Origin of the sequence: Burkholderia sp. WTPI3 (assembly GCF_021483755.1) — a bacterium.
Classification (GTDB): Bacteria; Pseudomonadota; Gammaproteobacteria; order Burkholderiales; family Burkholderiaceae; genus Burkholderia.
Window position 1 is genome coordinate 1 of sequence record NZ_JAGIXF010000013.1, and the last position, 57,671, is coordinate 57,671.

The 57,671-nt window shown below is 66.1% G+C and carries 43 protein-coding genes and 11 pseudogenes (1 of these 54 running past the window's edge); 27 read left to right on the plus strand and 27 right to left on the minus strand.

Going from position 1 to position 57,671, the window contains the following annotated elements:
- The coding region (locus J7024_RS09355) for an AAA-associated domain-containing protein (RefSeq protein ID WP_234745012.1) at positions 1 to 133 on the plus strand (133 nt) is incomplete at its 5' end.
- A 30-nt stretch (positions 134 to 163) separates the two neighbouring features.
- Here J7024_RS09355 and J7024_RS09360 read toward each other — a convergent pair.
- Positions 164 to 1,042, minus strand: coding sequence for a MurR/RpiR family transcriptional regulator (locus tag J7024_RS09360; RefSeq protein WP_175750393.1), 879 nt, complete (start codon positions 1,040 to 1,042; stop codon positions 164 to 166).
- A 368-nt stretch (positions 1,043 to 1,410) separates the two neighbouring features.
- Here J7024_RS09360 and ggt point away from each other — a divergent pair, with 368 nt between their 5' ends.
- Both ggt and J7024_RS09370 read left to right on the plus strand, forming a co-directional pair.
- On the plus strand, positions 1,411 to 3,162 hold the full coding sequence (gene ggt / locus J7024_RS09365) for a gamma-glutamyltransferase (RefSeq protein WP_124828416.1): 1,752 nt from the start codon (positions 1,411 to 1,413) through the stop codon (positions 3,160 to 3,162).
- Between the two features lie 235 nt (positions 3,163 to 3,397).
- Positions 3,398 to 3,889 (plus strand): annotated as a pseudogene (locus J7024_RS09370) (dicarboxylate/amino acid:cation symporter); the annotation flags it as partial.
- Between the two features lie 140 nt (positions 3,890 to 4,029).
- On the opposite strand, the gene J7024_RS09375 reads toward J7024_RS09370, so the two are convergent.
- From J7024_RS09375 to J7024_RS09400, 6 genes are all read right to left on the minus strand, one after another.
- Positions 4,030 to 5,532: a cytochrome c gene (locus tag J7024_RS09375; RefSeq protein WP_175796469.1), complete on the minus strand. Its 1,503-nt coding sequence runs from the start codon at positions 5,530 to 5,532 to the stop codon at positions 4,030 to 4,032.
- 4 nt (positions 5,533 to 5,536) lie between these two features.
- Positions 5,537 to 7,189: a GMC family oxidoreductase gene (locus J7024_RS09380; RefSeq protein WP_098551642.1), complete on the minus strand. Its 1,653-nt coding sequence runs from the start codon at positions 7,187 to 7,189 to the stop codon at positions 5,537 to 5,539.
- Positions 7,170 to 7,853 carry a sorbitol dehydrogenase family protein gene (locus tag J7024_RS09385; RefSeq protein ID WP_234744998.1) on the minus strand — a complete coding sequence of 228 codons (684 nt, stop codon included), beginning with the start codon at positions 7,851 to 7,853 and terminating at the stop codon, positions 7,170 to 7,172. Before J7024_RS09385 ends, J7024_RS09380 begins: the two co-directional genes overlap by 20 nt.
- A gap of 377 nt (positions 7,854 to 8,230) precedes the next feature.
- Entirely contained in the window at positions 8,231 to 8,848 is a 618-nt protein-coding gene (locus J7024_RS09390) for a GlcG/HbpS family heme-binding protein (RefSeq protein ID WP_233410025.1), read from the minus strand.
- A 340-nt stretch (positions 8,849 to 9,188) separates the two neighbouring features.
- Complete coding sequence (locus J7024_RS09395; protein WP_124828414.1) at positions 9,189 to 9,590, minus strand: DUF3331 domain-containing protein; 402 nt, start codon at positions 9,588 to 9,590, stop codon at positions 9,189 to 9,191.
- Between the two features lie 44 nt (positions 9,591 to 9,634).
- Positions 9,635 to 10,927 (minus strand): NAD(P)/FAD-dependent oxidoreductase, encoded by a 1,293-nt coding sequence (locus J7024_RS09400; protein WP_234744999.1) that lies wholly within the window; start codon positions 10,925 to 10,927, stop codon positions 9,635 to 9,637.
- A 148-nt stretch (positions 10,928 to 11,075) separates the two neighbouring features.
- Between J7024_RS09400 and J7024_RS09405 the strand changes: the two genes are divergently transcribed.
- Positions 11,076 to 11,729: a TetR/AcrR family transcriptional regulator gene (locus J7024_RS09405; RefSeq protein ID WP_124828412.1), complete on the plus strand. Its 654-nt coding sequence runs from the start codon at positions 11,076 to 11,078 to the stop codon at positions 11,727 to 11,729.
- 124 nt (positions 11,730 to 11,853) lie between these two features.
- Here J7024_RS09405 and soxR read toward each other — a convergent pair whose 3' ends face one another.
- Positions 11,854 to 12,330 (minus strand): redox-sensitive transcriptional activator SoxR, encoded by a 477-nt coding sequence (soxR, locus tag J7024_RS09410; RefSeq protein ID WP_124828411.1) that lies wholly within the window; start codon positions 12,328 to 12,330, stop codon positions 11,854 to 11,856.
- 79 nt (positions 12,331 to 12,409) lie between these two features.
- On the opposite strand from soxR, the gene J7024_RS09415 reads away from it, so the two are divergent.
- From J7024_RS09415 to J7024_RS09425, 3 genes are read left to right on the plus strand one after another with little or no spacing between them, the layout of a single operon-like run.
- Positions 12,410 to 13,630, plus strand: coding sequence for an efflux RND transporter periplasmic adaptor subunit (locus J7024_RS09415; RefSeq protein WP_124828410.1), 1,221 nt, complete (start codon positions 12,410 to 12,412; stop codon positions 13,628 to 13,630).
- Positions 13,631 to 13,643: 13 nt separating this feature from the next.
- A complete protein-coding gene (locus J7024_RS09420; protein WP_124828409.1) occupies positions 13,644 to 16,817 on the plus strand; it encodes an efflux RND transporter permease subunit in 3,174 nt (1,057 codons plus the stop codon).
- Positions 16,814 to 18,295, plus strand: a complete 1,482-nt coding sequence (locus J7024_RS09425) for an efflux transporter outer membrane subunit (protein ID WP_234745000.1) — start codon at positions 16,814 to 16,816, stop codon at positions 18,293 to 18,295. Before J7024_RS09420 ends, J7024_RS09425 begins: the two co-directional genes overlap by 4 nt.
- Before the next feature lie 89 nt (positions 18,296 to 18,384).
- Here the strand turns inward: J7024_RS09425 and aceE are convergent, their stop codons facing one another.
- Positions 18,385 to 21,066: a pyruvate dehydrogenase (acetyl-transferring), homodimeric type gene (gene aceE / locus J7024_RS09430; RefSeq protein ID WP_175762114.1), complete on the minus strand. Its 2,682-nt coding sequence runs from the start codon at positions 21,064 to 21,066 to the stop codon at positions 18,385 to 18,387.
- A gap of 173 nt (positions 21,067 to 21,239) precedes the next feature.
- Here aceE and J7024_RS09435 point away from each other — a divergent pair, with 173 nt between their 5' ends.
- Positions 21,240 to 21,695, plus strand: a complete 456-nt coding sequence (locus J7024_RS09435) for a MarR family winged helix-turn-helix transcriptional regulator (RefSeq protein ID WP_124828406.1) — start codon at positions 21,240 to 21,242, stop codon at positions 21,693 to 21,695.
- Between the two features lie 18 nt (positions 21,696 to 21,713).
- Here the strand turns inward: J7024_RS09435 and J7024_RS09440 are convergent, their stop codons facing one another.
- The gene (locus tag J7024_RS09440; protein WP_234745001.1) at positions 21,714 to 22,715 is read right to left on the minus strand and encodes a transketolase-like TK C-terminal-containing protein; all 1,002 of its coding nucleotides are present in this window, start codon (positions 22,713 to 22,715) and stop codon (positions 21,714 to 21,716) included.
- Positions 22,716 to 22,915: 200 nt separating this feature from the next.
- On the opposite strand from J7024_RS09440, the gene J7024_RS09445 reads away from it, so the two are divergent.
- Together J7024_RS09445 and J7024_RS09450 are read left to right on the plus strand one after the other, a co-directional pair.
- Complete coding sequence (locus tag J7024_RS09445) at positions 22,916 to 23,347, plus strand: glutathione S-transferase N-terminal domain-containing protein (protein ID WP_233410023.1); 432 nt, start codon at positions 22,916 to 22,918, stop codon at positions 23,345 to 23,347.
- Between the two features lie 122 nt (positions 23,348 to 23,469).
- Entirely contained in the window at positions 23,470 to 24,987 is a 1,518-nt protein-coding gene (locus tag J7024_RS09450) for a purine-cytosine permease family protein (RefSeq protein ID WP_124828403.1), read from the plus strand.
- 188 nt (positions 24,988 to 25,175) lie between these two features.
- On the opposite strand, the gene J7024_RS09455 is transcribed toward J7024_RS09450, so the two are convergent.
- Positions 25,176 to 25,931: a glucose 1-dehydrogenase gene (locus J7024_RS09455; RefSeq protein ID WP_124828402.1), complete on the minus strand. Its 756-nt coding sequence runs from the start codon at positions 25,929 to 25,931 to the stop codon at positions 25,176 to 25,178.
- Between the two features lie 43 nt (positions 25,932 to 25,974).
- The gene (locus J7024_RS09460) at positions 25,975 to 26,508 is read right to left on the minus strand and encodes a VOC family protein (protein ID WP_124828401.1); all 534 of its coding nucleotides are present in this window, start codon (positions 26,506 to 26,508) and stop codon (positions 25,975 to 25,977) included.
- Positions 26,509 to 26,692: 184 nt separating this feature from the next.
- On the opposite strand from J7024_RS09460, the pseudogene J7024_RS09465 reads away from it, so the two are divergent.
- Positions 26,693 to 27,757, plus strand: a pseudogene (locus J7024_RS09465) (IS701 family transposase); the annotation flags it as partial.
- A gap of 176 nt (positions 27,758 to 27,933) precedes the next feature.
- Here J7024_RS09465 and J7024_RS09470 read toward each other — a convergent pair.
- Positions 27,934 to 28,827: a LysR family transcriptional regulator gene (locus tag J7024_RS09470; protein WP_124828400.1), complete on the minus strand. Its 894-nt coding sequence runs from the start codon at positions 28,825 to 28,827 to the stop codon at positions 27,934 to 27,936.
- 130 nt (positions 28,828 to 28,957) lie between these two features.
- Between J7024_RS09470 and J7024_RS09475 the strand changes: the two genes are divergently transcribed.
- From J7024_RS09475 to J7024_RS09490, 4 genes are all read left to right on the plus strand, one after another.
- Positions 28,958 to 30,289, plus strand: coding sequence for an MFS transporter (locus J7024_RS09475; protein WP_124828399.1), 1,332 nt, complete (start codon positions 28,958 to 28,960; stop codon positions 30,287 to 30,289).
- Between the two features lie 8 nt (positions 30,290 to 30,297).
- Positions 30,298 to 31,395, plus strand: a complete 1,098-nt coding sequence (locus J7024_RS09480) for a M14 family metallopeptidase (protein WP_124828398.1) — start codon at positions 30,298 to 30,300, stop codon at positions 31,393 to 31,395.
- A 154-nt stretch (positions 31,396 to 31,549) separates the two neighbouring features.
- Positions 31,550 to 32,695, plus strand: a complete 1,146-nt coding sequence (locus tag J7024_RS09485) for a porin (protein ID WP_124828397.1) — start codon at positions 31,550 to 31,552, stop codon at positions 32,693 to 32,695.
- A 65-nt stretch (positions 32,696 to 32,760) separates the two neighbouring features.
- Positions 32,761 to 33,195, plus strand: a complete 435-nt coding sequence (locus tag J7024_RS09490) for a DoxX family protein (RefSeq protein ID WP_175750395.1) — start codon at positions 32,761 to 32,763, stop codon at positions 33,193 to 33,195.
- A gap of 12 nt (positions 33,196 to 33,207) precedes the next feature.
- On the opposite strand, the gene J7024_RS09495 is transcribed toward J7024_RS09490, so the two are convergent.
- Positions 33,208 to 34,125 carry a LysR family transcriptional regulator gene (locus J7024_RS09495; protein WP_124828395.1) on the minus strand — a complete coding sequence of 306 codons (918 nt, stop codon included), beginning with the start codon at positions 34,123 to 34,125 and terminating at the stop codon, positions 33,208 to 33,210.
- 299 nt (positions 34,126 to 34,424) lie between these two features.
- Between J7024_RS09495 and J7024_RS09500 the strand changes: the two genes are divergently transcribed.
- The 3 genes from J7024_RS09500 (at position 34,425) to J7024_RS09510 (ending at position 37,959) form a co-directional block, all read left to right on the plus strand.
- On the plus strand, positions 34,425 to 35,741 hold the full coding sequence (locus tag J7024_RS09500; protein ID WP_124828394.1) for an MFS transporter: 1,317 nt from the start codon (positions 34,425 to 34,427) through the stop codon (positions 35,739 to 35,741).
- Positions 35,742 to 35,891: 150 nt separating this feature from the next.
- Entirely contained in the window at positions 35,892 to 37,142 is a 1,251-nt protein-coding gene (locus J7024_RS09505; RefSeq protein ID WP_124828393.1) for an MFS transporter, read from the plus strand.
- A gap of 205 nt (positions 37,143 to 37,347) precedes the next feature.
- Positions 37,348 to 37,959 (plus strand): cysteine hydrolase family protein, encoded by a 612-nt coding sequence (locus J7024_RS09510; RefSeq protein ID WP_124828392.1) that lies wholly within the window; start codon positions 37,348 to 37,350, stop codon positions 37,957 to 37,959.
- 40 nt (positions 37,960 to 37,999) lie between these two features.
- Here the strand turns inward: J7024_RS09510 and J7024_RS09515 are convergent, their stop codons facing one another.
- From J7024_RS09515 to J7024_RS09525, 3 genes are all read right to left on the minus strand, one after another.
- Positions 38,000 to 39,625: an amidohydrolase gene (locus J7024_RS09515; protein WP_175750396.1), complete on the minus strand. Its 1,626-nt coding sequence runs from the start codon at positions 39,623 to 39,625 to the stop codon at positions 38,000 to 38,002.
- Positions 39,626 to 39,984: 359 nt separating this feature from the next.
- Positions 39,985 to 40,800, minus strand: a complete 816-nt coding sequence (locus tag J7024_RS09520) for a helix-turn-helix transcriptional regulator (RefSeq protein ID WP_233410022.1) — start codon at positions 40,798 to 40,800, stop codon at positions 39,985 to 39,987.
- 203 nt (positions 40,801 to 41,003) lie between these two features.
- Positions 41,004 to 41,480, minus strand: coding sequence for a nuclear transport factor 2 family protein (locus tag J7024_RS09525; RefSeq protein WP_124828389.1), 477 nt, complete (start codon positions 41,478 to 41,480; stop codon positions 41,004 to 41,006).
- A gap of 265 nt (positions 41,481 to 41,745) precedes the next feature.
- On the opposite strand from J7024_RS09525, the gene J7024_RS09530 reads away from it, so the two are divergent.
- The gene (locus J7024_RS09530; protein ID WP_234745002.1) at positions 41,746 to 42,138 is read left to right on the plus strand and encodes a winged helix-turn-helix transcriptional regulator; all 393 of its coding nucleotides are present in this window, start codon (positions 41,746 to 41,748) and stop codon (positions 42,136 to 42,138) included.
- Between the two features lie 553 nt (positions 42,139 to 42,691).
- Here the strand turns inward: J7024_RS09530 and J7024_RS09535 are convergent.
- Positions 42,692 to 43,069 (minus strand): YXWGXW repeat-containing protein, encoded by a 378-nt coding sequence (locus J7024_RS09535; RefSeq protein WP_124828387.1) that lies wholly within the window; start codon positions 43,067 to 43,069, stop codon positions 42,692 to 42,694.
- A 622-nt stretch (positions 43,070 to 43,691) separates the two neighbouring features.
- Here J7024_RS09535 and J7024_RS09540 point away from each other — a divergent pair.
- On the plus strand, positions 43,692 to 44,804 hold the full coding sequence (locus tag J7024_RS09540) for a porin (RefSeq protein ID WP_096501234.1): 1,113 nt from the start codon (positions 43,692 to 43,694) through the stop codon (positions 44,802 to 44,804).
- Positions 44,805 to 45,115: 311 nt separating this feature from the next.
- Here J7024_RS09540 and J7024_RS37270 read toward each other — a convergent pair whose 3' ends face one another.
- Complete coding sequence (locus J7024_RS37270) at positions 45,116 to 45,319, minus strand: hypothetical protein (protein ID WP_279607207.1); 204 nt, start codon at positions 45,317 to 45,319, stop codon at positions 45,116 to 45,118.
- A 203-nt stretch (positions 45,320 to 45,522) separates the two neighbouring features.
- On the opposite strand from J7024_RS37270, the gene J7024_RS09550 reads away from it, so the two are divergent.
- The 3 genes and pseudogenes from J7024_RS09550 (at position 45,523) to J7024_RS09560 (ending at position 47,246) form a co-directional block, all read left to right on the plus strand.
- Positions 45,523 to 45,936: an Imm75 family immunity protein gene (locus tag J7024_RS09550; RefSeq protein ID WP_260435055.1), complete on the plus strand. Its 414-nt coding sequence runs from the start codon at positions 45,523 to 45,525 to the stop codon at positions 45,934 to 45,936.
- Positions 45,937 to 46,039: 103 nt separating this feature from the next.
- A pseudogene (locus J7024_RS09555) lies at positions 46,040 to 46,584 on the plus strand (contractile injection system protein, VgrG/Pvc8 family); the annotation flags it as partial.
- A gap of 194 nt (positions 46,585 to 46,778) precedes the next feature.
- Positions 46,779 to 47,246 carry a transposase gene (locus J7024_RS09560; RefSeq protein ID WP_234745003.1) on the plus strand — a complete coding sequence of 156 codons (468 nt, stop codon included), beginning with the start codon at positions 46,779 to 46,781 and terminating at the stop codon, positions 47,244 to 47,246.
- On the opposite strand, the gene J7024_RS09565 is transcribed toward J7024_RS09560, so the two are convergent.
- Positions 47,206 to 47,619 (minus strand): GreA/GreB family elongation factor, encoded by a 414-nt coding sequence (locus J7024_RS09565; RefSeq protein WP_234745013.1) that lies wholly within the window; start codon positions 47,617 to 47,619, stop codon positions 47,206 to 47,208. The two genes, J7024_RS09560 and J7024_RS09565, sit on opposite strands and share 41 nt — an antisense overlap.
- Positions 47,620 to 48,214: 595 nt before the next feature.
- Here J7024_RS09565 and J7024_RS37460 point away from each other — a divergent pair.
- On the plus strand, positions 48,215 to 48,337 hold the full coding sequence (locus J7024_RS37460; protein WP_268838165.1) for a hypothetical protein: 123 nt from the start codon (positions 48,215 to 48,217) through the stop codon (positions 48,335 to 48,337).
- Between the two features lie 250 nt (positions 48,338 to 48,587).
- On the opposite strand, the pseudogene J7024_RS09570 reads toward J7024_RS37460, so the two are convergent.
- Positions 48,588 to 49,056, minus strand: a pseudogene (locus J7024_RS09570) (CBS domain-containing protein).
- 170 nt (positions 49,057 to 49,226) lie between these two features.
- On the opposite strand from J7024_RS09570, the pseudogene J7024_RS09575 reads away from it, so the two are divergent.
- Positions 49,227 to 49,813, plus strand: a pseudogene (locus J7024_RS09575) (GTP cyclohydrolase II); the annotation flags it as partial.
- A gap of 762 nt (positions 49,814 to 50,575) precedes the next feature.
- A complete protein-coding gene (locus tag J7024_RS09580; RefSeq protein WP_234745004.1) occupies positions 50,576 to 50,782 on the plus strand; it encodes a hypothetical protein in 207 nt (68 codons plus the stop codon).
- Positions 50,783 to 51,304: 522 nt separating this feature from the next.
- On the opposite strand, the gene J7024_RS37465 is transcribed toward J7024_RS09580, so the two are convergent.
- The 4 genes and pseudogenes from J7024_RS37465 to J7024_RS37280 all read right to left on the minus strand — a co-directional run.
- The gene (locus J7024_RS37465; RefSeq protein WP_442861901.1) at positions 51,305 to 51,409 is read right to left on the minus strand and encodes a hypothetical protein; all 105 of its coding nucleotides are present in this window, start codon (positions 51,407 to 51,409) and stop codon (positions 51,305 to 51,307) included.
- 1,232 nt (positions 51,410 to 52,641) lie between these two features.
- A pseudogene (locus J7024_RS37470) lies at positions 52,642 to 53,412 on the minus strand (hypothetical protein).
- Positions 53,413 to 53,449: 37 nt separating this feature from the next.
- Positions 53,450 to 54,063, minus strand: a pseudogene (locus J7024_RS09585) (acyl-homoserine-lactone synthase).
- Positions 54,064 to 54,275: 212 nt separating this feature from the next.
- A pseudogene (locus J7024_RS37280) lies at positions 54,276 to 54,716 on the minus strand (DUF4902 domain-containing protein); the annotation flags it as partial.
- A 72-nt stretch (positions 54,717 to 54,788) separates the two neighbouring features.
- Here J7024_RS37280 and J7024_RS37285 point away from each other — a divergent pair.
- Positions 54,789 to 55,507, plus strand: a pseudogene (locus J7024_RS37285) (autoinducer binding domain-containing protein).
- A gap of 53 nt (positions 55,508 to 55,560) precedes the next feature.
- Here J7024_RS37285 and J7024_RS09605 read toward each other — a convergent pair.
- Both J7024_RS09605 and J7024_RS37475 read right to left on the minus strand, forming a co-directional pair.
- Positions 55,561 to 56,242: pseudogene (locus tag J7024_RS09605) on the minus strand (MgtC/SapB family protein).
- Between the two features lie 315 nt (positions 56,243 to 56,557).
- Positions 56,558 to 57,671, minus strand: a pseudogene (locus J7024_RS37475) (TolC family protein) (it continues 410 nt past the right edge of the window).

Below are 57,671 nucleotides of genomic sequence, written 5' to 3' on the forward strand. Positions count from 1 at the left end.
GCTGGAGGATTTCCTGTCGGATGAAGCGGCAGAGGAAACGCTGGATGCGGTGATCGACTGGGGCCGTTACGGCGAAGTGTTTTCGTATAACGACAAGACGGAGGTGTTCAGCCTCGAGGATGTCGAAAGCTGACCCCCGCGCCCGAATGGCGATTCGCGACCGTCATTCGGGCAAATCCCGCAGGTTCGGATCCAGCTCGATACCGCCGGTATTGAGCCGCTCGATCTTCTCCATCCGCTGCCGCGCGAGTTCCGGAAGCTGGTTCGTCACGCCGATCACGAGTGCTTCGGCCAGCGCCAGAGCCGGCACATTCGTCTGCAGCATCGCGAACGGCCGCCCGAGGATCCGGAGCACGATCTGCGCGAACGCGCTGATCGGCGAACGCCATTCGTCGGTGATCAGCAGCACGCGCGCGCCGAGCTGGTGCGCGGCCTGCGCGAACCGGATGCTGTCCTTCTGGTAGCGGCGGAAATCGAAAATGACCAGCACGTCGCCGGGCCCCATGTCGGCCAGCGCGACGGACGAGAGATTCACGTTCGGCTCGACGTATTGAACGTGCGGCCGCGCATACGCGAGCGTGAACGAAAACAGCGACGCGAGCGGCGCCGTATACCGCCCGCCGCCGCAGAAGACGCGTACGTCCGGATCGGCCAGCAGCGTCACGGCCTGGTCGAAGGCGGCCGCGTCGAGTCCTTCGATCGTCGTCGCGAGCGATTGCGAGAGCCGCTGGAAGATCGCCGCATGGCTGTCGCGCATCCCGAATTCCGAGTGGAACGCATCCATGCGCGCGAGCGGCGAGTTCATCGCCGTGTCGATCTCGTCGTGCAACGCCTGCTGGAACGACGAGTAGTTAGGGAAGCCGATCCGCACGACGAAGCGGAACACGGTCGGGTCGCTGACTTCGGCTTGCTTCGCGAAGCTCGCGATCGGCCCGAGCCCGAGGCTCGGGTAGCGATCCAGCAACGCCTGCGCGACCTTCTGTTCCGACGGCGTAAAGCTATCCATCTGGGATAGCAGCAACGCCCTGATGCTTGTCCCCATCGGGCACTCCGGCTTTCTCGTATCTGAATGACAAACGGCAGACCTGCGTCTGCCGGCGACTCCACGCATGTTAGCCGATCGGCACGCCACGGGCCGCGTGCGGCTGCCGATTAGAGGGACATATCATCCGTCGACGCATTTCTTTTGATGTGTAATAAAGCAAACATGATAGACCGCCTGATGCGCAAGTCTTCGAGAAAAATTCAGTGAATACCCTATGTTTTGGCATGAAAATGCGAGTGCTATGATCGCGGTCTTGTCGAAATGTATTGTTCATTACATTCCGGATCGGCAGTGACGACCCGCCTGTTGGCGGGTCGCGCATCCCGGCATGGCCCGGTTATTTGAATTGTCTGGAGGATTCCGTCATGAGGCGGCTCGTAGTACTCACCCTGTTGTCGGCCATGAGCGTGTGCGCGTTCGCGGCGTCGGAACCCGCGGTCGAAGCGAAGAACGGCATGGTCGTGTCGTCGCAGCATTTCGCGTCGCAGATCGGCGTCGACATCCTCAAGGAAGGCGGCAACGCGGTGGACGCCGCGGTGGCGGTCGGCTACGCGCAGGCCGTGACCAACCCGTGCTGCGGCAACATCGGCGGCGGCGGTTTCATGACCGTTCACCTGGCCGACGGCCGCGACCGGTTCATCAACTTCCGCGAAACGGCGCCGGCGGCAGCTTCGGCGAACATGTACCTCGATGCGAAGGGCAACGTCATTCCGGACGACAGCCTGTACGGATATCGCGCGGTCGGCGTGCCGGGCACGGTCGCGGGCCTCGATCTCGCGCAGCGCAAGTACGGCAAGCTGACCCGCAAGCAGGTGATGGAGCCGGCGATCCGGCTCGCGCGCGACGGGTTCGTGCTGACGCGTGCCGATACGGACATCCTCGACACGACGATCGACCGCTTCAAGAAGGACCCGGACGCCGCGCGCATCTTCCTGCGCCCGGACGGCTCGCCGCTGCAGCCGGGCGACCGCCTGGTGCAGAAGGACCTCGCGCGCACGCTGGAGCGCATTGCGGAGCAGGGCCCCGACGCGTTCTATCACGGCGAGATCCCGAAGATCGTCGAAGCGGCGGCCAAGCGCGGCGGCGGGCTGATCACGGCGGCGGATTTCGCGGCATATCGCGCGCAGGACATGGCGCCGCTGACCTGCACGTATCGCGGCTACGAGTTCGTGTCGGCGCCGCCGCCTAGCTCGGGCGGCGTGACGATGTGCGAGACGCTGAATATCCTCGAAGGGTATGACATGCGCAAGCTTGGCTACCATTCGGCCGCGTCGATCCACTACATGACCGAAGCGATGCGCCATGCTTACGAGGATCGCAACACGCTGCTGGGCGACCCGAACTTCATCGACAACCCGATCGCGAAGCTCACGAGCAAGGAATACGCGGCGCAGATCCGCAAGAGCATCCACGCCGACACGGCGACGCCGTCGGTCGACGTGCAGCCGGGCGTCGGAGTGCACGAGAAGCCGGAAACGACGCATTACTCGATCATCGACCACGACGGCAACGCGGTGTCGACGACGTATACGGTCAACGGCCGCTTCGGCGCCGTGGTCATCGCGCCGGGCACGGGCTTCTTCCTGAACGACGAGATGGACGACTTCACGGTCAAGATCGGCGCGCAGAACATGTTCGGCCTCGTGCAAGGCACGCGCAACTCGATCGCGCCGGGCAAGCGTCCGCTGTCGTCGATGGCGCCGACCATCGTGAAGAAGGATGGCAAGGTGTTCATGGTGGTCGGCTCGCCGGGCGGCTCGCGGATCATCACGATCACGCTGCAGACCGTGCTGAACGTGATCGACTACGGGATGGCGCCGCAGGACGCGGTCGATGCGCCGCGTATTCATCATCAATGGCTGCCGGACGAGGTTTATTACGAAACCTACGGCCTGTCGCCCGACACACTCGCGATCCTGCACAACATGGGCTACAAGATGGTCGAGCAGACGCCGTGGGGCGCCGCCGAACTGATCCTGGTCGGCCTGCCCGGCACCGAAGCGGCGAGCCGCCAGAGCTCCGGCAACGACTCGTCGGTCTCCGGCAACGTGCGCGTCGGCTTCGTGTACGGCTTCAACGATCCGCGCCGCCCGGCCGGTTCGGCGATCGGGTACTGATCCCGGGCGCGCTCCAGCGCGCAGCATGCTGAACGGCTGTAACCGGCGTTCGCCCCGCGCGCGAACGCCGGGGCGGCGGCAGCGCGTCCGGTCGCGGACTTTCGCAGTCCCTTTCGTGGTCCCTTTCGCAGCAGCAAGCGCGGCGGCGGCCCGGCATGCCGGGCACGACCGACCCGCAACACGCGCGCCCTGGCACGGCACCGGCGCGCGTCCTTCGCCCTTCAATTCCTGCCCCTTCGGCGTGCGGCGCAAGATCTCGAGCTTCGTGATGCCGATGGGCTATTCGTTCAACCTCGACGGCTCGATGATGTACTGCACGTTCGCGTCGCTGTTCATCGCGCAGGCGTACGACATCCACCTGTCGCTCGGCGCGCAGATCACGGTGCTGCTGATCCTGATGCTGACGTCGAAGGGGATGGCCGGCGTGCCGCGCGCATCGCTCGTCGTGATCGCGGCGACGCTGCACCAGTTCGACATTCCCGAAGCCGGGCTGCTGCTGATTCTCGGCATCGACACCTTCCTCGACATGGGGCGCTTGGCTACCAATGCGGTGGGTAATTCGATCGCCAGCGCGGTGGTCGCGAAGTGGGAAGGGGCGCTGATATCGGAGTCCGAGGCCGCAGCGCATGCCGCGCATCTCGACGCCGAACTGGAACGGCAGATCGACGGGGCCGCGCCTGACGCCGGTCGGGCAAGCCTGGTCCGAGCTTGCGTTTGCGAACGATGAGGCATCACGCGCCGGGACAACCGGCGGTTCGCGAGGTTGCCGCGCATCGCGGCAACCTCTGACGACTACAGCGCGTTCATGCCGTCAGTCACGGCTGCCGCGGCGAACGTCCGGCGGCATCGTGACAAGGCCGCAGCCGATCAGGCCGCGCTCTGGCCGGGCGGCACGCCGTCGCGCGCCACGCGACGCGCGCGGCGTCGCCGGACCATGATCACGAGTGCGATCAGCAGCACGACAAGCACCGGCGCCGGCAGCATAAGCGGCCGGGCCCGCACGAGCAGCGGAACCGGGCCGCCGCTGCGCACGACGGCCACATCGTCCGGCGTCACGGTCACGTCGGCATTGCCGTACTGCGCGAGCACATAGTTCGCGATCGCGGCGACCTGATCGTCCTTCAGCGGCTGGACATACGAATCCTCGCCGAACGACGGCATCAGCACGTGCTGGCCGCCTGCGTCGCGGTCGACACCGTACAGGATCGCGGCAATCAGGTTCGACGGATTGCGCGAGCCCGTGGCGGTGTTGTTCGACAGCGACGGATACGCCTGACTCGGGCTGCCCTTGCCGTTGGCCTGGTGACAGCTCGCGCAGTAGCCGCTGAACAGCGCCGCGCCCGTCGTCAGCGTGCCGTTCGCATTCAACGCGGACGTGCCGCGCAACGTTGCTTCGCTGCTGACTGCGCTGCCGTGCGTGAATGCCGGTACAGACTCGCGCTCGTCACGGATCGGCTTCGTGCTGCGCAGATACGTGACGATCGATTGCAGGTCCGCGTCCGACAGATACTGCAGGCTGTTCTGCACGGCTTCCGCCATCGGGCCGGCTGCCTGGTTCTTCCCGGGGGCGCGGCCGGTCTTCAGGTACGACACCAGCTCGCCGTCGGTCCACGCGCCGATCCCGCTCACCGGATCCGACGTGATGTTCGGCGCATACCACGCGCCGAGCTGAGCACCACCCAGGTTGCGGCCGAAGTCTTCGGCCATCAGCGCGTTGCGCGGCGTGTGGCACGCGCTGCAATGCGCGAGCACGGTGGTCAGGTACGCACCGCGATTCCACTGCGCGTCGTGCGCCGGGTCGGCCTCGAAACGCTTGTTCGTCAGGAACAGCATGTTCCAGCCCGCCATCGCGGTGCGCATGCCGAACGGGAACGGCAGGTTCGTCACGGGGGCGGGATCGTCGACCGGCTTCACGGCGTGCATGAAGTACGCGTAAAGCGCGAGCACGTCGTCGTCGGCGAGGCCGCTGTACGACGTATACGGCATCGCCGGATACAGGCGTGCGCCGTCCGCGCGCACGCCTTCGCGCAGCGCTCGGGCGAACTGCGCCTCGGTGTAGTTGCCGATACCGGCCGTTTTCGACGGCGTGATGTTGCTCGAATAGATCTGCCCCATCGGCGACGCGATGCCGTAGCCGCCCGCGAACGGCTTGCCGCCGTCGAGCGCCGTATGGCAGGCCATGCAGTCCGCCGCGATCGCGAGCTGATGGCCTTTTTCGATCAGCGCCGCATCGGCTGAAGTCGGTGTCGTGCCGGCCGTTGCCTCCTGCGCGAACGCGGGCGTGCCGCCGCCGAACAGTCCGAGTGCGATGGCTGCGCCGTAGCCGGCGGCGCGCAGCGTGCGAAGTTGTCGTTGGATCGTGTGTTTCATCGCATCAACCCTTCGCGAGGCTGGCGGAAATCGAATCCGCGGCCTTCAGGCCAAGGGCCGCCATCGACAGCGTCGTGTTGACGACGGACGCCGACGGCATCGCGCCGCCGCCCGGCAGCCACAGGTTCGCATGGTCATGCGCGCGGCAGTCGCCGTCGACGACCGAGCTCTTCGGATCGGCGCCCATGATGGTGCCGCCCATGATGTGATTGTTCGCGTTCAGCGACGTCGTGATGTTGAACTCGACGGCGTCGAACAGGCTGCCGATATGCGTGAGCTGCTTGCATGCCGCGTCGTAGCCGCGTCGCACATAGTCGCCGACGTCGTAGTGGATGTCGGGGCACGCGAGGCCGAGCGGATCGACGCGCGTCTTGCTGAGCGTCAGGCGGTTGTTCGGATCGGGCAGCGGCTCCAGGCTGATCGACAGGTCGACGCCGTAGATCGCGCGGCGCCGGATTTCCTCGTCGAGCGCCTTGCCTACCAGGCCGAGTTTCAGCGCCTGCTGCGTGGCCGGCCCGACGCGCGAGATGTTGTTCAGGATCATCTTGTTCGCCGAATATTGCCCGCGGAAATCGCCGTCGCGCGGGCCGACGATGCAGCTGCTCTGCGCGGGGCCGCGGCCGAGCCACATCGGCTCGTTCGCGAGGAACGTGCAGTGGAAGCCCGAGTGATCCATCATGTTGCGGCCGACCTGGTCCGAGCCGTTCGCGATGCCGTGCGGATTGCGCTCGTTCGCGGCGAGCAGCAGCAGGCGCGGCGTCTCGATGCCGTTGCACGCGAGCACGAACATCTTGCCGCTCGCCTTGTGCGACTTGTGCGACGTGTCGTACCAGTGCACGGCCGTCACGCGATTGTTCGCATCGGTGTCGATCTTGTAGACGACCGATTCGGCGAGCACCTTCGCGCCCTTGCGCTCCGCGCGCTCGATGTGATGGATGCCGTTGTACATCGCGCCGATCGGGCAGATCGGCTGGCAGTTGTTGTTGCCGCAACAGACCGGGCGGCCGTGCCACGGCCGCGTGCTGCGCGCCTGCGGAATCGGGATCGATTGGTAGCCATGCGCGTTGACGACTTCGGCGAAGCGCCGGTCGCCATGGCCCCACGGCACCATGTCCATCGGATACGGGCGGCTGCGCTGCGACGGCGACTGCATGGCCGGATCGCTCGGCCCGGCGACGCCCATCTGCTCTTCCGCGCGGCAATAGTACGGCTCGAGCTCGTCATAGGAGATCGGCCAGTCGCGGCCGACGCCATACGTCGACTTCATCCGGAAATCGACCGGCAGGTGGCGCCAGCTCGACGCGGCCCAGTGCCACGTCGTGCCGCCGACCGTGCGCAGATAACCCTGCTGGAAACTCTGGCCGTCGCGGCCGCTCAGGCCGACGTAGTTGTTCTTCGGAAAATACAGCGGGGCCGGCGCGTTCGGCGCCTGCGGGTAGAGCCCCTGGAAGTCGGAGCCCACGCGATTGTCGAAGGGCATGTTGCGCCAGTTCTCGACCGCCTGCGCGCGTTCGATGCGCAGGCCGGATTCGATGATCAGCACCGAATGGCCCTGGCTGACGAGTTGATCGGCGATCAGGCCGCCCACCACGCCGGAGCCCACGATCACGACGTCGGCCGACACGTCGCCGTTCGATTCAAAGACAGGAGTTCTCATGGGATTCAGGCGTGCTTTTGCGGGAGCGGGGCGGCGCGACATCGGCCGGCGGCGGTTCGGCGGTCCACCACAGCGGGCCGTTCGAACAATAGGTCGGTGCGCTCATCCCGTCCTGGACGGTGTCGTACATCAGCGCATCGGCATAGGCGACCATGACGGCCTTCTGGCCATGTCCGACGGTGCCTGTGTACCACGCGGCGACGATCGCGAGCGCCGTGTCATGCAGACCGGCGCTGTCGGCATCGGCCAGCAGTTGCGTGGGTGTCTGGCCGGCGCGGACGCGTTGCGCCAGCGCGGTCGCACGCGCGGCAAAACCGGCATCCGTGCGACTGAAGGCGGCGACCAGGCGCGAGGCCGTCGTCAGGTCGAGATTCGCATGGCCTGTCAGCGCTTTCGACAGTGCGAGAAAGGTTTTGCCGTCGAGCGACGGCTGCTGCGCGAAGGCGGATCCGGGGGAGGCGGTCAACAGCCCGACTTGCGTCAGTGCCGCCGCCATCACTTTCAGCGCCGTTCTCCGGGTAACGCCGGCGCGTGCAGCGACGCGCCTTTCATGATCGTGTGGGGCCATGTCGTTTTCGTCTTTTTGCGAGAGATATTTTCTTTCTTCGAAGATTCCGCGAGGGGAGTCGCTCCCGGTCGCAACGACCGGAATGTCTTCCTTCACAGCATTGCGTCACGCATCCGAACACACCGGCAAACGATCATGACCGGCTGAACGGAGAATGCCACATGCCGTGAGAATCGGCTTTTTATCTGTCAAGGCGGGGCATAATCCGGGCATGCGAAAATGGAACCGGTTCCATTTTCGCATCCAATGCTCCGTTCAAATTTTTATCGGGCGGGGAGGAGTGTAGCGATATTGCCCGGATCGCGTATTTTCGCGATGGGATCGGGCGCCGAATGCCGGCCGACGCACGGTTAATCCGCCGGGCCGCAACCGGCCTCGGATATGCGAGAGTCGGCTGTAATTAAATTGTCATGATTGGATTATTCTTTTGAAGGAATAATCGTTTCGTCGAGAATCTGCCTGTTGCGTGCGATTTACTTGATTGCCGCCGCACCGGCAGCCGCGATCACGCTGTCCTGCACGCCCGCGCCGCCGCTGGTGCCGATCGCGCCGATCAATTGCCCGCTGATCACGATCGGAATGCCGCCTTCGCCGGCGAGAATACCCGGAATGCTGAGGTTGCCGGTCGCGCCGCCGTTGTTGATCGCGTTCTGCATATCCTTGGTCGGCCTGCGGAAACGTACCGACGCGCGCGCCTTGGCTTCGGCGATCTCGACGGACGCGAGTTGCGTGCCGTCCATTTTGTCGCACGAAATCAGATTGCCGCCGCTATCGACGATGACGACCGCGTATTTCCAGTTTCGGTGCCGCGCTTCGGCTTCGGCCGCAGCAATGACGGTCCGTGCCTGCGCGAGCGTAATGGGCGGGCCATACGGAATGTCGTACGGGAGTCGTTCGGGAACCGGCGCCGGCGCGGTCGATTGGGCGTGTGCATGAGCCGCGAAAATGGCGGCGGCCGCGATGAGGATTCGGGATTTCTTTGCAAGCATACGTCGCTGATACGGTTGGGCCTGGTTGATTGCAGGCGTCGGTCGGTGGCGAGTGCGGGGCGCTTCCGCAATTGAACGGCTGCCGGGTTCGATGGCCGGCACTCGCGACGGTCGCGAGCGAAATATATTGCATTCCCGGCCGGTTTGCAGCGAAGCGAGATGGACGGCGGTATCAATACTTGCCGCGCCCGGTCACGTCATCGCGTGCATGACGGGACGTGGCCGATCGTCGTCGACAACGACGAAGCGGCCGTTCAGGCGCTCGCCGGCCGGCGAAGCCGACCCTGCCGATATCGGCCTGACACCCGCCGCACGGGATGTGAGCGGCCGGTTTGGTTCGCGCGGCTCGCGATCGAACGCGTCGAAGTCCGTGCGGGATCTTCACCCTCGGCATTGCATGCCGGGAAAATCATTCGGATAACAGATGATCTGACCAGGCGCGTCACGCATCGGCCGTCTCGGAAACCGCGATGTCAATGCATGCCGCAAGCACCATCGCGGCGGCATTGCCGGGCGCCGAGCCGAGCAATTGGGGTGCGTAGACGCTGTCGCCGGCCAGGATTGGCCGCCCCGACAGCGCGCAGACGCCGCGCTTGCGCGTCGTGAACAGTCGCCACTTCTGATAGCCGTAATGGCCGGTGCACGCATCGCACCACGAAATCATCACGGTGTCGGCCGTGGGCCGTTCGAGCACGCTGATGGTCGGCTTGTTCGTCGGATCCCACGACGGTAACCGGTCGCGCGTGACGCTGCGCCGTCGCGGGCCGCCCCACGAGACGGGGGGCATGTCGAAGCTGCCGATCGCGGCAACGGTCATGAGCCAGGGCGCTGCACTGTCGTTCATGTCTGCTTTCCTCGAAACGTTACGCGATGCCGCGACGCGTGGCATCACGACAGGCGGATGCGCGGCTGCACGCAGCCGTTGATCCGTTCGGCGATCCACAGCAAGGTCGCCTTGGAGAATCCGTGCAGCGCCTGCTGGTGCCGCCGGTACAGCATCAGGTGGCTGAATTGCGCGAAGCGCCCCTGGATGAAACCGCCGCGAAAGAACCCGAACTGCCCGAGCGTGCCGAACGCGTCGTAGTCGCTGATCGACACGAGCGCGCCGAAATCGTGAAACGCGAATGGCGGTATCGGTTTGCCGTCGAGCCACGCGGGCAGGTGCTTCGCGAGATGCTCGGCCTGCTGCGTCGCGACCTGCGCGGTCGGCGGCAGCGGCCGTGCCTGGGCGTCGGGCTGCAGGCTCGCGCAATCGCCGATCGCGAACACGTGCTCGTCGGCCGTGGCCTGCAGCGTGGGCCGCACCAGAACCTGGTTCGCGCGGTTCGTGTCGAGCCCGCCGAGCACCTGCATGAAGTCGGGCGCCTTCACGCCGGCCGCCCACACCATCAGATCCGCTTCGGCAAACGAACCGTCGCCGTAGTGGAACCCGTTTGCGTCGGCTGCGGTCACGCGCGTCGATGTCAGCACATGAAAGCCGATCTGCTCGAGCCGCCGCTGCGCGGACGCGGAAATTTTCGGCGGAAACGCGGCCAGGATGCGCGGGCCGCTTTCGAGCAGCGTGAGCTGCAGCCGCTCGCGCACCGTCGCATCGCCATAGGCTTGCGCCACTTCGAGCAGGCGGCTCAGCTCCGCCGCCAGTTCCACGCCCGTCGCCCCCGCGCCGACGATCGCGACGCGAAACGGCTCGTCGCGCGCGATGCTGCGGAACACGCGCATCCGCAGTGCTTCGTTGAAGGTTTCGGCCTGCTGCTGGCTGTCGATGAAGTAGCAGTGCTCGAGCACGCCAGGCACGCCGAAATCGTTGGCCTGGCTGCCGAGCGCGAGGATCAGCACGTCGTATTCGATCTCGCGCGCGTCGATCACGCGTTCGCCGTCCTGCGAGCGAATTTCGCCGAGCTGCACGCGGCGGCGCGCGCGATCGAGGCCCGTCAGCTCTCCGGGTTGGTACGTGTAGCCGTGATCGCGTGCATGCGCGAGGAAGATGACCTGCTGTTGCTGCACGTCGCGCGTGCCGGCCGCGATCGTGTGCAGCATCGGCTTCCATACGTGAGTCGGGCTGCGGTCGACGACGGTGACCTGTGCGCGCCCCGCGCGGCCGAGACGTTCGCCCAGACGGGTCGCCAGCTGCAATCCGGCGATGCCGCCGCCCACGATCACGATGCGAGTAGGGGTTGTCATGAATAAATCATCAAGTGATGAATAATGTATGATCGTAGCGCCTCTCGACTTCGCGTGTCAACGGAGCGTGGCAGGCAGCCCGGTGGCAAGCATGCGAAACCGGGGCCCGAACATGGGCATTCGATTCAATCAACGGGAGCAGGAAAACGTGGCTGAAGTCACTGAGCGCGCGCCATCGAAGCGGCGTACGCGCGGGCGGCCGCTGGCGGATGCGTCCGTCGGTCCGGACGTGATATTGCGCGCCGCGCGCCGCACGTTCGCGAAGCGCGGCTACGATGCGACGAGCGTGCGCGAAGTCGCGCGCGAGCTGGGCATCGACGCGGCGCTGATCGCCCATCATTTCGGCACGAAGGAAACGTTGTGGCTGGCCGTCGTCGAGCAGATCGCCGATCTGGCCGGACCGATGTTCGACGCGTTGCGCGCGCTGCGCACGTCGTCATTGCCGCATCGCGAGCGCGTGCGGCGCGCGATCGAGCTGTGCGTCGATCACGAATTCGAGGAGCCGGACATCGGCATGTTCTTCTCGACGGCGGCGACCGAGGAGGGCGGTCGGCTCGATTGCCTGCAACAGCGGATCGTGCGCCCGTATCACGACGCGATGTTTCCGCTGCTGGCGGACGCGGTCGAGGCCGGCGAGATCCGTCCGGTCGATCCGAACGTGCTGTTCTTCATGATCGCGAGCGCGGTCGGCATGACGGTGTCGTACAGCCACATGATGCTGGAGTTCACGTCGCTGCCCACGCGGCGGGATGCGTTCCGCCAGGCCGTGCTCGACGTCGCGCTCGGCATCCTGCGCGTCTGAGCGCCGCGCGCGTCGCGCGCGCAGTCATGTCGCCGCGACGAGCCCCAGGGTGTCGACCGCCTGCCGCGGTGAACGGCGGCGGGCGGGGTGACAGCGAAGGCCGGCGCGGCGCCGGCCGCCTGAGTCAGTCGATTTCGGGCGGCGTATCGCCGAGCCAGCGCCGCGCGCCGGGCCCGTTGCGGCCCGCGCGGTCCTCGGGATTGGTCAGCTTGCAGCGTTTCAGCGACAGGCAGCCGCACCCGATACATTCGTCGAGATTGATGTAGAGCCGCTGCAGTTCCTCGATCCGGCTCGCGACACGCTGCTTCCAGCCGCGCGACAGCCGCTGCCAGTCCTTGTTGGTCGGCGCGGCGTCTTCCGGCAGGCTCACGAGCTGTTCGGCGATTTCGTCGAGCGAATAGCCGATCTTCTGCGCGAACACGATGAACGCGATCAGCCGCAGCACCGCGCGAGAATAGTGGCGATGGCTCGAACCGTTGCGATGCGACTTGATGAGCCCGCGCGTTTCGTAGAAGCGCAGCGTCGACGCCGGTACGCCGCTGCGCGCGGCCACTTCGCGGATCGACATCAGCGGCCATTTCGGTGTTTCGTCGATACCCATGACGCCCTCCGGGAAAGCTTGACTTGAAGTTAACTTCAACTTTTATGCTACGCGGCAGTTTAACCCGTCGCGAGGCACCATGCTCTCCTTATCCCTACGCAGGACGTCGCCTTTGGGCGCGGCCTGCGCCCTGCTGCTGGCGTTGTCGGGCTGTCACGACGGCAAAGACGCATCGTCGGCCCAGCCCCTTCCCGAAGTTGGGGTGACCACCGTCGCTCCGCGCACGATCCGCCTCGCGGACGAATTCAACGGACGTGTCGAAGCCGTCGACGCGGTCGAATTGCGGCCGCGCGTGAGCGGCTACCTGCAACGCGTCGCGTACAAGGAGGGCGACCTCGTGGCGCAGGGTGCCGTGCTGTTCGAGATCGACCCGCGTCCGTACCGGATCGCGCTCGACCGCGCGAACGCGCAGCAGCAGCGCGCACGCGCGGCCGCGAGCCTCGCGAACGTGCAGCTCAAGCGCGTGCAGACGCTGATCGATGCGCATGCAACATCGCAGGAAGAACTCGACAACGCGCGCGCGACCGCCGAGCAGGCGCACGCGGACTTGCAGGCGGCCGATGCGGCCGTCGCCGATGCGAAGCTCAATCTCGGTTTCACCGAAGTGCGCGCACCGATCGCGGGCCGTGTCGGCCGCGCGATCGCAACGGCGGGCAATCTCGCGCGTGCGGACGACACGCTGCTGACCACCGTCGTGTCTCAGGATCCGGTCTACGTGTATTTCGACTGCGACGAGCAGAGCTATCTGCGCTACAACGCGCGGCGTGCCGATCCGAAGCATCGCGCGATCGGCGCCGATCCGGTGCGTGTGGGCCTTGCGAACGAGACGGGCTTTCCGCACGCGGGCACCGTGGACTTCCTCGACAACCGGCTCGATCCGCAAACCGGCACGATCCGCGCGCGCGTGCGGCTGTCGAATGCGGACCATACGTTCACGCCGGGCCTCTATGCGCGCGTGCAGCTCGTCAGCGGCCGTGACCAGGATGCGCTGCTCGTCGACGACAAGGCCGTGCTCACCGACCAGGATCGCAAGTACGTGTATGTGATCGGTGCCGGCGACAAGGCGCTGCGCCGCGACGTGACGGTCGGACGCGAGCTCGACGGCGAACGGATCGTCGAGAAGGGGTTGCGGTCGGGCGACCGCGTGGTCGTCGATGGCGTGCAGCGGATCTACTATCCGGGCGCGCAGGTGAAGCCGAAGGCGCTACCCGCGCGTGCGGATGCGGGCGCCGGCGCTGGCCCGGGCAGCGGCACCCAGGCCGTCGCCAACGCGGACGCCGGCGCGCCGGCCGCGCAGTAAAGGGAGACCGACGATGGATTTCTCCCGATTCTTCATCGACCGTCCGATCTTCGCGGTCGTGCTGTCGATCGTGATCTTCGCGATCGGCCTGATCTCGATCCCGATGCTGCCCGCCGGCGAATATCCGGAAGTCGTGCCGCCGAGCGTCGTCGTGCGTGCGACGTATCCGGGCGCGAACCCCAAGGAAATCGCCGAGTCGGTCGCCGAACCGCTGGAAGAGGCGATCAACGGCGTCGAAGGGATCATGTACATGAAGTCGGTCGCGGGCTCGGACGGCAGCCTGCAGGTAGTCGTCACGTTCCTGCCGGGCGTCGATCCCGACACGGCCGCGGTGCGCGTGCAGAACCGCGTGAGCCAGGCGCTGTCGCGCCTGCCCGACGAGGTGCGCCAGTACGGCGTGACCACGCAGAAGCAGTCGCCGACGCCGCTGATGTACGTGAGCCTCTATTCGCCGGACAACAGCCGCGATTCGCTGTATCTGCGCAACTACCTGACGCTGCATGTGAAGGACGAGTTGTCGCGCCTGACCGGCATCGGCGACGTCGGCGTGTACGGCTCAGGCGACTACGCGATGCGGCTCTGGCTCGACCCGAACCGGCTCGCGTCGCGCGGGCTGACCGCGAGCGACGTGATCGCCGCCGTGCGCGAGCAGAACGTGCAGGTGTCGGCCGGCCAGCTCGGCGCGGAGCCGTCGCCGAAGAAAAACGACTTCCTGGTATCGATCAACGTGCGCGGCCGGCTGCGTACCGTGCAGGAGTTCGGCGACATCGTGCTGCGCAATGGTGACGACGGCCAGGTCGTGAAGCTGTCCGACGTCGCGCGGATCGAACTCGGCGCGGGCGACTACACGCTGCGTTCGTACTTCGACGACAAGCATTCGGCGGTGGTCGGCATCTTCCTGTCCCCGGGCGCGAACGCGCTCGACGTCGCGAAGGCCGTGTATGCGAAGCTCGACGCGTTGTCGAAACGATTTCCGCCGGGCGTCGCGTATCGGCCGGTGTGGGATCCGACTGTGTTCGTGCGCGAGTCGATCCGCGCGGTGCAGCACACGCTGATCGAGGCCGTCGTGCTGGTCGTGCTCGTCGTGATCCTGTTCCTGCAGACCTGGCGCGCGTCGATCATTCCGCTCGTCGCGGTGCCGGTGTCGGTGGTCGGCACGTTCGCGTGGCTCTATCTGCTCGGCTATTCGATCAACACGCTGACGTTGTTCGGGCTCGTGCTGGCGATCGGGATCGTCGTCGACGATGCGATCGTCGTCGTCGAGAACGTCGAGCGCAACATCGCGCAGGGCCTGAGCCCGCGCGATGCCGCGCACCAGGCGATGCGCGAGGTGTCGGGGCCGATCGTCGCGATCGCGCTGGTGCTGTGCGCGGTGTTCGTGCCGATGGCGTTCATGTCCGGCGTCACCGGCCAGTTCTACAAGCAGTTCGCGGTGACGATCGCGATCTCGACGGTGATCTCGGCGATCAACTCGCTGACGCTGTCGCCCGCGCTCGCCGCGAAGCTGCTGCGCCCGCACGGGGCGCCGAAGGATGCGCTCACGCGTGGGCTCGACCGCGCGTTCGGCTGGCTGTTCCATCCGTTCAACCGGTTCTTCGAGCGCAGCTCGGAGCGTTATCACGGCGTCGTCGCGCGCACGCTGAAGCGGCGCGGCGCGGTGTTCGTCGTCTATGCGGCCTTGCTCGCGGCCACCGCGCTGCTGTTCAACGCGGTGCCGGGCGGCTTCATCCCCGTGCAGGACAAGTTGTACCTGTTCGCCGGCGCGAAGCTGCCGGAAGGCGCATCGCTTGCGCGCACCAGCGCGGTGACCGAGCAGATGACGAAGATCGCGCTCGGCACCGACGGCGTCGAGATGGTGCCGGCGTTTGCCGGGCTGAATGCGCTACAGGGCGTGAACACGCCGAACATCACGAACTCGTACGTGATCCTGAAGCCGTTCGACCAGCGCCACCGCAGCGCGGCGCAGATCAACGCGGACCTGAACGCACGCTTCGCGGCGATCGGCGGCGGCATCACCTATGCGCTGATGCCGCCGCCGATCCAGGGCCTCGGCAACGGCTCCGGCTACTCGCTGTATCTCGAGGATCGCGGCGGGCTCGGCTACGGTGAGCTGCAGAACGCGTTGACCGCATTCCAGGCGGCGGTCGCGAAGACGCCCGGGATGAGCTATCCCGTCAGCTCGTACCAGGCGAACATTCCGCAGCTCGAGGTGAAGGTCGACCGGCTGAAGGCGAAGGCGCAGGGCGTCGCGCTGACCGACCTGTTCAACACGCTGCAGGTCTATCTCGGCTCGATGTACGTGAACGACTTCAACGCATTCGGGCGCGTGTACCGCGTGATGGCGCAAGCCGACGCCGGGCACCGGCAGACCGCCGCCGACATCGCGAACCTGCGCACGCGCAACGCAAAGGGCGAGATGGTGCCGATCGGCTCGATGGTGACGGTCGCGCCCGCGTACGGGCCGGATCCGGTCGTGCGCTACAACGGCTATCCGGCCGCCGACCTGATTGGCGATGCGGACCCGAAGGCGATGTCGTCGTCGCAGACGATCGCGAAGCTGCAGCAGATCGCGAAGGACGTGCTGCCGCCGGGCATCACGCTCGAATGGACCGACCTCAGCTACCAGCAGGTCACGCAGAGCAACGCGGCGATCGTCGTGTTCCCGCTCGCGGTGATGCTGGTGTTCCTCGTGCTCGCATCTCTGTACGAGAGCTGGACGCTACCGCTCGCGGTGATCCTGATCGTGCCGGTGTGCATGTGCGCGGCGCTGTTCGGCGTATGGCTGTCGGGTGGCGACAACAATGTGTTCGTGCAGGTCGGTCTGGTCGTGCTGATGGGGCTCGCGTGCAAGAACGCGATCCTGATCGTCGAATTCGCGCGCGAGCTCGAAATCCAGGGCAAGGGCGCGATCGAAGCGGCGCTCGAAGCGTGCCGGCTGCGGTTGCGCCCGATCGTGATGACGTCGGTCGCGTTCATTGCCGGTTCGGTGCCGCTGCTGATCGGCAGCGGCGCGGGCAGCGAAGTGCGTGCCGCAACGGGTGTCACCGTGTTCGCGGGGATGCTCGGCGTCACGCTGTTCGGACTGTTTCTCACGCCTGTGTTCTATGTGGCGATTCGCAAGCTCGCGGGCGGCACGCCGGCCGTCTGGCGCGAGCAGCACGGCACCCTCGAAGGAGAAAACCGATGAGCGCCGCTTTCCGTCTTTCCGTACTCGCGATGTCGGTGACGCTCGCCGCCTGCGCGGTCGGCCCCGATTTCAAACGACCCGACACGGCGACCGGGGCGCGCTTCGCGCGTGACGCGCATCCGGCCACGCAGGATGCGTCGCCGCCCGACGCGTCGGCCGCTGCCGACGCCGCATTCTGGCGCGGTTTCGGCGATCCGGCGCTCACGCGGTTGATCGATGCGGCGCTCGCGGCGAACCAGGATCTGCAAGTCGCGGTGTCGCGCTACGACGCCTCGAACGCGCTGCTGTCGCAGGCGACGTTCGATCGCTATCCGACGCTCACCGCGAGCGGACAGATCGGCCACCAGCTGATGAGCAAGGATCAGGCGTTCGGCGCGCCGCGCAGCCAGCGCGATACGCCGGTCTCGAGCGTCGGGATCAACGCCGCATGGGAGCTGGACCTGTTCGGGCGCGTGCGCCGCTCGATCGAGTCGCAACACGCGGAAACGGCGGCCAGCGCGGCCGACGTGCGCGCGGTGCGCGTTGCGATCGCGGGCGAGGTCGCGAGCACCTATGTCGATCTGCGCGGTTCGCAGGAGCGGCTGCGGATCGCGCGCGAGAACGCCGACAACCAGAAGCAAACGCTCGCGCTGATCAACGCGCGCGTCGGCGCGGGCCGCGGTTCCGAACTCGATGCGGCACGTGCGCGTGCGCAGTACGAGTCGACGACGTCGCGGATCGCCGTGTACGAAGCGGCGATCGGCGTCGACGAGCATCGGCTCGCGGTGCTGACCGGGCAGACGCCGGACGCGCTGATCGGCCGGTTCGACGTGCCGAAGGGCACGACGGTGCCGTTGCCGGCGCTCGCTGCCGAAATCGAGCCGGGCCCGCCGGGCGGTCTGCTGGGCCGGCGCCCGGATGTGGCTGCGGCCGAAGCGCGGCTGCATGCGGCGACCGCGCGGGTCGGCGTCGCGACGGCCGACCTGTTTCCGCGCTTCACGCTGTCGGGGTTGCTCGGCAGCGCGACGAGCAGTTACGGGTTTTTCCGCGCGGGCAGCGACACGAACCTGATCGCGCTCGGCATCGACTGGTCGTTCCTCGACGTCGGTCGCGTGCGCGCGCGGATCGCCGCGAGCGACGCGGAAGCGGCCGGCCAGCTCGCGCAGTATCGGCAGACCGTGCTCGGCGCGCTGGAGGAAACCGAGAACGCGCTGCTGCGCGTTGCGCGCACGCGCGACGAGACCGCGCATCTGGTGCGTGCCGCGGACGACAGCGCACGCGCGGCGCAGCTCGCGCAGACACGTTTCTCGGCCGGCGCGATCGACTACTACGAAGTGCTCGACGCGCAGCGGACGTTGCTGCAGGCGCAGGACGCGGCCGCCGACGGGCAGATGCGCAGCGCGGCGTCGACGGTCGCGCTGTACAAGGCGCTCGCGGGCGGCTGGCCGGCAGGAACGGTGCGGCCGGTACCCGGGCCGCTTGCGCAGTCACGGCCGTAACGCGGAGCAGGGGCCGCGCGGCAGGCGAAAGCGATGGCGCCTGCCGCGCGGCCCGACGCTCACGAAGCTTGCGACGTGCACGCACGCGCTTACACCGTTGCCGGATCGACCTTGTCGATGTCGATCCCGTAACGCCGGATCGCCTCGCCAACCTGCGCGCGCGCAATCATGCCGTCGTCGGCGAGCGCCTTCAGCGCCGCGATCACGATGAAGTGCCGGTCGACCTCGAAGAACGTACGCAGTGCTTCGCGCGTATCCGAGCGGCCGAAGCCGTCGGTACCAAGCGACACGAAGCGCCGGCCGTCGACGAAGCCGCGGATCTGGTCGCCGACGATCTTCATGTAGTCGGTCGTGACGACCACGGGCCCGGTGCGGCCGTCGAGGCATTGCTGGACGTAGGGCACGCGCGCCGGCGCGTCCGGATGCAGCAGGTTCCAGCGCTCCGCGGCGAGCCCGTCGCGACGCAGCTCGGTCAGGCTCGTCGCGCTCCACACATCGCTCGTCACGCCGAAGTCCTGCGCAAGCAGGTCGCTCGCCGCGATCACCTCGCGCAGGATCGAGCCGCTGCCCATCAACTGCACATGCGGCGTATCCGTACGCGCCGCGCCGTCCCGCAGCAGATAGAGACCCTTGAGGATGCCGGCTTCCGCGCCGTCGGGAAGCGCCGGATGCGGGTAGTTCTCGTTGAGCAGCGTGATGTAGTAGTACACATCTTCCTGCTCCGCATACATCCGTCGCAGCCCGTCGCGCACGATCACCGCGAGTTCGTACGCGTAGGTCGGGTCGTACGACACGCAGTTCGGAATCACCGACGACAGCACGTGGCTGTGCCCGTCGTCGTGCTGCAGCCCTTCGCCCATCAGCGTCGTGCGTCCCGACGTCGCGCCGAGCAGGAAGCCGCGCGTGCGCGCGTCGCCGGCCGCCCACGCAAGATCGCCGACCCGCTGCAGCCCGAACATCGAATAGAAGATGTAGAACGGGATCGTCGGCAGCCCGTGGTTGCTGTACGCGGTGCCGGCCGCGATCCACGACGCGATCGCGCCAGACTCGTTGATGCCTTCCTGCAGGATCTGCCCGTCCTTCGCCTCCTTGTAATAGCTGAGCTGGCCGGCGTCCTGCGGCGTATAGAGCTGGCCGAGGTGCGAATGGATGCCGATCTGGCGGAACAGGCCTTCCATCCCGAACGTGCGCGATTCGTCCGGCACGATCGGTACGACGAGCTTGCCGAAATTCGGGGTCTTCAGCAGCGTGCCGAGGATCCGCACGAAGGCCATCGTCGTCGACAGCCCGCGCTCGCCGCTGTCCTTGAGCTGGCCGTCGAACGCGGCGAGCGGCGGCACCGGCAGCGGTGCGACGTCGCTGAAGCGGGCCGGCACGTGGCCGCCGAGCGCCGCGCGGCGTTCCGCGAAATAGCGTGCTTCGGCGCTGCCCGGTTCCGGCTTCAGGTAGGGCAGTTCGTCGAGCTGCGCGTCGCTGACCGGCAGCGCGAAACGGTCGCGGAATGCCCGCACGGCATCGGCGCTCATCTTTTTCAGCTGATGGTTCAGGTTCTGGCCTTCGCCGGCTTCGCCCATGCCGAAACCCTTGACCGTCTTCGCGAGCACGACGGTCGGCCGTCCATCCGCGCGCATCGCTTGCGCATAGGCCGCATGCACCTTCTCCGGATCGTGGCCGCCGCGTGCCAGTTTCCAGATGTCGTCGTCGGACAGGTCGGCGACGAGTTCGAGCAGTTCGGGATACTTGCCGAAGAAGTGCTCGCGCACGTATGCGCCGCTCTGCGACTTGAAGGTCTGGTAGTCGCCGTCGACGCATTCCATCATCCGCTGGCGCAGCAGGCCGGTCGTGTCGCGTTCGAGCAGCCGGTCCCAGCCGCTGCCCCAGATCACCTTGACGACGTTCCAGCCGGCCGCGCGGAACGTGCCTTCGAGTTCCTGGATGACCTTGCCGTTGCCGCGCACCGGACCGTCGAGGCGCTGCAGGTTGCAGTTCACGACGAAGATCAGGTTGTCGAGTCGCTCGCGTCCGGCGAGCGAAATCGCGGCGAGCGATTCGGGCTGGTCCATTTCGCCGTCGCCGAGAAACGCCCAGACCTTGCGGCCCTGATGCGCTTTCAGCCCGCGATATTCGAGGTAGCGCATGAAGCGCGCCTGATACGCGGCCGTGAGCGGGCCGAGCCCCATCGATACGGTCGGGAACTGCCAGAAATCGGGCATCAGGCGCGGATGCGGATAGGACGACAGACCGTCGCGTCCCGCTTCGCGGCCGGTCTCGCGGCGGAAGTTGTCGAGCTGCGCATCCGTGATACGGCCCTCGAGATACGCGCGGCCATAGATGCCGGGTGCCGAATGCCCCTGGATATAGATCATGTCGCCGTCGAACGTGTCGGTGCGGCCGCGGAAGAAATGATCGAAACCGACGTCGTACAGCACCGCGGCCGACTGGTAGGTCGCGATGTGGCCGCCGACGTTCGAATGCCGGCCGGCGCGCAGCACCATGACCATCGCGTTCCAGCGAATCATCGCGTTGAGCCGCCGCTCGAGCGCGAGATCGCCCGGGTAGGCCGGCTGCCGCGCGCGCGGCACGGTGTTCACATAGGCGGTCGTCACGCGGCCGTGCAGGTCGCCGTGGCGGGCCGCATCGAGATCGGCCAGCCGGTCGAGCAGGTAGTGCGCGCGCGGACGGCCTTCGAGCGCGATGACGGATTCAAGCGCATCGAGCCATTCACGGGTTTCCTGCGGATCGATGTCGGGTAGCGCGAGAGGTGCGGTCATGCAGTGTCTCCAGAAGCATCAGGCTGCGCGGGGCGACGGTCGTGGCGCCGCCGCGGGCGACGGAAGGGCCGCCGATGGGCGACCGGATAGTTGCAATTGCAATCGTATCGAAGCCCATTGTATCGAGGTAAAATTTAATTGCAACTGCAATTCAACGAGAGGAACGACCTGACATGAGCGCACCCGAACCGGATCTGTGGTTCTCGTTTGTCCGCGCGCACCGCACGATGATTCGCGAGATCGAGCGGCGTCTCGCGGACGCGGACCTGCCCGCGTATGCGTGGTACGACGCGTTGTGGGGGCTGGAAAGCGGGCCCGACGGCACGCGTCGCATGCACGAACTGGCCGACGTGCTCGCGATCGAGCGCTACAACCTCACGCGGCTCGTCGACCGGCTCGAACAGGAAGGGCTCGTCACGCGCGCCCGCTCGGCCGACGACGGCCGCGCGGCGTTCGCGAGCATCACCGACAAGGGCCGCACGCTGCGCAAGAAGATGTGGAAGGTGTACCAGTCGACGGTCGCGGAGCTTTTTCTCGACCAGTTCGGCGCGAAAGAGCAGGCGACGATGGCCGCCGCGCTCGATCGTGCGACGGCCGCAGCGCGCGACGCGGCGGCCGGCGCGAAGTAGCGGCCGCTGTCGCGCGTTTCAGCCGCGCGCATACCGCTGCATTGCCCGTGCGGCCCAGTCGGCCGGCACGCGGCCGTCGTCGGCCAGCATGCGGATCGCGACCGCGGCGATCCAGTGCGCATCCGGCGCTCGCGTGCCGGAGCCTGCCAGATCCGCGCCGAGCGCCGTGAAGCGGGCGGGGACGAACGCGCCGATCTGCGCGGCGACGTGTCGTGCATAGCCCGTGACCGCGAGCACGGGCGTGCTGTCCTCGCCAAGGCACGCGCCGACGTGCGCGATGCGCGGCGCGGCGAGCGGATGCAGCAGGTTCCAGCGTTCGGCGGCGCGCGCATCGCGCGCAAGCCGCGTGTAGCTCGGACAGCTCCAGATCGTCGAATCGATGCGCCATTCGTCATGCAGCAGGTCGGCGGCTTCCATCACCTGCGCGAGCCTGCTGCCCGCGCCGCACAGACGAATCTTTGCGGCGGAGCCGGCCACCGCGCGCCGGCCGGCCCGCACCATGCCGTTGAACGCGTCGCGGGCCGCCGTGGCGGAAAGCGGCCGCACGCCGGGCATGCAGCCGTCGTGGCTCGCGAGATAACAAAATCCGGGCTGGCCGGCGACATAGAGCGCGCGCAACGCGCCGCGCAGGATCGCGAGCGCCTCGTCGCCCGACGCGGGATCGTATGGCGTGCACGCGGGGTTCGCGGCCAGCCAGTGCGGGACGTCGGGCATCACGCCCTTGGGCCATGACGAGCGGGACGTTTCCGCGTCGTTCACGAAGATTCCGCGGCCGACCGTTTCAGCCGCCGCCAGTTGCAGCCGGTCCGTCGCATGCGCTTGCAGCAGGTACAGCAGCGGTCGTTCGAACTGTTCGGCCGGGTCGAGAAAGCGCTGCGGCCACGCGCTGATGCGGCGAGGTGCGGCAACGTGTGCCGTCGCCGCGGGTACGTCGGGGCGGACGATCCATACGCGGCCCGCGGTCGCCGCGTCGCGTTCGAGGCAGTCGGCGGCCGCGTGGATCGCGTCGAGCGGGGTCATCGCGTCGCGCCGGGGCGAGAGCCGCCGCGTCGTCAACCGTTCGATGCAGGCTGCCGCGGCGCGGCGGGTGTCAGGCGTCCGCACGGGCGGACCGGATCGCGCAGTCTGCATGTCCCTCCTTCGAGTGCTGGCATGTTGCCGGGGTGTCGATTCCGGCATTTAATTGCAATTGCAACGATTGTAGTTGCAACGATAGACGGATGACAAGGACCGACATGACATCGACGCACACACTCACGTTCCATACGGCCGACACGCCGAACGGGCACAAGATCGGCATCTACCTGGAGGAGGCCGGGCTGACGTCCGAGCTCGCGCACATGAACCTGTCCGCCGGCGAGCAGCGCAGCCGGGCGTTCCTCGCGATCAACCCGAACGGCAAGATCCCGGCCATCGTCGACCACGGCACTGGCCTGGCCGTGTTCGAATCCGGCGCGATCCTCGGCTATCTTTCGGCGAAAACGGGCTGCCTGCACCCGGAAACGCTGGCCGAGCGCACGGCGGTCCAGCGATGGCTGCATTTCCGGGTCGGCGGCCGTGTCCGCGCACTGACGTCGCATCGTCCGCGCCGCAACGACGGCGCGGGATCCGGCGGATGCCCTGCCGCAAAACATTGTTCTCCTTCGTCGTAAACGTCTCGAATGCGTGATATTTGCGCCGCCTGATCCGGTTTAGAGTGGCCGCGAATTGATGACGATGTGTCGTATGGCCGCAGTCGCGGGCCGTGCCGACGCACCAGAGGAGCTGGAGACAAATGAGTGAAGGCAGGATTACGCAAGTCGAATCGTTCGGTTTCGAGCGCATTCCCGATGTGTCGCGCTATGCGCGTCCGATCGATCTGTTCCGGCTGCTGTTCGGTGGCTGCAATACGTTTTCCACATCGGTGCTCGGCAGCTTTCCGGTGCTGGTCGGGCTGTCGTTCAAGGCCGGCGTCGCCGCGATCGTGCTCGGCGTCCTGGTCGGCACGTGCATCCTCGCGCCGATGAGCCTGTTCGGCCCGCGCAACGGCACGAGCGATCCGGTCTCGTCCGGCGCGCATTTCGGCATCCACGGCCGGATCGTCGGTTCGTTCCTCGCACTGCTGACGTCGATCGCGTTCTTCTCGCTCGCGGTGTGGAGCTCGGGCGACGCGCTCGTCGGCGGTGCGCACAACATGGTCGGCGTGCCGGTCAACGGCTTCACGCTCGGCGCTGCGTACATGGTGTTCGCGGTGCTGGTGCTGATCGTCTGCATCTACGGCTTCCGCTTCATGCTGTGGGTCAACAAGATCGCCGTGTGGGCCGCGAGCCTGTTGTTCGTCGCTGGCCTGTTTGCGTTCGCCGGGATGTTCGACGTGAACTACGCGGGCACGCTGAACCAGGGTAGCGCAGGCTTCTGGGCCGCGTTCGTCGGCGCGGTGCTGGTCGCGCTGAGCAACCCGGTGTCGTTCGCGTCGACGCTCGGCGACTGGGCGCGCTACATTCCGCAGCGCACGCCGAAGCGGCGCGTGATGGGTGCCGTGTTCGCCGCGCAGATCGCGACCTTCGTGCCGTTCTTCTTCGGCCTCGCGACCGCGACGATCATCGCGTCGAAGGCGCCCGCGTTCATCGCATCGAACGACTATGTCGGCGGGTTGCTCGCCGTGTCGCCGCGCTGGTTCCTGCTGCCGATGTGCCTGATCGCGATCATCGGCGGGATGTCGACCGGCACGACCGCGCTGTACGGCACGGGGCTCGACGTGTCGAGCATGTTCCCGCGCGTCCTGAACCGCGTGCGTGCGACGCTGCTGATCGGCACGATCGCTATCGCGTTCATCTTCGTTGGCCGCTTCTGGTTCAACCTCGTCGAAAGCGTCGCGACCTTCTCGACGCTGATCGACACGTTCAGCTGCCCGTGGATGGCGATCATGGTGATCGGCTACGTGACGCGCCGCGGCTTCTATCTCGCCGACGACCTGCAGGTGTTCAACCGCGGGCTGCGCGGCGGCCACTACTGGTTCACGCACGGCTGGAACCTGCGCGCGATGGGCGCATGGCTGCCGGCGGCGTTCGTCGGTCTGTCGTTCGTGAACCTGCCGGGGCAGTTCGTCGGGCCGCTCGGCAATCTCGCGGGCGGACTCGATCTCAGCGTGCCGGTATCGCTGGCGGTTGGCGGGCTGCTGTATTTCGTGCTGCTGACGCTGTATCCGGAGGCCGACGGCGTGTACGGCCCGCACGGGCGCTGCCTCGCGCGCGGTGGCAAGCAGGGCGCGCGCGGTGTCGGCGCACCGGCGATCCAGCCGAAGGGGTACTGAGCGCCGCATCGCGTGTCGCTTCGGAAGACACAATGCCGCCGCGCGGGTGAACCGCCGGCGGCATTGTCGTTTTTCGACACTTGATCAGCGATGCATATGACAGGCCGGCCCTGACTGATCATTTCTCCGGGCTGCAAACGAAAACGCCCACCAGGGCACGGGCGGGCGTGTGTCGACCGAGGTGCGAGTCAGTGGAACGTGCTGCCCGCGAGCATTCCGCCGTCGACGATGAATTCCGAACCCGTGCAATATGCGGATTCGTCGGATGCGAGGAACAGCACGAGGTTCGCCACTTCGTCCGGTTTGCCGATGCGCGCGATCGGCAGCCCGCCATAGATCGACGACGGGTCGAAATCCGCATATTCCGGCGGGCGCGCCATCACGGTGTCGATCCCGCCCGGGTGCACCGAGTTCACGCGGATCCCGTAGCGGCCGAACTCGAGCGCGGCGGCCTTGGTCATCCCGCGCACCGCGAACTTGCTCGACACGTATGCGCTGCCGCCCGCCACGCCCTCCATCCCGGCCGTCGACGACACGTTGACGATCGAGCCGCCGCCGGCGCCCTTCAGCGCGGCGAGCGCCGATTTCATGCCGAGCCAGCAGCCGACCTGGTTCACGTCGATCACCTTCCGGTAGTCGTCGAGCGAACACGATTCGATCGGCACGAGCTTCAGGATCGCCGCGTTGTTCACGAGGATGTCGAGCCGGCCGAAATGCGCGAGCGTCGCCTGCACGGCGGTGTGCCAGTCGTCTTCGTTCGTGACGTCGAGATGCTGGAACCGCGCGGCGTCGCCGAGTTCGACCGCGACGCGCCGGCCCGCGTCGTCGAGCACGTCGGCGATCACCACGCGTGCGCCTTCGGCGACGAACCGTCGCGCTTCCGCCTCGCCCTGGCCGCGTGCGCCACCCGTGATCAGGGCCACTTTGCCTTCGAGTCGTTTCATGGTGATTGCTCCTGTGAGTGAAGTGGGACGCGTGCGGGCCCGCTCATGCGGCGGCCGACGCGTCGATGATGCGGACCGGATCGGCGCCGTCCCATGCGCGCGCTTCGGCGATGCCGTGCGCGATCATGTCGCGCATCCCGGCGCCTTCGATCACTTCGACGCGCACGCCGGGATCGTCGGCATCGTCGAGATAGGCGACACGGGTGGCCGGGTTGGCGGCTTCGAACACGACACGCAGGCCGCGCGCCGTGAGCCGTGCCACCGCGGCATCGAGATCGTCGACCACCCATGCGACGTGATGCAGGCCCGCGAGCGGTTGCCCGTGCGCGTCGCGGTAGGGCGACGGCGCGTCGTTCGTCACATGGATCAGTTCGATCTGCAGGTCGCCGCGATACGCGAGCCCGACGTCCATCGTGACCGTCACCGGCTCGCCGAGATAGCGGCCTTCGAGGCGCACGTTGCGAAATACGGTCCACGGGCCCGCGTCGTGGCGGGCGCGCCAGCGCGCGATGCTGCGATCGAGATCGGCGACCACATAGCCGATCTGGTCGATGGGGCCGAGGACGGGGTCGTTCATGGTGTCTCCGTGACGAGGACGCGCGAGTGGGCGCCACGCCGCTCGAGGCGGATGGCGGCGCGTGATGAATGACGGCCATGATCGCAACAAAGCGGGCGTTTCGTGCCACCCAAACGGACTAGTATTACTGTGTCAATAAATTCATGCCGCTATAGGGACCTCTTCATCCGTGGCGTGAGGAGTGATGGACTGGGAAACGTCGTTCGAGGCGTATCTGGCACATTTGTGTGAAGCGCTTCGGCATAACGATCGCGAATCAGGATTGAAGGGCTGCTATTGCCAAGGGCTGATGCTGCCGATTCGGCGCAAGAGCGTCGAGCCGCTGGCGGCACATCTGGAACCGGAGCATGCGAGCGCGCGATACCAGTCGCTGCATCATTTCGTGGCGAAGTCGGAGTGGTCCGATACGGCATTGCTCGAGCAGGTGCGACGCTGGGTGCTGCCGCACATGCACCCGGCTGGCGGGTTGTACTGGATCATTGACGACAGGGGTTTCCCCAGGAAGGGTAGACATTCGGTCGGCGTGGCGCGGCAATACTGCGGTCAACTGGGCAAGCAGGACAACTGCCAAGTGGCGGTGAGTTTGTCGGTGGCGACGGAGGACGCGAGCCTGCCGGTGTCCTATCGACGATATCTGCCGCGTGAATGGAGTGACGACCCCACGCGACGACAGAACGCCGGCGTGCCCGAGAAAATCGAGTTTGCAACCAAACCGGAGATTGCGGCCGGGCAGTTGCGAGAAGCCCGGCAAAGCGGCGCGCCCGACGGTATCGTGTTGGCCGATGCGGGCTATGGAGACGACACCTCGTTTCGCGAGGCCGTCAGCGAGCTCGGGCTGCAATATGCGGTGGGCATTCGCTCGAACACACGCGTATGGGCGCCGGGCACGGCGCCTCTACCGCCCGAGTCCTCCGTGGGGAAGTCGGGTCGGCCGCGTGGCTTGTTACGGCGCGCGCCGGGACATGAGTCGATCGGAGTCAAGGGTCTGGCCTTGGTGCTCGATGGCTCGCGTTATCGCACGGTGACATGGCGCGAAGGTACGTGCGCCGCACTCAATTCGCGCTTTGCCGCCGTGCGCGTGCGTGCTTCACACCGCGATTACTGGCGCTCCACACTGTGCGATGAGGAATGGCTGCTGATCGAATGGCCCGAAGGTGATGCGGAGCCACTCAAATATTGGCTTTCGACTTTGCCCCCAGACACGCCGCTCGAACGTCTGGTTCATGTTGCCAAGATGCGCTGGCGTATCGCTGCATACATCGCCCGTCGGCTCCCGCGATGTCCGTATTGTTCAGTGTCCAATGCTAATTTATTGACACAGTAAGGCTAGCCGCGGCGGATCGGTGCGGTGACGAGGTGGCGTACCGGGCATCGTTGCGATGCCCGGTTACGCGCGAGAGGAAGAGGGAAAGGACGGGAGACGCGTCAGCGCGTCGTGAGCACGTCGCGCACGCAGTCGATGAATTGCGCGGCGGCCGGCGTCAGCGAACTGCCGCGCCGCTGGATCGCACACATCTGCAGCACCGGCATCGGATCGTCGAGCTCGACGGGCCGGATGCCCATGCGCTTGAATACTTCGTCCGCGAGCGGCTCGACGAAGAAGCCGACGTGGTCCATCTGGGCGACCAGCGCGAGCGCGGTCGAAATCGAATCGCCATGCACGACGCGCGACGGCACCGGCAGCCCGAACGCGCCGAACAGCCACTTGGTCGCCGACATCGGATCGTTGCCGTCGCCGGGCAGCACCCATTCAGCATCGAGAAAATCGCGCACGGCGCGCCGGTTGCGCAACGGGTGCTTGTTGCGCACGCCGAGCATCAGCCGCACGGGCGCGAGCGGTTCGCTGACGAAGTCGTCGTCAAGTGTCTGCGGGTCGACATGCATGATCGCGAAGTCGGTCTGCGCATCGCGCAGCCGGGCGAGCGTGCCGGGTAGCCCCGATTCGGTGACGTGCACTGTTACGCCGGGACGCCGCTCGCGCAGCAGCCGGTAGGCCGGTACGAACACCGTTTGCGCGAACGACGTGCTGACCGCGACGCGAACGTGCCCGAAATTGCCGTCGCGCAGTTGCACGATCTCGTCGCGGGCGCGCTGCATGTCGTCGAGCAGCAGCCGTGCGCGCGGCAGCAACGCCGCACCGTATTCGGTCAGCACGATGCCCTTGACGCTGCGCTCGACGAGCGGCGCGCCGATCTCGCGCTCCAGTTCGCGGATGATTTTCGTGACGGCCGGCGCCGACACGCCGAGCTGCCGCGCGGCTCCGCGGATGCTCATCTGCGCGGCCACGGCCACGAATGCATGCAGCTGGTTCGGTTTCATCGCATGCCCCATGGTGCTAACCAAATGGCAACGAGTGTAATGGATTGTTGTCTTTTCGGGCAACGCTCACCCGCCTAGAATGCGTCGCATATAACCAGTGCGATACCGCACCCAGAAGGAGACACCCGTCATGGAACCCCAACCGCAGGCCGGCGAGCAGACGCGCCGGACGATTCTCGCGACGACCGTCGGCAACGCGCTCGAGTACTACGATTTCACGGTCTATGGCTTTCTCGCGTTCATCATCGGCAAGCTGTTCTTTCCGTCGTTCGATCCGGCCGGCCAGTTGTTGCTGGCAGTCGGCACATTCGGGGCCGGATTCGTGATGCGTCCGCTCGGCGGCGTCGTGATCGGCGCGTATGCGGATCGCGCGGGGCGCAAGCCGGCGATGGTGCTGACCATCTTCCTGATGGCGCTCGGCTGCGGGTTGATCGCCGTGGCACCGACTTATGCGGCGATCGGCGTGGCCGCGCCGATCCTGATCGTCGTCGCGCGCTCGATCCAGGGGTTTTCCGCCGGCGGCGAATTCGGCGCATCGACGACCTTGCTCGTCGAGCATGCACGGCCGCGCACACGCGGCTACATGGCGAGCTGGCAGTTCGCGAGCCAGGGGCTCGGCGTGCTGATGGCCGCGCTGACGGTCGCGGTCCTGTCGTTCGCGCTGACGCCGGAAGCACTCGAACGCTGGGGCTGGCGTGTGCCGTTCGCGCTCGGGATGCTGATCGCGCCGGTGGGCGCGTACATCCGCCGCCGGCTCGAGGAAACCCACAGTGGCGAGCCCGCGCGGGCCGTGCCGGGTGGCGCGCGCCGCAGCGGCCGCGTCGCGACGCTGTGCCGCGACCACGGGCGCGCGGTCGTCGTCGCGATCATGGTCACGATGGGCGGCACGGGCGCATCGTATGTCGTCAGCTTCTATATGCCGACCTATGCGATCCGCGAACTCGGGATGAGCCCGGCCATCGCGCTGTCGGCCGCGGCGCTCACGGGGGCGCTGGCGCTCGTCAGCGCGCCGTTCGTCGGGCGCTGGTCGGACCGCGTTGGCCGCAAGCCGCTGATCGTCGGCGGCCGGATCGCGCTCATGCTGCTGATCTACCCGGCGTTCGCTTGGCTGAAGGCGTCGCCGACGCCGGGCGTGCTGTTCACGGTGGTCGGCCTGCTGACGGCCGTGCTCGCGATCCAGGCCGTGCCGAGCATCACGATCCTGCCGGAGATGTTTCCCGAGTCGGTGCGTGCAACGGGCATGTCGCTCGTGTACAGCGTCGGCGTCGCGGTCTTCGGCGGCTTTGCGCCGTTCATCAGCACGTGGCTCGTCCACGCGAGCGGCAACAAGGTCGCGCCGGCCTGGTACCTGATCATCGTCGCGCTCGTGTCGATGGCCGGCCTGCCGTATCTGCGCGACCGCACCGGTGAAGCGATCGACGCTCCCGCCGTATCCGGCGTTTCCTCCTACTCGAAGGTCTGACCCGCACCATGGAACGTACCCCTGTCACCCGCCATTTCTCCGGCTCCTATGCCGAAGCCCGCCGCAAGTTTCTCGATGCAGCCGTGCACCGGCACGCGACGCTGGAGTCGTTCGTGCTGCCCGACCTGCGCGGTGCGCTCGGCGAAACGCTGGCGATCGACGTTGCAGGCATCGGCGTTGCCGACGCCGAGCGGCTGCTGATCCTCAGTTCGGGCACGCACGGGCCGGAGGGCTTTTGCGGCTCCGGCTGCCAGATCGCCGCGCTGTTCGACGACGACCTGATGGCCCGGCTCGCGCGTGCCGGTGTCGGGCTGCTGCTGATTCATGCGGTCAATCCGTATGGTTTCTCGTACCTGCAGCGCACCAACCAGGACAACGTCGACCTGAACCGCAACCACATCGATTTCAGCGGGGCGTTGCCGGCCAACGACGCCTATCCGGAGGTCGACCGCCTCGTGTTGACGAGCACTTGGCCGCCGTCGCCGGACGACGAGCAGGCGCTCGCCGACTATATCGCCCGCAACGGGATGCTCGCGTATCACAGCGCGCTGAGCAGCGGCCAGTACGCGACGCCGGACGGGATGTTCTTCGGCGGCCGCGAGCCGACGTGGAACAACCGCACGATGCGAACGATCCTGCGCGAGCGCGCCGCGCATGCGACGACGATCGCATGGATCGATGCGCATACGGGGCTCGGGCCGCGCGGCCATGGCGAGAAGATCTACGCAGGGCGCAACGTCGCCGCCGAACTGGCGCGCGCACGCACGTGGTGGGGCGCGGACGTCGTCGCGCCGTTCGACGGCGAATCCGAATCGCCGGGCGTGTCGGGCCCCGTCGCGTCGATCGTGCACGATGAGTGCCCGCACGCGAACGTCGGCCTGATGGCGCTCGAATTCGGCACGTTGCCGTTCGACGAGGTGATTTACCGGCTGCGGGCGTCGCACTGGCTGCTCCGCCATCCGGATGCGCCGGCCGAGCTGCGCCGTCAGATTCTGCAGCGGATTCGCGACGCGTTCTATGGTGACGACGACGCATGGAAGGGCGCGATCTGGGGGCAGACCCGCACGGCGCTGTTGCAGGCGCTGATGGGGCTGGCCGCGGCATAAGCGTGGCAGGGCAGACGGCAGGACGCCGTCTGCCGATGGAAGGGCAGGCAGGGCGATTGCGTCGATCCGATCGCTCGGGCGATGGCGGAATCGTTCGTCAGCATCAATTAACCCGGCAGTACCCAAAAAATAAAATAAATATTAAGGAGATCTTATGAAATTAATAGGCATCATCGCGGCAGGCGTGGCGGCTTCGTTCGCCAGCGCCGCGCATGCGCAGAATTCCGTCACGCTGTATGGCACCCTCGACAACGGCGTGAACTACGTCAGCAACATGGGCGGCGGCAAGGCGTTCCAGGCCGTTTCGGGCACGCTGTATGGCAACCGCATCGGCTTCAAGGGCAGCGAGGATCTCGGCGGCGGGATGCAGGCGATCTTCACGCTGGAGAACGGCTACGACGCGAACACGGGGCGGCTCGGGCAGGGCGGCCTGATGTTCGGCCGGCAGGCGTTCGTCGGCCTGACCGGGCCGTTCGGCACCGTCACGCTCGGCCGCCAGTACGACGAGCTGAGCGGCGAGTATCTCGGATTGCTGGCGGCTGGCTGCAATTTCACCGGCTATCTCGGCGCCCATGCGGCCGATGTCGACAATCTCAACGATACGGCCCGCATCAACAATGCGATCAAGTACAAGACGCCCGATTTCAACGGCTTCTCCATGGCCGCGCTGTACGGCTTCGGCGGCGTGCCGGGCAGCTTTTCCTCCAATCGCGTGATCAGCGTCGGCGCGCGGTACACGCGCGGGCCGCTGACCCTCGATGCCGCCTACGAAACGGTCAACAATCCGGCCGTGACGCTGTGGGGCGCGGGCGCGAACCCGTCGCCGGGCGTGGCGTTCTCCACGGCTCTGCCCACGCCGATCTGGGGCGGCTACCAGTCGGCATCGAAGCTGCAGACCTACGGCGCGGGCGGCAGCTACGCGCTCGGCAACGCGACATTGCGCGTCGTGTACACCAACACGCGCTTCCAGAACATCGTGCCGACGCTGAACACGCCGTATCGCGGCAGCGCATCGTTCGACAACTACGAGGCAAACGTCACGTACCTGATTACGCCGGCCGTGTCGCTCGGTGCGGCATACACGTACACGACGGCACCCGACGCGAAGTACCAGCAGTTCAACGTCGGTGCGCAGTATTTCCTGTCGAAGCGCACGACGCTCTACATGGTCGGCATCTACCAGCACGCGTCCGGTCTCGACTCATACGGCCACCAGGCCGTTGCGCAGATCAACCAGACGACGCCGTCGTCGACCGCCAACCAGCTGCTGATGCGGATCGGCCTGCTCGTCAAGTTCTGATGCATCGCGCGGCGGCAGGCGGCACCGCGCGTTACCGATATTCAATGCGGATGGAGAGAGACACGATGTTCGAAGCAGGGTTTGAACGCTACCGCGACGCCACGATCCTGGTGGCGCGCGTCGCGATGATGTGGCTGATGGTGCGGTTCGGCTGGGACAAACTGATGGCCGTATCGCACACGGTCGACCTGATGGCCGGCTACGGACTGCCGTTTCCGGCGCTGGCGGCGGCCGTGGCGATCGGTGCCGAGCTCGGGATCGGACTGCTGCTGATGCTCGGCTGCGGCACGCGGCCGCTGGCGGTGCTGATGGCGGTGTATACGCTCGCGACCGCACTGACTGGCCATCGCTACTGGACGATGACGGGCGGCGCGCAGATGGCGAACGCGATCCATTTCTACAAGAACGTGAGCATCGTCGGCGGGGTGCTGCTGCTTGCCGTGACGGGGGCGGGCGCCTGGTCGTTCGACGGATGGCGTGCCGCGCGCCGCCGCGCCTGACGGATCCGCGCATTATCCCGCGTGCGGCCCCTTGACCGTCAGCCGGCAGACGGTCGCGAGCGCGAGCAGGTTCGGGTCGCGTTCGCGCCGGTGCAGGAAGCTCAGGCCGATCGTCTGGCGGATGGGCGGCCCGGCGAGCGGCACCAGCGCGATCTTGTGCGCAAAGAGGTCGCGCACGCGGCCGGGCAACAGTGCATGGCCGACGCCGCCTGACACCAGGTTGATCAACGAGAAGATGTCGCCCACGCGCATCACGACGTTCGGCGTGACGCCCGCGGCCCGAAACGCTTCCGTGAAGCCGTGGTGCGTCGCGAAGCCTTCGCCGAGCGACACGAACGGTTCATCGCGGCATGCGACGAGATCGATCGCGTCGCGCTGCGCGTACGGTGAATCGATCGGCGCGGCGAAGAACATTTCATCCTCGAACAGCGCGATCGATTCGATTTCGGCGTCCGGCTCGGGCAGCGCCATCAACGTCGCGTCGATCGCGCCTTGCCGGAGCTTGTCGAGCAGGTCGGCGTTCGAGCCGAGCACGAGTTCGGCCTGCAACTCGGGGCGACGCTCCTTCAACGCGATCACGACCTCGGGCACGGTGCGGATCGTCAGCGAATACAGCGAGCCGATCTTCAACTGCCCGGCACCGTAGCCGGCGGCTTCGCGGGTCGAGCGGATCCCGTTCGCCATCGTCTTCAGCACCTCGGCCGCGACTTCGGCGAGCACTTGCGCGGCGTCGGTCGGAATCAGGTTGCGTCCTTCGTGACGGAACAGCGCGCAGTGCATTCCTTCTTCGAGCGTATGCAGCGCGCGATGCACGCTGACGGTGCTGACGTTGAGCGCCTCGGCGGCTTTCGCGAGATTGCCGGCTTCCATGAATGCGAGCAGCACTTCGAGCTTGCGGAAGGTGATCTCTTCGTTGATGCGAGTGCGCATGGTCGGGGCAGCGGGAAGGGCGATCGATGATTCTGCCGCAGAACCCCGGGCACAACAATGCGCGAATATCCGGAATCGGCGCGTCGCGAGGTGGCGCCGCGAGACATTTAATCTGCGGTTAAGCATCCGCCGCTGCCGTTAATTGATGCAGGTTTTCGGTGTCCCTATCATCGGTTCATGCCGGTTATGCGTGGGGGCCGGATGCCTTTCTTCGTCCGGCCGCGCGCAGCGATTCACGATTGCCCGCCGCACACGGCGGCGGCCATGCGGTACGGCCCACGACACAGCAGGAGACAAGCATGCGGGACTCACGTCGGAACACGCGGCATCGGCAGGTGGTGGCTGCCGTCATCGGCAATACCCTCGAGTGGTACGACTTCATCGTCTACGGCTTTTTTTCCGGCATCATCGCGAGGCTGTTCTTTCCCGCAGAGAGCCAGTACGCATCGCTGCTGATGTCGCTTGCGACGTTCGGCGTCGGCTTCTTCATGCGTCCGGTCGGCGGCATCGTGCTCGGGCTCTATTCGGATCGCAAGGGCCGCAAGGCCGCGATGCAGCTCATCATCTTCCTGATGACGCTGTCGATCGCGCTGATCACGTTCGCGCCGTCGTACGCGACGATCGGCCCGACCGCGCCGATCCTGATCGTCGTCGCGCGACTGCTGCAAGGCTTCGCGACGGGCGGCGAATATGCGAGCGCCACGGCGTTCCTGGTGGAGAGCGCGCCTGCGAACCGGCGCGGGCTGTACGGCTCATGGCAGCTGATCGGCCAGTGTCTCGCGGTGTTCTCGGGCGCGGCGATGGGCGCGTGGGCCACGCAGTCGCTGTCGGACGCGGCGCTGCACAGCTGGGGCTGGCGCGTGCCGTTTGCGCTCGGGCTGCTGATCGGGCCGGTCGGTTTGTGGATCCGCCGTCACATGGACGAGACCGAGGTGTTCCTCGACGCGAGCAAGTCGGTCGTCGAGCCGCCCGCGAGCGTGTCACGCGTGCTGCGCGACAACTTGCGCGGCGTGCTCGTGTCGATGGGGCAGACGATCACCGGCACGGCCGTGTTCTACGTGATGCTCGTCAACATGCCGACGTTCGTGCACAAGACCTTCGGGCTGCCGCTCGACCAGGTGTTCAAGGCGCAGATGATCGCGGTCGCGTTGCTGACCGTGACGATTCCGGTGTCTGCGATCGTGTCCGACCGCATCGGCCGGCGCCCGGTGCTGCTCGCCGGGATGCTCGCGATGCTGACGCTCACCTATCCGCTGTTCTCGTGGCTCGCCGCGGCGCCGAGCATCGGCCGCCTGCTCGTGATGCAACTCGTGATCTGCACGATCATCGGCGTCATCTACGGCCCTGCGCCGACCACGCTCGCCGAGCAGTTCGCGACGCGCTCGCGTTCGACCGGCGTCGCGCTCGCGTACAACGTCGCGGTGATGGTGTTTGGCGGCTTCGCGCCATTCATCGTCACTTGGCTCACGCGCGCGAGCGGGTCGCCCGTCGCGCCCGCGTGGTACGTGCTGTTCGCGGCGTCGTTCGGGCTCGCCGCGACCGTGTTCATGCACGACGGTGCGCCGTGCGTGCTTGCCCGCCGGCAGTTTCGGGCCGAGCCGCTGAGCGCCGACTAGCTGCTTCCGGTCCGGGCCGGTCAGTTATCGGCGCATGCAGCGGACAGGCCATCGGCGCCGCCGATGGTCAGTATCGCGGACGGCGGCCTACCGGGGGCGCCGCCCGCTCATTACGCTTGGGCGATCATCCACTCCGTCCGGAAGGTCGCCATGTCCCGGCTCGATTACACGCTGCTCGGCCCTTGCCTGCTCGCCATCGCGATCGACGCGATGGGCTTCGGTCTCGTCTATCCGATGATGTCCGCGATCTTCAGCGATCCGCATGCGGGCCTCCTGCCGGCCGATGCCGGCGAGCACGCACGCAATTTCTACCTTGGTCTCGGCTACGGGATCTATCCGTTGTGCATGTTCTTCGGCTCGTCGCTGATGGGCGAACTGTCGGACCGCTACGGCCGCCGCCGGATCCTGCTGCTGTGCCTGCTCGGCCTCGCGGCTGGCTATGCGCTGATGGCGGCCGGCGTCTGGCACGCGAGCGTCGCGCTGCTGCTGGCCGGACGCGGGCTCACCGGTCTCATGGCCGGCTGCCAGGGCATCGCACAGGCGGCCATCTCCGATCTGAGCACGCCCGAGAACAAGGCATACAACATGAGCATCATGTCGCTCGCGTTCAGCGCCGGTGTGATCGTTGGCCCGGTGCTCGGCGGCGTTACGTCCGACCGGACGATCTCGCCGCTGTTCGACTACGGCACGCCGTTCGTGCTGGTTGCCGCGCTGTCGCTGATCTGCGCGTGCTGGACCTGGGCGTCGTATCGCGATACGGCCGCGCCGCGCGGCGATACGCGCATCGATTTGCTGCTGCCGCTGCGGATCGTGTGGGAAGCCGCGAGCCAGCGTAACGTCGTGTTCCTGTCGGTGGTGTTCTTCCTGATGCAGGTCGGCTACGGGCTCTACCTGCAGACCATCATGCTGTTGCTGCAGGCCAAGTTCGGCTATACGAGCGCGCAACTCGGGCTGTTCAGTGGCGTGATCGGCGTCTGTTTCGTATTCGGCCTGCTGTTCGTCGTGCGGCTGATGTTGCGTGTGTGGAGCGTGGTCGACATCGCGAAGACGGGGCTGCTCGTCGCCGGTCTCGGCCAGATCCTGTCCGCGCTGTTTCCGCACGAGCCGGTGCTGTGGGCCCTCGCGATGGTGGTCGGCTGCTTCGACATGGTCGCTTACACGACCATGTACACCGCATTCTCCGACGCCGTCAGCGAGGACCGGCAGGGCTGGGCGCTCGGCGTCGCGGGCTCGGTGATGGCCGTCGCGTGGGTCGTGACGGGCGCGCTCACCAACCTGCTGCCGGCATTCGGCGAGACCGGGCTGCTGCTGATCGGCGGCGCCGGCTTCCTGCTCAGCTTCGGGATGATGGCGTTCTACGGACGACGCAAGCAGGCCGGGGCGCGCGCGGCATTGTCGTAGGCACTCGCGTACAGGTTGGCCCGATTCTGTCGGACGTTGTCCTGCGGGCCGCTGTCGCGCGCGGCTGCGCGGCCCGACACTGGCGCTTCGCGGTCGCGGCAGGCCCGCCACCGGCGGTAAGCGGCCGAACGATCGCGTCCGGCGGCGCTGGCCCGACCGTACCGCCGTTCCGTTCGATGTGCCAACCTGGAGTAGAGAGCGACCCATGCAACATCCGACCATCCGCACCCTGGCCGGCGCGAGCGCGCCGACGTCGATCGACGCCGCCCGCACCGCGCTGCTGGTGATCGATTTCCAGAACGAGTATTTCAGCGGCCGCCTGCCGATTCCGGAAGGGCCGCGTGCGCTGGGCAACGCGCAGCGCGTGATCGCATTCGCCGATCGCGCGGGCATTCAGGTATTCCACGTGCAGCACGTCGGCGCGGCCGGCGGCCCGATCTTCGCGGACGGCAGCGACGGCTTCCGTTTTCATGCGGACCTGCAACCCGCGCCGCAGCACACGGTCGTGAAGAAAACGTCGGTCAGTGTGTTTCCGACGACCGACATCGACGCGCGCCTGAAGGCGGCCGGGATCGACACGCTGATCGTCACCGGGCTGATGACGCATGCATGCGTTGCCGGCGCGGCGCGCGATGCGGTGCCGCTCGGCTATGCGGTGATTGTCGTCGACGACGCATGCGCGACGCGCGACCTCGATATCGCGGACGGCAGCACGGTGCCGCACCGCGACCTCCATCGCGCGACGCTGGCCGCGCTGTCGGACACGTTCGGCGACGTGCTGACGACCGATCAGGTACTCGCGCTCGACGTCGCCTGACGCGCGTCTGGCCGGCGTCCGGCGGGCGCTCGGCCGGTGTTCAATCGGCCCAGCCCGGCGCGGTATACACGACTTCGCCGCGGAAGCAGGTCTCGAGCACGCGCGTTTGCGCGAACGTGCCGACCGGATGTTCGAACGGATTGCGGTCGAGGATCGCGAGGCTCGCGTCCTTGCCTGCTTCGAGCGAGCCTGTGCAATCGTCGAAGCGCAGCGCATACGCGGTGTTCACCGTGTAGGCCTCGAGCATCGTGAGCAGGTCGAGACGCTCGTGCGGATTCCACGGCGGGCTGTCGGGCTGGTCGATCAGCCGGTGCGTGACGCCGGTCTGGATGATCTGCATCGGGTCCATCGTGCTGACCGACCAGTCGGAACCCGCCGCGAGCATCGCGCCCGCGTTGCGCAGGCTGCGGAACGGATAGTTGCGGGCGGTGCGCTCGGCGCCGAGCAGGTCGCGATAGAACTGCTGCTGCTCCTCGCGCGCGGCCGTCCACAGGGTCTGGACGCTCGCGATCGCGCCGAGCCGGTTGAAGCGGCCCATGTCGGCCGGATCGACGAGTTGCAGGTGCGCGAGCTGCGCGCGGCGGTCGCGCATGCCGTTGCGGATCTGCACGTATTCGAGCGCGTCGAGCGTCATGCGCACCGCGCGGTCCGCCAGCGTATGGAAGTGCAGGTCGAAGCCGGCCGTATCGGCGAGCAGGCAGATTTCGTTGAGTGCGTCCTGGCGCCACAGCGCGAGGCCGCAGTCGTCGGTGCCGGCGTACGGTTCGAGCAGCGCGGCGGTTTTCGATTCGGGCACGCCGTCGACGAAGATCTTCACCGTATGCAGGCGCAGGTTGTCGCGCTCGTACTCGCGACGCCACGCGACGAAGCGCTCGATCTGTTCGCGCGGATCGCGGCGCGGGTTCGCGTAGAGGCCCGCGCTCATGTACGTCTTCAACTGGCCGGCACGTTGCGCGGCGGCATATGCCTTGAGCTCGGCCTCCTCGACGCGTGCGTCGAACCAGCCGGTGATCCCGTAGCCGTGCGTCATCGCATGCGCTTTCGCGAGCGACTTCGGATAACCGGCCGGACTCAGTTGCGGAATGATCGGGCAGACGCGGTAAAACGCTGCTTCGTGCACGACGCCGTTCGGCGCGCCCGACGCATCGCGCTCGTACACGCCGCCGGCCGGATCGGGCGTATCGGCCGTAATGCCGGCCGCTTCCAGCCCCTTCGTATTGAGACAGCCGCTGTGCACGTCGAAGCCGACCACGAGCAGCGGCCGATCGGGAACGATCCGGTCGAGCAGTTCGCGGCTCGGATACGCGCCGAACGCTGCGAGGTTCGCGCCGCCGAGATAAACCCACGGCTCGTTCGGCGTCGCGGCGGCGCACGCGCGGATGCGCTGCAGGATCGCATCCGGGTCGTTAATCCCGGACAGATCGAAGTCGCCGAGAATCTGATGGCCTTCGAGCGGGTGCGCGTGGCCGTCGATCAGGCCCGGCAGCATCAGCCTGCCGGCCAGATCGACCATGCGCGTCGCGGGGCCGGCGAGCGGGCGGATATCGTCGTCGCGACCGACGGCGACGATCTTGCCGTCCTTCGTGGCGAGCGCCTGCGCGAAGCGGCGCTGTGCGTCGCCGGTGTAGAGCAGGCCGTTCAGATAAACGGTGTCGGCGTGTTGCATGTGTCTCCTCCGGATTGGGGAATCGACGGGCGCTCGCATCCATCGGGCGGGCCGTCAGGCGCGTCCGGTCGCGTGGACCCGGTCGGGTTGGAATGGAATGAAGGGCGTTATGCCCGCGCGCGGCGCGGTACGCGATACCGGTTTTGCCGATCGATGCGCGTCGGCCCGCCGTCGCGAGACGCGCGCCCGGCCGCGCGGGCGGGCGTCCATCCGTGGTTCGGCATGACGTGTCTCCGTTGCATCCGACGCGCCGCTGTCGTCGGGTGAGTCAGATACTAGGAGCGGGCCGGTCTGCTGTCTGTCGTCGTTTTAAGGACAAGCGCGACAAAGGCGGCAAGGTGAGGACGAGATACGCTTCTCTAGCGATCGCCGGCGGCCGGCGCGTCTTCATCCGTCACGCACCATGCGAAGAGCCCGGCCCGGTTGGCGATGCCGAGCTTCGCGAGCGCGCGGCCGAGGTAGGTGCGCACGCTGCTCGGTTTGAGCGTGAGCGTGTCGGCGATTCGCGGAACGGGTCGGCCCTGCAGCACGGCGCGACACACGAGCCGCTCGCGCTGCGACAGCGCGGCGCCGCTGGCCGCCAGCCGTTGCTCGAACCGCTGCAGCAGCGCGCCGTCGTCCTGGCGTGGCGTGAGCCGCGCCAGGCGCGCGTGCTGGATCAGCAGCGGCAGCACGAAATCGCCGAGCTGCCGCAGCAGGCTCAGCTCGGCCAGCGTATAGGACGGCTGGCCGCGCCGCCGGAACAGCGAGAACGCATAGACATGGTCTCGCTCGCTGCCGAGCAGCGTGCAGTCCTCGCCGAGATCGCCCAGCGCGAACTGGCGACCGTACTCGGTCGCCGTGTCGATTTCCTCGTTGCACGAGAACACGAGCTGCGAATCGGTGACGCGTTCGATGTGCGGGAGCAACGTGTCGTTGCGCCAGTCGCCCTGTGTATACAGATCGAGCGCATGGCGCGTGCCGCCTGGATCGTCGCCACCCGCGAAGAACAGCACGTCGACGCCGTCGACCGCCTGCGATCCCGCGCCGCGCCGGTAACGGGTCGCGACGCTGTAGTGGGACTGCGGATCGACCGTTTCGCGCAGCCAGCCCCAGAGCCGGGCGGGGAACTGCGGACTGCCGAGGCTGGCGACCAGGTCGCCGGCGCTATTCAGTGAAATGTGGGCAGGGCTCATCGTTGACACCATCTTCGCGAACGGCCGCGCGCGCTGGCCGTGCAGCGCGCGCGGCGGCGCGCGGACGGATGATGCCCCGATCCGGTGATGCGAGTCGGGGCGGCGTGGCGGCGATGCACGATTGTAGGTGACTTCGCCGGCGCCGGGCGATCATGCGCGTTTCGCGAGGTGCCGGCCGCGCGGCGATGCGCGGCCTCGGCCGGTCAGAACATCGTGTTCGCGTTCGCGGACTTTTCCGGTACCGGCTGGATCACGTCCCAGTGTTCGACGATCCGGCCGTCCTGCACGCGGAAGATGTCGACAACCGCCTCGCCGCGATCGCCCGGATGCTCGGTCGCATGCACGTGCAGATAGACGAGATCGCCGTCGGCCGCACTGCGGACGATGCGTGCGCAAGATTCCGGGTTCTTCTGAAATGCGCCGACGAAGTACGACACGAACGGCTTCTTGCCGTCGGGCACGTGCGGGTTGTGCTGCTTGTAGTCGTCCGCGACGACAGCCGCGGCTTCGACTGCTTCGTGTTTGTTGAAGAAGCGGTCGTAGAACGTCAGCACGAGTTGGCGGTTGGCCTCCTCGGCGGCAACGTCGCGCGTGGCCGGGCCGGCGGCCAGCGCGGCCGTCGATGCGGCCAGCAGGACGAACGCGGCGATGGTGCGAACGGGGAGGCGGAGCGGTGACATGTCGGGGTTCCTTGTCTGGCGATTCGTGGATGGCGCGGGGGGCGCGACTGCGGGTGCCGCCGATCGTGAGGATCGGCGCGCGAACGGGTGCCGCTGGCGCGCGGCGCCGGCGTGCAGCCGCATGCTTCGTAGAACTGGCGAAACCGTGCGGCCCGTCGGGTCGCTCGAATGGTACAGTTGCCGCGAACCCGTCACAAGAAGTCACAGCGGTGTGAACAGGTCACGCCGCTGTGACCTCGTATTGCCCGTGAAAGAGAATCCTGCCATGCCGTCTCCGTCTCCGTCCGCCGACGACTCCGTCGAACTCGATCAGCCGTGCCCGATTCGCGATGTACTCGACCGTATCGGCGATCAGTGGAGCCTGCTCGTGCTCGAAGCGCTGTCCGGCGGCACGTTGCGCTTCAACGAGCTCGGCTGCGCGATCGGCGATGTGTCGAAGCAGATGCTGTCGCGCACGCTCAAGCGGCTCGAGCAGGACGGCTTCGTCAGCCGCACGCTGTACGCCGAAGTGCCGCCGCGCGTCGAATATGCGCTGACCGAGCTCGGTCAGTCGTTCCTGACGCCGATGCATGCGATGATCCGCTGGGCCGACGAACATCACCGTGCGATTTGCGCTGCGCGTCGTCGAGTGCAGGAGCCGGAGGGCAGTGGGTGTTGAGCGGGGCGCGGCACGCCGCAGCGTCATCCCGATGTGTGGCGAACCGACGGGTATTCGCTTGCTTGGGTGGCAGATGATTTCGGCGTCCGAATTTTCGGGTGAAACGGACGGGCTGCACATGCGCCATTGCAAACGCATGGATGCGCGCTTGCGAACCCGGCGGCGGCCAGGGTGTTTGACTCGCCGTGGTCGTGGCAGGGGCAGAGTGACATTCGCCAGATTCGTTCACGTTGCGAACTGACTGCCCGCGATGCGTTGGTTGCGACGTGCACCGAGGCGATGATTTCGTGTCCCGATGCGCAGAGGGCGGAGTGACTCGTGAGCGTCGATCGTTTCGGATCGACGTGGCCGGGCCGTCGCGGAAGCCGGATACAACGGGTGTGCTGCAGGGCGTATGACCGATCGCTGTTCCGGTTCGGATGGCGTTCGTGCTCCGGTGATATCGGCCGATGCAGGTACTGGCCGCCGGGCAGGATCGTCCGGCAGCCGAACGGCGCGGAACTGCCCGCCGTCCGACTGAGTCGCGTCGGGCCATCGCCGACGCGTCTGCTGTCTATCGCCAGGCTCCATCGACGTAGACCCATATCTGGCCCTGGCGCCGCCAGTAGCCGGGGACCCATCGATGCCCCGGGCGGCGGGCGACCCACCGGCCGGACACCCAGATATAGCGGCCGCGCTGCCAGCGCCAGTAGCCGTCGGTCCACACGTAGCCGTGCGACCTCGGTGGCGGCGGGCGGCGGTCGTGTCGCGGCGCGGGCGGTGCAAAGCCCGGGCGATCCGGATAAGGCGGCCTGCCGGGCGCGTGGTTCGGACCCGGCGGCCGGTATCCCGGCGGCGGCGCGGGCTGAGCCGAGGCGGTACGCAACCAGCCGCCTGTACCGGCGAGGGCGGCGGTCAGTCCGATGGCGTGCAACAGTGAGCGTCGATTCATGGCGGGTCCTCTTCTGTAATACGGGCTGCCTTACATTAACCTGCCAGTTCCGCGGCCGCGTTACGGCGGGCGTTAAGGCTGTTACTACATGTCACGACGGCGGTCGCCGTCCGCGCTGCCTTTTTGCGGCAAGCCGCGCGTTGCCGGCGCTTGTGCAGGCGAATGGCAACCGCAGCAGCGGCGTCCTCCTTCGTTTACTGTTGTTTACCAATTGGGCGTTGCATTTTTAGTCGGTCAAACCCGGTATCCGAGGTGAAAATAGGTAAAAATTGCCGATTTCGCGGCGATGCCTCGTTCTGCTTGTTGTTTCTATGCAACCGTCAAGCTGGTGACATGAAAGAATGGTGGGATGAAAGCCTCCAAAAAGCACGCGTCAAGAAGCCAAAAAAAGAAGCTAAAACAAATACTTATAACGCGTCCCCATTTCTATTATTTCTAGTTCTGGAAAAGCTTATTTCTTTATTTGCGGATCGCTCCCCTAGGGTACACCCCTAAACTCACGGTTCCCAAACGGGCAACTATCCGGGCGCAGCCAGCAGTACCGATGGCGTTTCCGGGCGGTTGCAGACCGTTTATGAACAAGGTCGCGAGACCTGCCTCTTTTTAGAAGGGAGCTCCACGAATGAACAAGACTCTGATCGTTGCAGCAGCTGCAGCATCGTTCGCTACCGTCGCTCACGCGCAAAGCAGCGTCACGCTGTACGGCGTGCTGGACGCAGGCATCACCTACCAAAGCAACGTCCAGAACGCAGCTGGCCAAGGCAAGTCGCTGTGGTCGATGGGTTCGGGCATTGACCAGAGCCGCTTCGGCCTGCGTGGTTCGGAAGACCTCGGTGGTGGCCTGAAGGCAATCTTCACGTTGGAAAGCGGTTTCGGCATCGGCAACGGCAAGTTCGCGAACGGTGGCAACAACACGATTTTCAACCGTCAGGCATTCGTCGGTCTGTCGAGCCAGTACGGCACGGTTACGCTGGGCAAGCAGTATGACTCCGTTCAAGACTACCTGGCTCCGCTGACCGCAACGGGTTCGTGGGGTGGTACGTACTTCGCTCACGTCGGCAACAACGACAACCTGAGCACGAACGGCGGCTACTCGAACAACAACTCGATCAAGTTCACGAGCGCTAACTACGCTGGCCTGCAATTCGGCGGCACGTACTCGTTCTCGAACGACACGAACTTCGGCAACAACCGTGCATACAGCGGCGGCGTGTCGTACCAGTTCCAAGGCCTGAAGCTGGGTGCAGCTTACTCGCAAGCGAACAACCCGAACGCAACGTCGTCGGGCGCAGTCGTGTCGGATAACGCACTGTTCAACGGCCAAGGCCGCCTGCGCACGTACGGCGCGGCAGCTGCATACGCATTCGGCCCGGCGCAAGTTGGCGCAGCATGGACGCAATCGCGTGTTGACAACCAAGCTAACGGCGGCGGCACGTTCCACGCTGACAACTACGAAGTCAACGCAAAGTACAACCTGACGCCGGCTCTCGGCCTGGGTGCTGCTTACACGTACACGAGCGCGAAGGTTGACGGCAGCAGCGCACACTGGAACCAGTTCGGTCTGCAAGCTGACTACTCGCTGTCGAAGCGCACGGACGTGTACGCACAAGCTGTGTACCAACGCGCATCGAAGAATGCAGGCGGCGCGTCGATCTACAACGGCGACCCGACGACGGCAGCAAGCTCGTCGATCAACCAAACCGCAGCAACGGTTGGTCTGCGTCACCGCTTCTAAGCGTGACGGCTGGGTAACCAGCTTCGCAGTATCAAAAAAAGGCGCCTTCGGGCGCCTTTTTTTCGTCCGTCGACGGCGGAAACGCCTGAAGCGATGGCGGTGCCGGAGATGCAGGGCGTCCGGACGCAAAAAAGCGAGGTCGCGGAACTTATACCCTAACGATACATAGTTCGTGAGATGGTATCGAGGAAACCCCGTTTACAGGGCTTTCGCACATCGCAGGCTTGCGATGTACAAATACATCGGAATGCATCGTTACCCTCAAGCGCCGACGGAAACGTCGGCGCTTTTTTAATCACGTGATTCGTGCGTCAAAGTGGCTTGGAGGGTTCTGCCTGCGGCAGCACCCTCGGCTTGCCGTGATCGGCGTGGTGCACGGAATGCGGTTGCTGGACGCGGTGTAGCGCGCGATACACAGTCGTCTTCGAAAATTCGCAGCCGGCCTGCACAAGCGCGTCGCGTTGCAGATCGAGATGCGGGTCATCGGTCGAAATGCGGGCGTAACTGATCAGCATGCGCATTCCAATTTGTAGGATGAAAATCCAGTAGAGTTGGACATTGAAAGATGGAAGCCGAATCCAGGCGCCCTTGACAGGCGTATCGCGGGCGCATTGGGCAGGATGCCGCTCGCAGCTGTCAGCCCGGGAAAGAAAATGGGGAGGGAAGCCTGTTCGCGCATCACGAAGCCGCTGTTGCCGCGCGCGACCCAACCACGTTCATCGACGACGTCCGGATCGAAGCCATCGACGATGGGACCGATCGTCTCATCGTGACGACCGCAGCCGGAAACGAGGCGCTTCTGGTTCACTTCCTGCCCGATTTTACGGGGACGCCATCGTTCGGGCGACGGTTGTATCGCCTGCGCGACTGGGCCGACGAACTGGCCGATTGGGTGGATCAGATGCGCCGCGTGCGGCAACTGACCCACGACGAACAGGCAGAAGTTTCGGCGCCTGGCGGCATGATGCGCGTCGAACTGGCCGGATGCCGCGAGGTCTCTGCAGGATTGCATGCTATTCAAACGGCGGCTTCTGCCCGCCGAGTGACCGCCGAATGGGGCAACCTGGCCGGCGAGATCGATGCGCAGATCAAGGCGATGATCGGCGGCTTGCGGCGCCAGCCTCGAAATTAGAGCAGGATATTTGACAATCGCTAAAGTTTCACGTCATTGACGCTGCCTGAAATGAGTTTGCCGTACCTTTGGCGGCAAATTCTAGAAAAACATTGAGAGAAAAATGGTACTCAGGCCACTTGCGCTCGGGGAACTGAAATTTCGCGAGCTGTACGACGCGATTCATCGGGGCTTGCTGCAGCGCAACCGCCTGCCGAAGCTGGACACGTCGCTGGGCCAGAACGCGCTGATTCCGTTGCGGGCTCGTGGCACGGCCAGGATCGGCCGCGATTACAACTGGACGCTCGACGTCGCGTCGCTACGCGACGACACCGCGCTGCTGTCTCTGATGCACCAGCCCGTCACGCTGTGGATCCAGCAGCCCACCGCCCCGTTTGCCGACTCCGTCTATCGTCCGATCCACGGCTTCGTGCACCGGGTCGGCTACCTGGGCGGGGACGGTGGACTGTCGACATACCAGCTGGAATTTTCATCGGCGCTGGTGTTCCTGGGCGGCACCCGTAACGACGAAGGCTGGCTCGAGCAGACGGCGCAGGAGATCGTGTCCGATCTCCTCAATCGCTATCCGCAGCTGCAGGGCCGGACCGCTTCACCCTGAACCGCGAGCCAGCGGTGCGCTCGTGGTGCCGGCAGAGCGAAACGGATCTCCGTCGTCAACAACCTGCACTACGGTGCTGCTCGGGCGCTTACCAAGAGGCGCTGATCGAGCGGGCGCTGAGCGGCGAGATGAGTCACCATCTCGGCTACCCGCCAGGCGCTGCCAAGCCGAGCGCCGTGACCAACCAGCGCAATGGCTCGGGCGCCAGACGGTTCTGACCGAGGACGGCCCGATCCGTATCGAGGTGCCTCGCGACCGCGACGGTAGCTTCGAGCCGCTGCTGATGCCCAAACACGAGAGGCGCTTCACGGGCTTCGACGACAAGATCGTCGCCATGTATGCCCGGGGCATGACCGTGCGCGAGATCCGAGGAATTTCCATAGGAGCAATACGGTACCGCGGTTTCGCCCGATTTCATCAGTTCGGTCACCGACGAGGTCATGGCCGAAGTGACCGCGCCAGCGGCCGCTCGAACCCCATGTACCCGGTCGTGTTCGATGCGCTACGGGTCAAGATTCGCGAAGACGCCGTGGTGCGCAACAAAGGCGTCCACGCTGCGCTGGGCGTTCTACCCGACGGCACACGCGATATTCTGGGCTTGTGGATCGAAGGCACCGAAGGCGCCAAGTTCTGGATGAAGGTCTTCAACGATCTCAAGACGGCCGGCGCCGTTAGCGCGTGTATTCGCCGTTGGCTTCCGGCTGGAACCTGATGGCGGAGACTTTCATCAGCTTCTCGATGCCGCTCGGCTGCATGACTTTGACGAGCTGGCCGCGTTGCGTACCCAGCAATGCCATGCCGACCGGCGAGAACACGTTCAGGCGCCCCAGTTCGAGATTGGCGGCATCGGGATAAACAATCGTCCACGTGGCCTGTTCCTGCGATGCTTCGTCGAGCAGCGTGATCTGCGAGTTCATCGTGACGACGTTGGCTTTCACGGCGTCTGGCTGGACGATATCGGCGCGCTCGAGCAGCGTGTCGAGCATCGTCTGGAATCGGGGATTGTTTTCGGCGTGCTTCTCGGAGCGGGCGACGTCTGGTTGGTGTGGTAAAGGCGTTGTTTCATGGGTTCTCCAAACAGTCAGCGCCGGGCGGGTGTGGCGTGCCTATGAGGATCGCCCGGAGCCCGTCTGACGTGGCTCCGGGAGGAGACCAGTCCGTCAGATCAGGCGCCGGGCGGCGGCGAGCGGCACTGGGCCGTGCGTCGAGCGTAAGGGGTGCGCCGGATGGTCGACGCGCACACGCACGCCGGCCGGACCGGACGGCGAAATGGAAAGGAGCGTGAGCGCGTGCATGATAGATCGAATATCGAGGGGCGAATAAAACCTTACGATTCTACAACATAACCTTCCGGGGCGGTGAGTCGGGTGTCGGCCTTTCGTCAGGTATTGTTGTGGAAATGATTTAAGTGATAGCTATTTCATGGGCCGGTGGCGCCGCTAATGTTTTGTCAAAAACGCAACGCTGTATGTCCAAACCAAGGGTTTTCCCGCTGACTGATGAGGGCTTCGCTACTGCCATGGACCGGTTCTGCCGAGCGGGTCAAAGAACATATTTCGGAGGTCCATCATGGCAGTCAGTCATTTCACGCAGCGATCGGCGCATCGTCCTTGCCGCCCCGATTGCATCGTTCTAGTCCGACCAGGGCTTGACCCCGCTTGCATAGGTCGGGCCGATCTCGTGCAACTCGAACAGAACGGCTACAAGCCGCTCGCGAGCGATGCGCAATATCCGCAGAACGTCCAGGTAGCAGAACAACGCATCCAGCCGAACCAGCCGATGCTCGCGCAAGCCGATACATGAGGCTGGCTATGGTGCAGTGGCGACCGCCGCCGGCCACAGTCGGGCCGCCGCATGACGCGCAGCCCAGAATCCGATAGTTCGGTCTACTTCGGCAACTGAATACCCCGGGTCTGCCCGAGCGCAGCATATGACCGACGGGACGCGCGCCATGCGCGCGTCCGCGTTAGCGAAACAGAACCTCCGTCGCCGCATTCCGGCGGCTTTTCCGCCCAGACGCTCGCGCGTTTGGGCCTTTTTTGCTGGGGCGGGGTCAGGCGGACGTGACCGTGGGCGTGCCGTGGATGTAGTGCTCGAGCTGGCTGATCGTGAACTGCTGGTCGGCAATCACGCTCTTCACGAGGTCGCCGATCGAGATCAGGCCGATCAGCTTGCCATTCATCGAGGACGGGCAAGTGGCGCATCCAAGTGCTCGGTCGTCAGCGCCAGCAGCACTTCGTCGGTGGATTGCGACGGTTCGACGTAGCGCACCTTGGTCGTCATGATTTCGTCGACGCGGGTGGCCTTCGACGAACGATCCTGCAGCACGACCTTGCGCGCGTAGTCTCGTTCGGTAACGATGCCCACGCGATGTCGTCGCCGTCCATGACCAGCAACGCGCCGATGCCCTTTTCCGCCATCAGCTTGATGGCGTCGTAGACGAAATCGGCTTTCGTGACGGTGTAGATCGTGCGGCCCGAATCAGGCTTGGCTTTGAGAATCTGCGCGACAGTCGTGCTCATTTGCTTTCTCCGTGTGCAGAACGATGCAGGGAAGGCAGGGCGTGATGCGCGCGATGAGGCCAGTATAGCCGGGCCTGTGGCGGCAGTCGCGTGACGTTTCCAGATTAGCGGTAAAACTCGGGCACGCACTATCCACGTAACTCCTACATTCTGATCGTTCGATTGAATTCATGATGTCTTCGCGTCCCCAATCGCCCACGCCGGGCAATGGCCAGGCCGACGAGTGCGTGACGCTCGTCGCCACCGCGCGTCGCTGCCCACGCGCTACGGTACGTTCACGTCGTACGCTTTCCGCGTATCGGGCAGCGATGCCGAACTTCTCGCGCTCGTGATGGGCGACGTCTCCGGCGAGCAGTCCGTGCTGACGCGGCTGCATTCCGAGTGCCTGACCGGCGACGTGTTCGGCTCCTACCGCTGCGATTGCGGCGAGCAACTCGATCTCGCGCTGCGCTACATCGCCGCGGAAGACCGCGGCGTGCTGCTCTTATCTGCGCGGCCACGAAGGGCGCGGCATCGGCCTGAGCAACAAGATTCGTGCGTATGCGCTGCAGGAGCAGGGGCGCGATACCGTCGAGGCCAATCTCGATCTCGGCCTGCCCGACGACGCGTGAATACGACTCCGCCGCTTGCGATTTTGCGGATCCTCGAAACGCGGCGACGTCGGTGCGACTGATGAGCAACAATCCGAAGAAGTTCGACACGCTTGCGAAGCGGCATTCCCGTGTGCGAGCGCGCGCTGCGGTGCCAGGTGCGGAAGCCTGGCCGCTATCGAGTTGGCAAAATGTTCAGCCGTCGCCGAAGAGCAGGCAACAAGCCGCTTCTGCCTGAAGTTGCTCAGGCTCGGCGAATGGTTTCTGGAATTGCTGGTTCTAAAAGTCTAAATAAACCGCTCGGCACATGGGCGGTCGAGTGCGGCAAGTGAAAATTCGGCGATTGTCTGCCGATGGCCTTGCCGTAGCGACCGCCGCACGGGAAAAGGGGCCACGCTGGGCCACATATTCATGAGCACGCGCCTGGGCCGCGCGATGGTGAGCGCCCGCGCGCTTGCGGCGGCAAGTGTCGGTTCCATCTGCAGGCATGCGTGCCGGTGGCTATCGCGGAGTGACTGCGTGATCGACCATCATTAACACATATCCAGACTCAGTCCTCGCTTCAGCCAGGTCGCGTCGAGCAATGCGCTCAGGTTCTGACGCCAGATCCGGTTCTCTAACGCGACGTAAGCGCCTTCCGCACAACCGGATCGATCGGCGATACGTGTGCGTGGTGCCGAGGTCCGGGTGCGCGATCCTGATCCCTTGCGTTCGACGCGCCGGTGGGCTGTCTGCCACAGGCGGTGACTATTTTGCGGCATTCGACACAGGGCAACGTCACGTTCTGCCCGTTTGCTGGCGGCGACCGATCTGGACGCGAGGATAGGCATGGGAGAGCGTATTCGCGTTTGGAAGCGGTTTCAAAATGACCCGCCCCGTGACATTCGCGCATTTCATTGCGATCATCGAGCGGTTTCGGCAGGGCGGGCGTGTCGCACAAGCGTGCGACGCGTGATGTGCCGCAGGCGGATCGAACATGGAACGAATCGTCGCGCGCGGCGGTGCAGAACCTGTGCGGCGACAAGGGATCGACGGGCATGAGTGCATCTTTGGAAATCGACACCGCCCGGCTGAGGTTGCGTCGATGGCGGCCGGAAGATGCAGCGCCGTTTGCGGCGATCCATGCGAAATCCTGATGTCACTGCGTGGTTGGCATGCGGGCCGATGAGCGTCGACGAGGCGCGCGCCGGTATCGAGCGTTTCGAAGCGCATTTCGGCGAACACCTGGTTTCGGCCAATGGGCCGTCGAGCGCAAGACCGACCGTGCGCTGATCGCGCTATGCGGACTGTCGCGCGAAGTTCGTGATACGCATCCGATGGCGCCCTGCGTCGAGATTGCGTGGCGGCAGGCGCGTGCAGCGATGAAAGGCATGGTTATATCGCCAGGCGGCTGCCGCGGTGTTGGTCGACAGGTTCGCGCGAATCCGGGCTCGCCGACATTTTCGCGTGGACTGCGCAAGGCAATCTGCGATCGCAACGCGTGATGCAGCGAATCGGCATGGAGCGGCAACCGGTGCGCGACTTCACAGCCATCTGAGTTGCCGGAGGGCAGCTGCAGTCGCACGTCGTTTATGTCGCGCGTTCGCCTGCGTTCGATTGCCGGAGTATGGCACGGGGGCGTAACCGGCGCGTAGCGGGTGCGTCGCGCGGGGCGTTTCTCAACGCCATGCGGCGTTCTGCAGGGCGATCCGGTAGCCGGTGGCGTCCTCGAACGTTTGTCCTGATGCATCCCAGTACACCCCGGATTGAACGACGTTACGCACGCATGGAAGCCGTGCGCGGACGCGGGCACATGGCTTCCCATGCGTGAGGGTCGGGCAGGTAGAAGACGATCAGGTCTTCCGGCGTCGGCGACGATATGACCGGTTCGCCGGATAGTGCGTGAATTGGGGAATGGGCAGTCGAGGCCTTCGCGGCCGAGCATCGCGCCGGAGAAGCCGTCGTGATCGTCGAAGCGCGCGAGCGCCGACAATTCGAACGCCGCAGTACATGCGTTCGGTTCGGGCCAGGTCAGCGGCAGGGCGGGCGATGCGCAGGTGGGCGTGCATGAGGGCCTTGGGCGTGCGTAGCGGTTCTGTCGAGGATAAGCCGCGAGTGTGTCGCTTGTGCAAGCATCCGCGCTTGCGGCCATCGCAGTCGTATTTATATTGGAGCGCCCCGGCGGAACGCGTTTCGGGGTGCCTCCTCCATAAGACACTCATCGCCATAGCGATCGCGCGATGCCACGTGCTTCGAAAGTTTCCGGATATCGGTGCCGTACGGCGGCGCGATCGGCGGCTCGTGTGCGGGCGTAATGGTGGCGTTCCGCCTGTCGTGAGTCGATAGGCAGGCGTGGTGACGGAAGTCGTCTTTGTCCCGTTTATGCTGTTGCTGACGCGCGGATGCGATGCGCCGCATGCATGCCGGATCGGCTGCGAACCTGATGCGCAAGCCTAGCTTTCCGGGCCGTTTGCCGGGCCCTCGCCAGTCTCGTTTGAGGGCTGCGCTGGAAGTCGCGTTCGGTTGGGGCGCGAAGGGGACGATGGTGCTAGCGGGGCTGGCGGTCGGGCGCTGATGGTGCTGACGGGCGATGCGAGCGGCGTGTCGGACCTTCCGGGCACTCGAAGAAGCTGGTTGTACAAACTGCTTGTATTGATCAGCAGGTTCTCGCGCTGATGTTTGTCTTCCTCTACTACTTGCCAGCGCCGGCAAAGGTGTCCGCCGCAGGCGGAATAGGGCGGCAATGCGTCCCCAATAAATTATTGCAGGCAAGAAAAAGCCCGCTGCAGGAGCGGGCTGAATCCATGTTGGAGTTATGGAGGAACGATCAGGCACCAGGAAAAGCCCGGGGATGGCAGAGCCCTCGTTGCAGTGTGCAACGCGAAGCGCAGACACACCTTCCCGATAACGGCACCGGCGCTGTCGCGCGGCCCTTGCCGGTGTTCGGCAGGGGGCTGCCGTCGGCCGGTTATCCTCCCAGAGGGTGCCAGCAACCCAGTGGCGCGGTCGCGGTACCTCACATACCGCTCGCCCAAGCATGCGCGGGAAACGCACCGAATCGTTCCTGCGCAATGGCACCGCTGTACTTGTTGCGCCATCTCGGTCTCGATCCACGCACAAGGCGTCGCGCGCGCAGTCGGTCGAGTACGTGCCGCGTCGCGTGTCCGTCGATGTCGTGACGAAGCGCACGCCGACCTCGTCGTCAGACACTTTTCGCTGAAGCTGGTTGAGCTGTAGTTGCGGCCCGTGCCGGTGCGACAGCGCGCGCAGTTCGTCGAAGTGATATTCGAGCCAGTCGGCGAAGAACAGCGCATCGCTGTGGCATCGCAACCGGAATGCCGCGCTGCGCGACGGGACGCGCGGTGCCATCATCGCCACCCCGCCCGCGGCTCGCGTTCGGCGCAATGGCCGCGTCGACGGGCGCGAGCGGCTGCCGGAGCTGTCGATACGGCTCGCGCTCGCGCAGCGCGTGCCTGGCAGCTCGTCGCCGGCGGCGCCGGACGGCTGCATCGTCAGGTCGTGCCGGCCGTCGCCGACAGGGGCGACGTCGCGAATCGCGGCGCAGCGACCAGGCAGTGCGTCGGCGGCCAGCAGCGTGGCGGCGCGCGGTGGTCCACGCAGGAGCGCCGGCCGGCGCGGCGCCGGCCGCACGGAACACCAGCCCGCGGCGATCGAGTCGCACGAGCGGCAGCGGCCGCGAAACGACGGGTACGCAACCGCGATGCGGGCGCCGCTGGCGCTCGTCCAGCCCGGGCATCATCGCGCGAAAGACCTGAGACTGGTCCACAGTGGTTTCTCCTTCGTTACGATGCCGCCCGGGCGGACTACGCGCGTTCCGGCTCAGGCGGCGATGGCTTGCCAGCTTGCCCCGGCTCGATCCCAAGTGCAGCAAACGTTTGCGGATCAATGTCGATCCAGCACGCGACGACCAGACGACAAAATCCACCTGTTTCGGCGGGCCTGCGGTGCGCGTGCCGCCGATCCGGCGGAACAGCCGCTCCATGCTTGCGAACGTCACGCCGATCAACTGCCGCGCGCCCAGCTGCGCCGCGCATTCGACGACCGCGGCGAGCATCGGGCGCACGGCCCACTCGGCGTTGCCCGGGCCGCCTTCGTCGCTCGTCGCCGCAAACCGCGACAGTTCCCAGACGGCAGCCGATTGCGGCAACGGGACGTCTTCGGCGTCCGGTCAGCAAACAGCGACTTCAGCAGATACGGGCAGTGGTCGGCAACAGGCGGGCGCATCCGCACATCTCGCCGCCGGCGTTCCTCGCGAACGTAGACGGTATCGTCGCGGTCGAACTGATCGCGCTCGAAGCTTCGTTCGCCGACGGGAGCGCCCAACCGGGTTGTTCGACGAACCTGGCGCCGATAGCGCCCTAGATCCGCTGCAAGTTCGTGTGGCAACCGCCGCTTCATCGTGAACGAAGGTCCGCATGGGTGTCCTCGGATCTGTGCTTTGGTATGCCGCATTACAGCGCGCGTCCCGGGGGGCGACAACACCGATGCAATAACACCTCTTACGGGAACAGAAGATTGACCGGCACGGTTTTTCCGGTGGCACCGGTTTCTTGATCGACGGGTTGGTACTGGCCGCTTTCTTATAAGGCGCCATGCGCGCGGAAACATCGGAAATTCGCAGCCGGTTGTCCTGGGCGTCGGACCGGCGCGAGCCAGGCCATCGTTGCGGCCGGCAACGCCGAGGCGACCGCGGCGGCCCAGTCGACGCCGGCGAGCCGCGCGGCAAGCGCGGCGGCGGTGCAGGCCATGCGATGTCGGCGCCTGCGGCGTCGACGACCATGATGTTGCTGCGGACGTCGCCGCCCGCGATCACGAACGTGCCCGTCGCGCGTTCGAGATACCAGTCCCAGCCGACCGTCAGGTATGCGACGCCGGCACTGGCCGGGCGATGCCATTCGGTGTAGCCGGCCAGGCGCGCATCGATCGCGCTGTCGCGCAGTTCGGCGAGCAGCGATGCATCGAGGCCGCTCGCGACATGGTCGAGCACGAGCGTGGCCAGTGCGGTTTCGCACAGGCGCACGTAACCGTCGGGGACGGGCCGCGGACCGGATGCAACAAAGGTGAAGTCATGCGCGGAATGTATCAGCCCCAACCGGTGCTGGCACCTGACAGGTATGACAGCGTGACGTTGTCGGAGAAAGAATGGAATTGCGCTGGCAGGATGCCTACCAACAATTTAGCGCCGCGGAAGACGAGCAGCAGCTCTTCCAGCGGATCGCCGCTTATTCTAAACGTCTGGGCTTCGAATATTGCTGTTACGGCATTCGCGTGCCGCTGCCCGTCTCGAAGCCGGCGGTGGCGCTAATCTTTAACACTTATCCCGACGGATGGACCAGGGCACTACCCGCGCGCAGAACTATATATCGAGATCGACTCGACGGTTCGTGACGGCATGCAGAGCACCAACATGATCGTCTGGCCGGACGTCGACCGGATGGCTCGTGCCGCTATGGCAGGACGCGCGCGAGTTCGGGTTGTCGGTGGGCGTCGCGCAGTCGAGCTGGGCAGCGCGCGGCGCGTTCGGGCTGCTGAGCATCGCGCGTCATGCCGACCGGCTGACACCTGCCGAGATCAACATGCTGACGCTGCAGACGAACTGGCTCGCGAACCTGTCGCATTCGCTGATGAGCCGTTTCATGGTGCCGAAGCTGTCGCCCGAGGCGGGCGTCACGCTGACCGCGCGAGCGCGGGTGCTGTGCTGGACGGCCGAAGGCAAGACCGCGTGCGAGATCGACGGATCCTCGGCATCTCAGGCGCACGGTCAACTTCCACGTCAACAACATCCTCGAGAAGCTGGGCGCGACCAACAAGGTGCGAGGCGGTGGTCAGGCGATTTGAGCAGGATCATCGATACGCCCTGACTTTCGGCGATTCAGGGCGGTCATCACCGGCGGCGCTGCTGCCGGCTCATTCATCAGCGGTTCCAGCACCGCGCGGTCCAGCTCGCTGCTGGTATCTTCCTCCATGCTCATCGGCTCGCGATCTGTTCGACTTCGCGATCTTCGGATGCAGCTTCAGCGTCGCGGTCACCTTCAGCCGGTCCGGCTGGTCGGGCACGATCCTCGCTCGTCAGGCTCTGGAACGACAGCGGCTTCGCGTACATCGAATTCGACAGCAGCGTGCGGATATTCGTCGGCGGCCAGGCAGATCACGTTGATCTGATACTCGCGCACGAGATCGGCGTTCGACACGGGCGTCGCGTTGATCGCCTGGCTGACGCCGCGCAGCACCGTATTGGTGAGTAGCACGACACCGGTGCCGGCGAGCGCCGGCACGTAATGCCGGAACCTGACAGTACGCCGACGGCGGCCGAGCACCACAGCGTCGCGGCCGTATTGATGCCCTGGATCGAGCAGCTTTGTCGCGCATGATCGCGCCGCCGCCGAGGAAGCCGACGCCGGACGCGACGTACGCGGCAATCTGCGTGACGCCGGCCACGCCGTTGCCGGTCAGCACGCCAGCGTGACGAACAGGCATGCGCCGCTCGCGACGAGCGTGATCGTGCGCAGGCCCGCCGTGCGTTGCCGCATCTGGCGTTCGAGGCCGATCGCGACGCCGCAGGCGAACGCGGTGAAAAGTGCGAAATCGAGAGTCATGGTTGTCCTGCCGTGCAAGGAGCACATGCCGGCCCGGGTCGCGACGGCGTTATGCCGAAAGCGACACGATGGCCATCATCGCGCTACTGTAGCGTGCGAATGCGTCATTCAGTGTGAAACGGGTGGCGTGCGGGCTCGCGGAACGCGAGCCGGGCGGAAGAACTGCGTCGGACAGGCGTTCAGGCGGCAAGTGGCGCACGCAACGGAGTGCTGCAACTGTCCACGATGGTTCCTGAAGGGAGAATGGGCGGCATTCTAGTGGGCCGCGCACGCCGGCGTCAACAGTTTGGCTGCGGGCCGGGCACGGCGGAAAAATCATTGCGACGAACCGATCGTGCCCGTCGCGAGCGCGAGCGCGGCAGCGGCGGACATCGCGCCGGCGTAGCTGTCGACTTCCGCGTTGCGTGCGGCGAGCAACTGGCTTTGCGCGATCGTCGCATCGGTGACCGAGCCGACGCCGTTGCGGTACGCGGTCAGCGCCGCGTCGTAGCTGGTCTGCGCGGCGTCGACGAGCGCCTTGGCCGCGTCGTGCGATGCGAGGCTCGTTTGCACCGCGTTTTGCGCGGCGACGACCTGGCGGACGGCTTCCTCCTTGGTGCGCGTGAGCCGCGCGGACGCGCTGCGCGTCGTTGCGTGCCTGCATCAGCACGGCGGAGCGCAGGCCGCCGTCGTACAGCAGGGATCGTCACGCGAGTTTCTCTGCCGCCGTAGCGGCTGCCGTTCAGGTTGGCGATCGGCGCCTGGTCGCCGATTGCCGGCAGCGCGGAGATGGCCGTGCCGCCGCGCATAGGACGTCGACGCGGACAGGAAGATCTTCGGCATGAATGCGGCTTCCGCAGCCTTGATCTTCGCGCGATTGGCCTGCTCGAGCGCATATGCGCCCTGCAGGTCGGGGCGGCGCGCGATCGCGTCCGACACGATCGCGTCGACCGACGAAGCGAGCGCGGGCGGCAGCGGCCGCTTCGGCAGCGCGGCGATCGACGGCTTCGACAGCGGCGAGATGCCGAGCGCGGAAACGAGCGCGAGGTAGCTGTCGCTTTCCGTACCGTTCGCCTGCACAGCGCGAGATTCGCTTGCGCGCGGTTCTCGCCTGAGCGAGCTCGACGACCGTGCCGACACCTTGCTTCAGCCGCGCGCGAGGACGCCGCGAGGATCGCGTCCGCGTTCGCGAGACCCTGCTGCGCGCTGGCCGCGCGCGGGCGAAGCGGCTTCGTAGCGATAGTACGCGACGGTTACGTCGTGGATCTGCTGGTGCACGGCCGTGAACGCGACGTTCGACGCAACCGACGCCTGCTCGGCCGCCTCGACCCGCGCCGCGCGGCCGCCGAAATCGAACAGCAGCCATTGCAGCGACAACGCCGAAATCGTGCCGTGCACGGTCGAGGTTGCTCGACGCGTCGCCGAGGATCGTCGAGGTCGAGCCGTGGCT

Excerpts from the sequence above, each read along its gene's own strand:
- J7024_RS37270 (WP_279607207.1), bottom strand. The coding sequence starts at position 45,319 with ATGCTGATCAGTTACGCCCGCATTTCGACCGATGACCCGCATCTCGAT.
- J7024_RS09485 (WP_124828397.1), top strand. The coding sequence starts at position 31,550 with ATGAAATTAATAGGCATCATCGCGGCAGGCGTGGCGGCTTCGTTCGCC.
- J7024_RS09510 (WP_124828392.1), top strand. The coding sequence starts at position 37,348 with ATGCAACATCCGACCATCCGCACCCTGGCCGGCGCGAGCGCGCCGACG.
- J7024_RS09500 (WP_124828394.1), top strand. The coding sequence starts at position 34,425 with ATGCGGGACTCACGTCGGAACACGCGGCATCGGCAGGTGGTGGCTGCC.
- J7024_RS09490 (WP_175750395.1), top strand. The coding sequence starts at position 32,761 with ATGTTCGAAGCAGGGTTTGAACGCTACCGCGACGCCACGATCCTGGTG.
- J7024_RS09375 (WP_175796469.1), bottom strand. The coding sequence starts at position 5,532 with ATGAAACACACGATCCAACGACAACTTCGCACGCTGCGCGCCGCCGGC.
- J7024_RS09415 (WP_124828410.1), top strand. The coding sequence starts at position 12,410 with ATGCTCTCCTTATCCCTACGCAGGACGTCGCCTTTGGGCGCGGCCTGC.
- soxR (WP_124828411.1), bottom strand. The coding sequence starts at position 12,330 with ATGGGTATCGACGAAACACCGAAATGGCCGCTGATGTCGATCCGCGAA.
- J7024_RS09445 (WP_233410023.1), top strand. The coding sequence starts at position 22,916 with ATGACAAGGACCGACATGACATCGACGCACACACTCACGTTCCATACG.
- ggt (WP_124828416.1), top strand. The coding sequence starts at position 1,411 with ATGAGGCGGCTCGTAGTACTCACCCTGTTGTCGGCCATGAGCGTGTGC.
- J7024_RS09525 (WP_124828389.1), bottom strand. The coding sequence starts at position 41,480 with ATGTCACCGCTCCGCCTCCCCGTTCGCACCATCGCCGCGTTCGTCCTG.
- aceE (WP_175762114.1), bottom strand. The coding sequence starts at position 21,066 with ATGACCGCACCTCTCGCGCTACCCGACATCGATCCGCAGGAAACCCGT.
- J7024_RS09380 (WP_098551642.1), bottom strand. The coding sequence starts at position 7,189 with ATGAGAACTCCTGTCTTTGAATCGAACGGCGACGTGTCGGCCGACGTC.
- J7024_RS09505 (WP_124828393.1), top strand. The coding sequence starts at position 35,892 with ATGTCCCGGCTCGATTACACGCTGCTCGGCCCTTGCCTGCTCGCCATC.
- J7024_RS09475 (WP_124828399.1), top strand. The coding sequence starts at position 28,958 with ATGGAACCCCAACCGCAGGCCGGCGAGCAGACGCGCCGGACGATTCTC.
- J7024_RS09440 (WP_234745001.1), bottom strand. The coding sequence starts at position 22,715 with ATGACCCCGCTCGACGCGATCCACGCGGCCGCCGACTGCCTCGAACGC.
- J7024_RS09420 (WP_124828409.1), top strand. The coding sequence starts at position 13,644 with ATGGATTTCTCCCGATTCTTCATCGACCGTCCGATCTTCGCGGTCGTG.
- J7024_RS09530 (WP_234745002.1), top strand. The coding sequence starts at position 41,746 with ATGCCGTCTCCGTCTCCGTCCGCCGACGACTCCGTCGAACTCGATCAG.
- J7024_RS09360 (WP_175750393.1), bottom strand. The coding sequence starts at position 1,042 with ATGGGGACAAGCATCAGGGCGTTGCTGCTATCCCAGATGGATAGCTTT.
- J7024_RS09520 (WP_233410022.1), bottom strand. The coding sequence starts at position 40,800 with ATGAGCCCTGCCCACATTTCACTGAATAGCGCCGGCGACCTGGTCGCC.
- J7024_RS09400 (WP_234744999.1), bottom strand. The coding sequence starts at position 10,927 with ATGACAACCCCTACTCGCATCGTGATCGTGGGCGGCGGCATCGCCGGA.
- J7024_RS09395 (WP_124828414.1), bottom strand. The coding sequence starts at position 9,590 with ATGAACGACAGTGCAGCGCCCTGGCTCATGACCGTTGCCGCGATCGGC.
- J7024_RS09515 (WP_175750396.1), bottom strand. The coding sequence starts at position 39,625 with ATGCAACACGCCGACACCGTTTATCTGAACGGCCTGCTCTACACCGGC.
- J7024_RS09480 (WP_124828398.1), top strand. The coding sequence starts at position 30,298 with ATGGAACGTACCCCTGTCACCCGCCATTTCTCCGGCTCCTATGCCGAA.
- J7024_RS09450 (WP_124828403.1), top strand. The coding sequence starts at position 23,470 with ATGAGTGAAGGCAGGATTACGCAAGTCGAATCGTTCGGTTTCGAGCGC.
- J7024_RS09460 (WP_124828401.1), bottom strand. The coding sequence starts at position 26,508 with ATGAACGACCCCGTCCTCGGCCCCATCGACCAGATCGGCTATGTGGTC.
- J7024_RS09495 (WP_124828395.1), bottom strand. The coding sequence starts at position 34,125 with ATGCGCACTCGCATCAACGAAGAGATCACCTTCCGCAAGCTCGAAGTG.
- J7024_RS09470 (WP_124828400.1), bottom strand. The coding sequence starts at position 28,827 with ATGAAACCGAACCAGCTGCATGCATTCGTGGCCGTGGCCGCGCAGATG.
- J7024_RS09425 (WP_234745000.1), top strand. The coding sequence starts at position 16,814 with ATGAGCGCCGCTTTCCGTCTTTCCGTACTCGCGATGTCGGTGACGCTC.
- J7024_RS09455 (WP_124828402.1), bottom strand. The coding sequence starts at position 25,931 with ATGAAACGACTCGAAGGCAAAGTGGCCCTGATCACGGGTGGCGCACGC.
- J7024_RS09435 (WP_124828406.1), top strand. The coding sequence starts at position 21,240 with ATGAGCGCACCCGAACCGGATCTGTGGTTCTCGTTTGTCCGCGCGCAC.
- J7024_RS09535 (WP_124828387.1), bottom strand. The coding sequence starts at position 43,069 with ATGAATCGACGCTCACTGTTGCACGCCATCGGACTGACCGCCGCCCTC.
- J7024_RS09540 (WP_096501234.1), top strand. The coding sequence starts at position 43,692 with ATGAACAAGACTCTGATCGTTGCAGCAGCTGCAGCATCGTTCGCTACC.